Genomic DNA, 55,931 nt, shown 5'->3' with positions numbered 1-55,931 from the left:
GCCGGCGAGTGGGCCGCGCGCAGCGGCCGCACCCCGCCCACCGTGCGCGTGGGCCTGGTGACCGGCGACGGTCAGGTCGGTCTGCGCGTGTGCGACAGCGGCCCCGGCGTGCCGCCCGAGCAGCGCGCCACCGTGTTCGACGCCTTCGCCAGCCACAAGCCCGGCGGCATGGGCATGGGCCTGGCCATCTGCCGCTCCATCGCCGAAGCGCACCACGGCCACATCGACCTGAGCGACTGCCCCGACCTGCTCGGCGCACAATTCACGCTGTGGCTGCCCCTGAACCCCTGACCCCTCCGAACCCGCCGGTCCACATCGTGGACGACGACGCGGACTTCCGCGACGGCCTGGCCTGGCTGCTCGATTCGCGCGGCCTGCCCACGCGCGTGTGGACCGGCGGCGACGCCTTCGTGCAAGCGCTGCAGCGCGGCGAGCTGGGTGAACTGGCCCGTGCCTGCAGCGTGGTGCTGCTGGACATCCGCATGGAGCCGCTCTCGGGCCTGGCCACCTTCGAACAGCTCAAGGCCGCCCGCTGGCCCTGGCCGGTGCTCTTCCTCACCGGCCACGGCGACGTGGGCATGGCGGTGGCCGCGGTCAAGAACGGCGCCTGGGACTTCCTGGAAAAACCGTTCCAGAACAACCAGCTGGTGGACAAGGTAGAGGCCGCCTGCCAGGCCGCAGTGCGCCTGCAAACCGAGGCGCGGGAGAAGCTGCGCTTCCAGCAGGCCCTGGCCGCGCTGAGCGCGCGCGAGCGCGAGGTGCTCGACGAGCTGCTGGCTGGCCACTACAACAAGAACATCGCCGATCACCTGGGCATCGCCCAGCGCACGGTGGAATTCCACCGCGCCAACATCTTCGAAAAACTCGGCGTGGCCTCGGCGGTGGAACTGGCCCACCGCATGGGCCGGCTGATGGCCAACGACTGAGCGTCTTCCGTTTCCTGTTTCTGCATGACCGCACCGACCGACCACGACCTGCCACCGCTGAACGCCACCCCGCCCGGCCTGTACCGCCACTACAAGGGCGGCTGGTACGACGTGATCGACACCGTGCGCTGCAGCGAAACCTTGCAGGGCATGACGCTGTACCGTGCGCTCTACGGCGGCTTCGGGCTCTGGGTGCGGCCAGCGGCCATGTTCGCCGAACACGGTGTGTTCGAGGGCAAGGAACAGCCGCGCTTCACGCCGCACGACCCGGGCCTGCTGCCGCTGGGCAACCTGGCCACCGCCCGCGCCCTGATCGCCCACCTGCGCGGCCGCGCGCAGCGGGAACGCGGCATCGACCTGGACGCGGTGCTGCGCCCGCCGCCGCCCGAGCCCGACAGCTGCTGTGGGCGCGGCTGCAACGGTTGTGTGTGGGAAGGTTTTTACGAAGCGCTGCACCACTGGCGCGTCGACGCCATGGAACTGCTCAGGGCCTAGAACATATCCCCCTGCCCGCGCAGCGCGGCGGGCCGGAATCGGCTCAGGTCGAGCCGCTCGCGCTCCCGGTTGAAGCCCAGACGGTCGCAGGTCTTGACGAAGCGCTGGCGGATCAGGTCGGCCCAGATGCCCTGGCCCTTCATGCGCGTGGCGAAATCGGCGTCGTAGTCCTTGCCGCCCCGCAGGTCCTGCACCCGCGCCATCACACGCTCGGCCCGGTCGGGGTAGTGCAGGTCCAGCCACTGGCGGAACATGGGCGAGAGCTCCCAGGGCAGGCGCAGCACCTGGTAGAAGGCGCGCCGAGCGCCAGCCTCGTACGCCGCCTCCAGCACCCGCTCCATGTCGTCGTTGAGGAAAGGGATCTGCGGCGAGACGCTCACGCCGGTGGGCACGCCCGCCTCGGCCAGGGTGCGGATGGTGCGCAGCCGCCGGTGCGGCGCGGCGGCGCGCGGCTCCAGCACGCGGGCAAGCTTCGCATCGAGCGTCGTGACCGTCACGTACACGGCCGCCAGACCGGCCTGCCCCATGGGCGCCAGCAGGTCCAGGTCGCGCTCCACCCCGCTGCCCTTGGTCACCATGCCCACCGGGTGCTGCGCCGCACTCAGCACCTCCAGCACCGCGCGCGTGAGCCGCAGCTCGCGCTCCACCGGCTGGTAGGCGTCGGTCACCGTGCCCACCACCAGCAGATCGGGCTGGTAGCGCGGCGCCAGCAGCTCGCGCCGCAGCAGCTCGGCGATGTTGCGCTTGGCGACGATCTTCGTTTCGAAGTCGAGACCTGGCGATAGGTTGAGGTAGCTGTGTGTGGGCCGCGCGTAGCAGTAGACGCAGCCGTGTTCGCAGCCGCGGTAGGGGTTGAGGCCGAGCCGGAAGCCGATGTCGGGCGAGTCGTTGGTGGTGATCGCGCTGCGCGCCTCTTCAAACGTGACCTCGGTGGCGGGTGCGGCGGCCTCTTCGCCTTCGGCCAGTTGCTCGTCCAGCGTGTTCCAGCCGTCGTCGAAGGCGGCGCGCTGGTCGCGCTCGAAGCGGTGCGGCTGGCGGTGGGCCACGCCGCGGCCCTTGAGGGCACTCAGGGGAATGTGGACGTCGTTCATGGCGGGTGGGATCGAGTTCGATACTGTACATAAATACAGTTATTGCGCAAGAGACAGGCATCGGTTTCCCGCGCCGAGACAACGGCCCACAATGGCCAGCGACAGCCACACTCACCGGGACACGCCATGGGCATGCGACAACTCTCCGGCCTGGACGCCACCTTCCTCTACTTGGAAACGCCGGAGATGCCGATGCACGTCGGCGCCATGCACCTGCTGGAACTGCCGGCCGGCCACCGCGGGCGGTATGTGAACGACCTGCGGCGGCACATCGCGGCCCGCCTGCCCGCAGCACCGGTGCTGCGCCGGCGCCTGTGGTGGATGCCGCTGAACCTGGCCAACCCGGCCTGGGTCGACGCGGAGCCCGACCTCAGCGAGCAAATCGTCGAGATCAAGCTGCCGCGTGGCAGCGCGTCGCGCGCCGACGCGCGCACGCTGATGGAGGAGCAGGTCTCGTTGCTGCACCCGGTGCTGCTGGACCGCCACCGGCCGCTGTGGAAGATGCAAGTGATCGAGGGCCTGCCGCGCAGCGCCGCGGGGCGCAAGCAGGTGGGCCTCGTCACCCAGCTGCACCACGCCGCGGTCGACGGCCAGGCCGCGGTGGCGCTGGCCAATGTGCTGTTCGACCTGACCCCCGAGCCACGCGACATCGAGATCCGCCCTTCCCGGCGCACCAGGACCTTCCGGCTCGACATGGTCGAGATGCTGCGCGGCGCGCTGAGCCACGAGGCGCTGCAGGTGGCGCGCATCGTGCGCGAGCTGCCGGCCACGCTGGGCACCGTCGCCGGCACGGCCCGCAGCGTGCTCAGCGTGAAGAACCTGCTGGGCCAGGGCTCGGGCAATGTCACCCTGGCGCCAGCCACCCCGATGAACGCCACCGTCACCCCTGCACGCGCCTTCGCCGCGGCCAGTGTGCCGCTGGCCGAACTCAAGGCCCTGGCGCGCGCGCATGGGGCCACGCTCAACGACGGGGTGCTCATGCTCTGTTCGTCCGCGCTGCGCGCCTACCTGCAGCAGCGCGGCGCGCTGCCGCGCAAGAGCCTGGTGGCCGCGGTGCCGATCTCGCTGCGCGAGGCCGGCGACACGCGCCCCGACAACCAGGCCTCGATGAGCCTGGTCAGCCTGGGCACCCATCTGGCCGACCCCGCGAAGCGGCTGGCGCACATCCGCGCGGCCACCGGGGCGATGAAGTCGACCATGGGCCGCATGAAGAGCATCCTGCCCACCGATTTCCCCTCCATCGGCGTGCCCTGGCTGATCGAGGCCGCGGCCTCGCTCTACGGCAAGGCCAAAGCCGCCGAGCGCCTGCCGCAGGTGGCGAACGTGGTCATCTCCAACGTGCCCGGCCCGCAGGTGCCGCTGTACCTGGCCGGCGCCCGCGTGCGGTCGAACCACCCGACCAGCATCGTGGTGCATGGCCTGGCGCTCAATATCACGGTGCAGAGCTTCGACGCCGCGATGGACTTCGGGCTGATGGCCGACGCCTCGGCGCTGCCAGACGTGAAGGAACTGACGCGGGCGGTGGATGCGGCGATGCAGGAACTGCGGGCGCTGCCGGTAGGCGTGACCGTGCCAGATGCCGCACTGAAACCCCCACCTGTGTCCCGCAAGCGACCCGCCTCTAGGGCTGCCGCACCAAAGAAAAGGGTACGCGCTGGCTAACATGGCCTGCTGCCCCCCAGATTCCGCGCACGCATGAGTCCCCGCCCCCGCCGCCAGACCACCCCACCACCGGATCAAGACACCGAGGCCAGGCTGCACACCGTGCCGCCCGGCCTCTGGCTGATGATGCTGGAGGCGCGCGCGCCGTGGGAGGCCATGGCCCTGGCGGCCGTCTCGCCCTGGCTCTCCCGCATGCCTTCGGGCGACGGCCACGCCGTGCTGGTGTTCCCGGGCCTGGGCGCCAACGACATGAGCACGCTGGCGCTGCGCCGGTTCCTGAAACAGCACGGCTACACCGCCTACGGCTGGGAGCAGGGCTTCAACCTCGGTCCGCGCGACGGCGTGCTCGTAGGCTGCCGCGCGCGCATCGAGGCGCTGCACAAAAAACACCGGGGCAAGATCAGCCTGATCGGCTGGAGCCTGGGCGGCATCTACGCGCGCGAGATGGCCAAGGAGCTGCCCGAGCTCGTGCGCTGCGTGATCACCCTGGGCACGCCCTTCACCGGTCACCCGAAGGCCACCAACGCCTGGCGCTTCTACCAGCTGGTCAGCGGCCAGCACCCGCACGACGAGGAACTGCTGGCCCAGGTGCGCAGGCCGCCACCGGTGCCCACCACCTCGATCTACAGCAAGACCGACGGCGTGGTGGCCTGGCAGTGCAGCATCAACCCCGTGCGCCACGCCCACACCGAGAACATCGAGGTGCACGCCAGCCACATCGGCATGGGCATGAACCCGATGGCGATGTACGCCATTGCCGACCGCCTGCGCCAGGACCCCGACCACTGGAAGCGCTTCGATGTGCAAGGTGCACGGCGCTGGTTCTTCGGGGTGGCGCACCAGCCCGAAGCGCTGACCCGCTGGTACTGAGCATGAAGATCGAAGCCAACGGCATCCGCATCGAGGTCGACGACCAGGGGCCTGCCGATGGCCCGGTGGTGCTGCTCATCATGGGCCTGGGCATGCAGCTCATCGCCTGGCCGCAGGCCATGGTGCAGATGCTGGTGCAGCAGGGCTTTCGCGTGGTTCGCTTCGACAACCGCGACATCGGCCTGAGCCAGGGCTTCGACGCCGCCGGTGTGCCCAACATGGCGCTGGCCGCGCTGCGCCACGCGATGCACCTGCCGGTGCACAGCCCCTACTCGCTGGCCGACATGGCGCGCGACGCGCTGGGCGTGCTCGACGCCCTCGACATCGAACAGGCCCACGTGTGCGGCGCGTCGATGGGCGGCATGATCGCCCAGCACCTGGCGGCCATGGCGCCCGAGCGCGTCGCCAGCCTCACGCTGATGATGACCACCAGCGGCTCGCGCCGCCTGCCCCAGCCCTCGTGGCGTGTGCGGCGCGCGCTCATGTCGCGGCCCATGAAGCCGGGCGCCGACGCCGCCGTGGACTGGATCATCCAGGTGATGTATCTCATCGGCAGCCCCGTCTTCCCGAGCGACTACCAGGCCCTGCGGGCGCGGGCGCTGGAGTCGGTGCAGCGCGCCTGGCACCCGTCGGGCTCGGCCCGGCAGCTGCTGGCCGTGGTGGCCGACGGCGACCGCTCGGCCCTGCTGCCCCACATCCAGGCGCCGACCCTGGTGATCCATGGTGTGGACGACCCGCTGGTGCCCGTGGCCTGCGGCGAGGACCTGGCACAGCGCATCGCCAACGCCACAGCCGACTTCATCCCTGGCATGGGCCACGACCTGCCAGAGGAACTGCTGCAGCGATTCGCCCAGGGCATTGGGGACAACGCGCGCCGCTGAGCAGGCGGGCGCCACCCCGGCCACAATGGCGGGATGACCCTCAACCCCGTTTCCCCGCTGCCCGACGCCATCGTGAGCGTGCGCGGCGTGAGCAAGACCTATGCGGGCGGCTTCCAGGCGCTGAAGAACATCCACCTGGACATCCGCCGCGGCGAGATCTTCGCTCTGCTCGGCCCCAATGGCGCCGGCAAGACCACCCTCATCAGCACCATCTGCGGCATGAGCAACGCCACAGAGGGCACCATCACGGCCGACGGTTTCGACACCGTGCGCGACTACCGCCAGGCCCGCGCCACCATCGGCCTGGTGCCGCAGGAGCTGCACACCGACGCGTTTGAAACCGTCTGGGCCACGGTCAGCTTCAGCCGCGGCCTGTTCGGCAAGGCGCCCAACCCGGCGCTGATCGAACAGATCCTCAGAGACCTCTCGCTCTGGGACAAGAAGGACAACAAGATCATGACGCTCTCGGGCGGCATGAAGCGGCGCGTGCTGATCGCCAAGGCGCTGTCGCACGAACCCAAGATCCTGTTCCTGGACGAACCGAGTGCGGGCGTGGACGTGGAGCTGCGGCACGACATGTGGCGCCTGGTGCGCCAGCTGCGCGAAGCCGGCACCACCATCATCCTCACCACCCACTACATTGAGGAAGCCGAGGACATGGCCGACCGCATCGGTGTGATCCGCAAGGGCGAGCTGATCGTGGTGGAGGACAAGGACGTACTGATGCGCCAGCTCGGCCGCAAGGAACTGGCGCTGTCGCTGCCGCAGCCGCTGGCCGCCGTGCCCGGGGCGCTGGCGCACTGGCCGCTGCAGCTCTCGGCCGACGGCCTGACACTGACCTACGGCTTCGACACCCAGAAGGACGACACCGGCATCGCCGAGCTGCTGGCCGCGCTGGCCGCCCAGGGCATCGCCTACAAGGACCTGCGCACCAGCGAAAGCTCGCTCGAAGACATCTTCGTCAGCCTCGTCCACGAACAGAAAGCGGAGGCCTGAGCATGACGGGTCTGAACATCCACGCCGTGCGCGCCATCTACATGTTCGAGATGAACCGCGCCTTCCGCACCTGGGCGCAGAGCATCATCGCGCCGGTGCTCACCACCTCGCTCTACTTCATCGTCTTCGGCACGGCCATCGGATCGCGCATGGGCGACATCGGCGGTGTGGACTACGGCGCCTACATCATCCCCGGCCTGCTCATGCTCTCGCTGCTGTCCGAGAGCATCTCCAACGCCTCTTTCGGCATCTACATGCCCAAGTGGTCGGGCACCATCTACGAGTTGCTGAGCGCGCCGGTGAACTGGGTCGAGGTGCTGCTGGGCTACGTGGGCGCGGCCGCCAGCAAGAGCCTGCTGCTGGGCACGCTGATCCTGCTCACCGCGCGCTTCTTCGTGCCCTACCACATCGCCCACCCGGTGTGGATGGTCGGTTTCCTGCTGCTGACGGTGGTCTCGTTCTGCCTGTTCGGCTTCATCATCGGCCTGTGGGCCGACAGCTTCCAGAAGCTGCAGGTGATCCCGCTGCTGGTGATCACGCCACTCACGTTCCTCGGCGGTGCGTTCTACAGCATCAACATGCTGCCCGAACCCTGGCAGACCGTCTCGCTATTCAATCCGGTGGTCTACCTCATCAGCGGACTGCGCTGGGCCTTCTACGGCCAGGCCGACGTGCACATCGCCATCAGCACCGGCATGACGCTGGTCTTCATGGCCGCCTGCCTGAGCGTGGTCTGGTGGGTGTTCAAGACGGGCCGGCGCATCCGCCGCTGAAACTCCAATCCAGTACGGCTGCCAGCCCCGGCAGCCGCCCATGAAAAAAGCCCCGTGGCCGAAGCTCCGGGGCTTTTTCACTGGACCCGGCGCGAAGCCGGTTCAGCAGATCTGCAGGGCTCAGTAGCCGCCGCGGCCGTAGCCGCCGCCACCGGAGCGGTTGCCACCGCCGTAGCCGCCGCCGCCCGAACGGTCACCGCCGCCGAAGCCGCCGGTGCGGGGGGGACGGGCTTCCATCGGACGGGCTTCGTTCACGGTGACGCTGCGGCCACCCAGGGACTGGCCGTTCATGCCATTGATGGCGGCTTGCGCCTCGGCATCGCTGCCCATTTCGACAAAGCCGAAACCCTTGGAACGGCCGGTGTCGCGCTCCATCATGACCTTGGCGCTGCTGACAGAGCCGAATTCGCTGAAGGCCTGTTGCAGGTCTTCGTCGCGCACGGAATACGGCAGGTTGCCGACGTAAAGTTTGTTGCCCATGGAGGACTCCTAAGAAAGCGGATACACAAAAAGCGATGGGGTCCCGAAAGCACAACAAACCCGAAAGTGCACCGTGGCACGCGAAACTGACCGATCACTTGAATTGCACGGACCAAATGCCCGCGCGGGGGAGATTATGCGCCCGGAATGTCATGTGCGCTGCTTTCGTCCACCACCGTGGTCAGAATCAGCAGGCCGCCGGGGTCTTCATTCAGCTCGCTGCACACCATCACATCGACCGAATGGCCGTCGGCATGGCGCCACCAGGCCTGCTGCCACCCAGTGTGGCCTTTTTCAAACAGTACCCGGCGGTGCTCCTGCCACTGCTGCGCATCAGCCCAAAAGGTGTCCGCGCGCAGCCCCTCCACCTGGGCGCCCGGATATCCGAGGCAGCGCTCGAACGCAGGGTTGACCTCCACCACGGCCTGCGTGTTGGCCGCCTGCACCACCAGGGCCGTGGGGTTGAGCTGGAAGATGCGCCGGAAGCGGCGCAGGGAACGGTCGCGCTCGTGTTCCAGCCGCAAGCGGTCCTCCATCTGGCTCAGCCGCCGCCGGTAGACCTCGTCGGTCGACCGCCGTGTCTGGTGCAGCTGAAAGCCTATCAGCAGCAGGATGGCGCTGCCCGTGAGCCAGTAGCGCAGGTCGGCCTCCATGTTCGCCGGTGGCAGGTACCCGCCCGTCTCGGCCCAGGTCAGCCCGCCCAGGATGGCCACGCTGGCCACCGTGGTGGCCAGCAGCGCGCGCAGGCTCAGGTAGGTGCCGGCCATGACCACTGCAGCCTGGAATGCGAACCCGGACGCCGCCCGCACCGAGCCGAAGCTGTACACCGACCAGGCCGCCACCATCAGAATGCCAGTGACCACCAGCGGGCTCTCCCAGCGGCGCCGGTGCGATCGCAGCAGCAGGTAGGACAGCAGCGCCACACCCGCCATCGACCAGGAAATGTGCGCCAGGGATTCGCCGGGTGGCGCCAGCAGGTGGTCCGCCAGGGCCATGCCCGCCAGCAGCAGCGCCACGCACAACTGCACCCAGCGCAGGCTGCGGTTGTGGTGCCGATGCTGGCTGCGTTCGATCTCGGAAGGATCCTCGAGCGGCAGGGAGTCAAGCACCCTGGCCTCCTTCCAGTGGTGCGTACACCGTCGGCATCGCGCTGGTCGTGTGACCGGGCACGCGCAACACCGTGATGCGCAAGCCATCGTCCGCATCGTCGTCGCGCTCGCTGCAGATCTGCAGAGGGACCTGCTGACCATTGCGTCCGATGCCGGTGATGGTGTGCCACCCCGTGCGTTGGCGGGCCCGGCGATCCTGCGAGAACGCCGCATAGGCTTCGTCGTGCAGCCAGAGGAACCCGTCGCGCCGGCTCAGCACCTCTTTGCGGGTGTAGCCCAGCACGCTTTCAAACGCCAGGTTCGCATCCAGGATGGCGCCATTGCGCATGGACTGCACGAAGATGGGCGTGGGGCTGGCCCGGAACAGGCGCGAGAACCGGCTCTGCCCCAGGTCGCGGTCCAGCTGGGTCTGCAGGCGCTGCGTGGCTTCCCGAAGGTGCAGCTCCTGCGCCAGGCGCACCTGCGTGCGGTTGAGGGACATCATCGCGGCCACCCCCACCAGGCTCGCGCTCTGCGACAGCCAGTTGCGCCAGCTCACGGCAAAGCGCGGTTCTCCGGCCAGCAGGCTGGCGGCGTCGGCCCAGGTCAGCAGACCGAGCAGCGCCACCGCGGCCGCGGTGGTCCAGAGCAGCCCGCGCCGGCTCAGGAAGATGCCCGCCGCGACCTGCCCCATCAGGATCAGCACGATGTTGATCGTGCGCACCGAACCGAAGAACCAGGTCGACGCCGTCGCCATCCCGAACAGGAAGACCACCAGCAGCCAGGCCACGCTGTTGTAGCGGCGGATCTTCAACAGCAACCAGGCCAGCGCCCCCATGAACGCCAGCACCAGCGTCATCATGCTGTCGGCCGTGACCGGTGTGCCGATGAAGCGGTCCACCGCGAACAGCCCCAGGCCCAGCACCGACGTCATCCACGACAGGCGCAAGGCAATCTCCGAGCGCGCGGCCACGATGGACGGCGGTTCGGGCCAGACGGAGGTGGGATCGGGAGGGTTCAAGTGGCTCGGCAAATGGGACGAGGCGCGCATTCTGGCGCAGAGCGGACCCGGCCAGCGCTCATCGGCGTGGTTTTTCGTAACCGGACAACACCCAGGCCTCGGCACTGGCCACGTTCAGCCGGAAGGTCGGTGGCACCGGAACGCAGGCCAGTTCCTCTCCATATTCGTCGGTCGCTCGCAGCGTGGCGGTCGCGCCTCCTTCGTCGGGCACGATGGCCAGCGCCACGCGCAGGCGCCGCCCGTCCACCGTCACATTCACGCTCTTGTTCAGCTCGGCGTGGCGCTGCTGTTCGGAGCGGCGGATGAACTCGCTGGCCGTCTTCACCAGCGTGTTGAAGGCATTCACATCCAGTGGCTTGGGGTTCTTCTTGTCGCGCCCCATGGTCCAGGGGCCGACCAGCGCGGGCTCGGTCTGCCCTTCGAGGAACATGGCCACGGCCCAGCCGTCGTCGTCTTCGTTCTTGATCACGCGCGCCGTCCAGCGCTCGTCGCTCCACACGCGGTCTTCGTGGATGGGGTCCTGGGTGTCTTCGGTCATGGGGGGCGATGGTACTGGCCACGCGCACCCCGCACCAACGGCTTCAGGACGGCGAAGGCTGCTCATGGCCTGGTGCCGCGCCGTGGTGCACATACCGCCGCAGCCCCGCGACCAGTCCGTCGAACACGGCCCTGCAGCGCGGGTTGCTCTTCAAGCCCTCGTGCATCACGACCCAACTGGTCAGTGAGAACGAGAACGCGTCGGGCAGCAGCCTGACCAGGTCGGGCTGGCGCTGGGCCAGCGCCAGCTGACAGATGCCGATGCCCGCACCGCTGCGCAGCAGGGCCAGCTGGGCCAGGTCGCTGTCGCAGCGAAGCGCAAAGTGCTCGCGCGACCAGAGCGACAGGCCGGCGCGCGCCGACCGCAGGAACGGCGTCTCCTGATCGAACCCGATCAGGGCGTGCTGTTTCAGATCGGCTAGGCTGCCCGGCACCCCGTGCCGGTCGAGGTAGACGCGGTGCGCGTGCAGCCCGAGCGGCACGTCACCGACGCGTGTGGCCAGCAACACCTCCTGCTGGGGTGGCGTCATGCGCACCGCGATGTCGACCTCGCGCCGCACCACGTCCTGCAACCGGTTGCTGAGCACAAGTTCCAGCTGGAGCTTCGGGTGAAGCGCCCGCAGTTCGGCCAGGATGGGCGGCAACACCTCGGCACCGACCACCTCGCTCGCCGAAATGCGGACGGCCCCCTGCACGTCTGTGCCCAGTCCGCCCGCCGTGCGCTCCAGCGCCGCCGCGGCGGTCTGCATGGCCTCGGCGTCGGCGCGCAGGGCAGCTGCGGCCTCGGTGGGCAGGAGCCCGGCCTGGGAGCGCGTGAAAAGCGCAACACCCAGGTGCTCTTCGAGCGAGGTGATGTGGCGGCCGATGGTGGGTTGTGTGAGCCCCAGCGCACGCGCCGCGCCAGAAAGGGAGCCCTCCTGCAGCACCGCGAGAAACGAGCGATAGAGCTCCCAGCCGATGGATGTTGTCATACACAAATGTATAGCTGGTGTTCTCCTTTAGACAATTTTCTTTTTACATGGCGCATCCAACAATGCCCTTCATCGCAACCCACTGGAGAGTGAAGATGAAGGAACAACCCACCGCACTGGTGCTGGGCGCCACCGGAGGCATCGGCGGCGAGGTGGCTCGCCAACTGCTGGACACAGGCTGGCGCGTCCGTGGCCTCAGGCGAGGTCCCGCAGCGACCGCCGCGAACCCGGGCGGCATCGAATGGATCAGCGGCGACGCACTCGATGCCGCCGCTGTGTCGGCCGCCGCGCGTGGTTGTGCACTGATCGTGCACGCCGTCAACCCGCCGGGCTACCGCCGCTGGTCCGAGCTGGTGCTGCCGATGATCGACAACACGATTGCGGCAGCCCGTGCGCATCGCGCCAATGTCGTGTTGCCGGGCACGGTCTACAACTACGGGCCGGATGCCTTCCCTGTTCTGGACGAGCGCTCGCCGCAGCGCCCGGTCACCCGAAAAGGGGCGATCCGCGTGGAGCTGGAGCGGCGCCTGGCCACGGCCGCCGAGGCGGGCGACATCCGGGTGATCGTCGTGCGCGCCGGCGACTTTTTCGGGCCGCGCTGCGGCAACAGCTGGTTCACGCAAGGCATGGTCAAGCCGGGTTCGGTGGCACGGACGGTGCAACTGCCCGGCCGTGCCGGCGTGGGGCATCAGTTCGCGTTCCTGCCGGACGTGGCCCGCACGATGGTCGAACTGGCCCGGCGGCGCCACGAGCTGCCGGCGTTCGCCAGCTTCCACATGGCAGGCCACTGGGATGCCGACGGCCTCGGGTTCGGCCGGGCCATCCAGCGCGTGATGACCCGCCACGGCCTTGAAGAACCCCGGCTCAAGGCGTTTTCCTGGTGGATGGTGCGTCTGCTGTCCCCGTTCGTGGCGACGCTCAGGGAACTGCTCGAAATGAGGTACCTCTGGCAGCAGGAAGTGCGCATGGACAACAGCCGCCTGGTGGCCTTTCTGGGCCACGAACCGCACACGCCTCTGGACTCCGCTATTGAGGCCACGCTGGCGGGCATCGGATGTCTCGGTGGTGCAGCCGCCACCACGGCACAGCCAGCCCCGACCTGAAGCCTTGGGGCGCGGTGCTCAGGCCTTCTTGCGGCCGGCTTTCGCCGGCTTGCCCGCCCCGCCCTTGCCCGCCGTGGGCGACCGGAGCAAGCCATGCGCCTGCTCCAGCCAGAGCAGGGTCTCGGTATGGGTCAGGAAACGGCGCAGGTAGTGCGGTGAAAGATCGCCCATGCGGGCCAGGGTCTCCAGCATCAGGCGCTGGGGGTTGAGCGGGCCGGCGTTGGGCGGGGCGCGGTCCAGCGCACGCTGCACCTGCACCTCGGCGCCGATGCGCTCCCAGGTTTCGCGAAAGCGCTGCGCGCTGCGCAGTTCGGGCCAGGGGCCACCGCCGCCGACCACCCCGTCGCGCGCGGCGGCCGACGCGCGCTCGATGTGGGCATTGAGCTCGGCCAGGGGCGCGGGTCGCAGGGCAGACGGCTTCATCGTCAGGGTCGGACGGCCGGTGTTCCGGCGTCTCCCGCGGCGGCGCTGGCGCGCGGCACCGGCGCCATTTCCACGCGGCGGTTGAGCGCCCGGCCCTGTTCGTCGGCGTTGCTGGCCACGGGCTGTTCGGCGCCGAAGGCGGCGGCAAACACGCGCGAGCGCGGCATGCCGCTGGTGATCAGCGCCCGCGTGACGGTGAGCGCACGCTGGGCCGATAGTTCGAGGTTGTCTTCGTAGCGCTGGCTGGGCCCCTTGACCACGGTCTTGTTGTCGGTGAAGCCACTGACCATGAGCATCTCGTCGCGCTCGCCAAGATAGACCTGCAGCGGCGGCACCAGGGCCTTGAGCAGCTGTTCGCCTTCGGGGCGCAGCTGGTCGGAGTTGAAGTCGAACAGCACGCTGCCGCTGATGCCGATGCGGCCGTTGTTGAGCGTGACGCGGCCGCTGGCCAGCGGCACGGCCAGCGCCTTTTCCAGCGCCATGCGGCGGGCCTCTTCCTGCTGGCGCTTGGCGATCTCGCTCTGCAGGCTGTTGACCAGATCCACCTGGGTGAGCAGCACGCCGATGAAGACCAGCACGAAAGCGCCAACCAGACCGGCCATGAGGTCGCCGAACACGGCCCAGACCGGCGCCGTCATTTCGGCGCTGTCGTCGCCGTCGGCCAGGTGCTCCTCGGCGGTGTCGTGGAAGGCACTCATGCAAGGGCCCCTGCAGCGGCCTTGGCGACCGGCCCGCGCAGCTTGCGCAGGTCTTCCACGATGCCCTGCTGCGCGCTGATGGAGAGGTCGATGACCTCGCGCGCCTGCGCCACGTAGTAGGCGAGCTGCTCGTCGCTGCGCGCCAGCGACTGGCCGATGGCGCTCTCGACCTTCTGCAGGTTCTGCACCAGCTGCTCGTGGCTGGCGGCCAACTGCTGCGTGCCCTGCTGGAAGGCCTCGCCCAGGCTGACCAGCTGGGCCGCACTGGTGGCGGCCTGTTCGGCCATGGCCTCGGCGCGGCCGGCCTGCGCACCCACGGTGTCGGCGAACTGCTGGCCCACGCGGTCGAGCACGCCGGTGGCCGATCCGACCAGGTGTTCGATGGCGGCGCGCTGCTCGCCCGTGGTCTGCTGCACCTGCTGCAGCAGGGTGCCGATCTGGCCCACCAGCTCGGCGCGCTCGCCCAGCGTGGCGTTGTCGCGTTCGGCCAGGCGGCTCATCTGCTCGCGCAGCTGGCCGATCACCTCGGCCGCGGCCTTGGGCGCTTCGGACGCGGTCTGCATCAGGCGGGCCATGGGTGCTTCCAGCGCCGTGCCCAGGGTGGCGAGCTGGGTCGCCAGCGCGGCCTGCAGATCGGCCAGGCGCTGCACGGCGGCATCGCCGCGCGCGGCCTCCTCGTCGCGCAGGGTCTGCAACTGCCGCGAAAGGGCGCTGAAGGCCTGGCCCTGCTGTTCGGACCGGGCCTGCTGGCGCTGCAGCTCGGCCTCGTGCAGGGCAGCCAGTTCGCTGCGCCACAGCGCGGCCAGCTCGTCCATGCGCTGGGCGTGCTGCTGGGTCCACGCGGCTTCGCTGGCGGTGCGCGCTTGCACCAGGGCCTCGGTCTGCGCGATGAGGCGGGCCACACCGTCCAGGCTGCGGTCGGTCTGCTCGCTGCTGTGCTGCGTGAGGCGGGTGGCGGTGTCTTGCAGCGCCTGCAGCAAGGCGCGCTGCTGCGCGAGTGTCTGGTCGCCGGCCTGCTGCCACTGGTGGCGCAGGTCCTGCGCCATGCGCTCCAGCGCCCCGGTGAGCGCAGCCTGTTGCTGCTGTTCGGCCTGGGCGCGCAGGGTCTGGGCCTCAGTCTGTGCAGCCTGCACGCTGGCCAGCAGTTGGCCGGCGCGCTGGTCGAAGCCGCTGTTGAAGGCGGTGAGCGACTCGCCCAGGCCTTGCAGCAGCTGCTGGCTGCCCTGCTCGTGCCGGTCCAGCGCACGGGTCCAGGTGTCGGCCACCGTGGCGGTGGTGGCGCTGAAGCGGGCCGACAGGCCTTCGAGCTGGGCCTGTACCGCGGCGTTCACGCCCTCGTGCAGGCGGCTGGACTCGGCGGCGATGCCGGCCATGGCCTGCTGCACCACGGGCTGCAGGCTGTCGGTGGCGGCGCGGGCGCTGGCGGCCAGACTCTCGCGCAGCGACTGTTCCACCGACTTCGCCAGCCCGGTGTAGGCAGCAGCGGCTTCGCGCTGGAACTCGGCCTGGCGGGCCAGCAGGGCCTCGTCCAGCTGCTGGCTGCGGCGCTCGACCTGCTCGATGAGCGTCTGCAGGTGCTGCGCGGCCGCGGGCAGGGCCTCGGCCTGGCGCTGCAGGGCCTCAAAACTCTGCTGGCGCTGGTGCGCGGCCGAGAAGGGGCGCAGCGTGGTGGCGGCCAGTGCGTCCAGCGTGCGCTGGGCCTGGGCGCGCTCGCGCCGCGCCAGCGTCGCCATGAGGCCGAGCATGGCCGAGGTGGCGACACCCGCCACCGAGGTGCCGAAGGACAGGCCCAGGCCCTTGATGGGCGCGGCCAGCGCAGCGCGGATGGCGTTCAGATCGGCCGAGCCTTCGAGCGCGAACACGGCGCCCTTGAAGGTGACCACCATGCCCAGGAAGGTGCCGAGCATGCCCAGCATGACCAGCAGGCCGATCAGGTAGGGCGTGAGCGCCAGGCCCGGAAAGGCGCTGCGTTCGCCTTCGATGCGCTGGCGCACCGCGTGGCGCAGCGGCGCGGGCACGCTGGGCAGCCAGTCGGCCAGCTGGGCCAGGGGCTGCGGCACGCCGGCCATGGCCGTGTGCAGTGCGGCGGTGGTCTGGCCGAAGCGGCGCAGCTCCCAGGCGCCGCCCAGGTAGACGGCGCCGATCAGCAGCGTCATGCCCAGCGCGAAGGCGCTGCTGCCGACGAAGCCGCTGGCCACCCAGGCGACGGCGGCCAGGCCCACGATGAAGGCCAAAAACGACAGTGCGCGGTAAGGACGGGAAGTGGAGGTTTCAGTGCTCATGGGCAAGGGCTTCGATCAGGCCGGTCACGGGCTGCAGGCGCAGGTCGAGTTCGGCGAGCAGGGTCTGCTCGAACTCGGCCGCGAAGGTCTGCAGCCAGCGCAGGTCGTCGGGTGTGTCGGGCGCGTCGGATTCACGGGCCTGGGCCGCTTCGCGGCGCAGCGCCGCAAAGCGCGCTTTCAGAAAGGCCGGCAGGGTGGACAGCAGGCGCTGCTCACGCCCACCGAAGAAGCCGTCCATCACGGCGTCGGTGGCGGCCAGCTGCGCCATGGCCGGCGTGGACTGGGCCAGCTGCTGGCGCACGTGCTCGCGCAGCGCGTCGATGCTCATCTCCATGCGGCGCTGCTGGTCGCCCAGCCGCTGGTGGAACAGCGCGAACTCGGTGTCGAGGTCGTTCGGATCGGGCTTGTGGGCCGGCGCGGTGGTGATGGAGCGGGTCAGCACGGCGCGCACACGGTCGAGCTCGGCACTCAGCGTGGCGTGCAGTGCCGCCGGCCCGGTGCGGGGCGGGCGGCGGGCGGCCGCCGCACCGGCCGCCTCGATCGCCGCCTGTGCGGCGTGCAGCTGGATGGTCTCGGCCACGTTGAGCCACCCACCCAGGCGCTCGGCCACGTCCTGCCGCGGCGCGTCGGGCGACGCGCCCGCGGGCAGCGCTCGCGCAAGCTGGCGCGCCAGGGCAGAAGGAGCAGCGTGGTGGAAGGAACTGCGCAAAACGGGTCCGCAGCGCCCCGGAGGGCGCCGGTGGTGAATCGATTCTGAAGGGGGTGTTGCCGGCCCGCGAGGGGCCGGCGCTGCGCCGGCGGGGTCGCCAGCGGCAGGGCGTAATTAGAAACGATTCGCCGACCAGGTTTGTAACCGGCCCCGCCGAGCCAAAACGGTCGGCCTGTGGATCAGCTGTCGGCTTCGGGCAGCACCGACAACACCGCTCAGATCCGGAAGGTCTTGACCACCTGGTCGAGATGGCGCGCCTGTTCCCTCATCGCCCCCGCCGCGGCCGCCGCCTGCTCGACCAACGCGGCGTTCTGTTGCGTGGACTGGTCGATTTCGGCCACGGACCGGCTGACTTCCGAAATGCCGTTGCGCTGTTCCTCGGCCGACCGGCTGATGTCTTCGATCAGGCCCGTGACCTTCTTCACGGAAGAGACCAGCTCGAACATGGTCTGCCCTGCTGCGTTCACCTGCTCTCCGCCCGCGCGCACCTTGTCGGAAGAGTCGGCAATCAGCTCCTTGATCTCCCTGGCCGCCGAAGCGGAGCGTTGGGCCAGGGTGCGGACCTCCGCCGCCACCACGGCAAAACCACGGCCCTGTTCGCCCGCACGCGCCGCTTCCACAGCGGCATTGAGCGCCAGGATGTTGGTCTGGAACGAGATGCTGTCGATCACGCCGGTGATTTCTCCAATGCGCCCGGACGACTGCTGGATCTGCGTCATGGTCTCCACCACGCGCCCCACCACCTCGCCGCCGCGGTGGGCGATTTCGCTGGCATCGGTCGCCAGCCTGGATGCCTCACGCGCGTTGTCGGCGGTGTGGCGCACGGCATCGGTGAGCTGCTCCATGGTTCCGGAGGTCTGCTGCAGATGGCTGGCCTGGCGCTCGGTGCGTTCTGAAAGGTCCTGGTTGCCTTGGGCGATTTCGCTGGATGCGCCCGTAATCTGGTCGCTGCCCTGGCGCACGTTGCGAACCACCGAGCCCAGTCCCTCCGCCATCGCGTCCATGGACTGCATCAGCACGCCGAACTCGTCGCCACCACGGTAGCGGGATCGCACCGTGAGGTCGCCCGCGGCGACCGCATGGGCCTGCTCGACAGACTCCCGCAGGCGCGCCTTGATGTGCTGCGCCAGACGCACCATGAGCACACCAGCCAGGACCACAAGAACCAGCACGACCACATTGCCTGTCCAGAAGAGCGTCTGCTCGCGGGCCTGCTGCTCACGAATGGAGGCATTCAGCCGTTTGGCCTGCAGCGCCGCGAACTCGTCGACGCTCTTGTGATAGGCCTCGACCTGGGGCATGAACTCCTGCTCGAAGGTCTTGAGTGCTGCGTCCGCATCGCCAGCTTCGCGGCTCTTGGCCATTTTTCCGAGCGCCGCCATGATCAGCGGTCCGGTCGCATCGATCTTGCCAACAACCTGAAGTTGTTCCGGCTCCGTGGCCCACTTCTTGATATCGGCCAGGTGCTTGTCGATGATCTCGATGCGGGGCCCGATCTCGGGACCGAACAAAGACGCCAGACCAGGGTCGGAACCCCGGTTGATCGCCACGATCCGTACGGTCGTTCCTGTGGCCACCAGCTGCCACTCGGAGACCTGCCGCATGCGGCTGTACTCCACATCGATCACCGAATCCAGGGTGCTCTGATGGCGCAGCTGCAAGCTGTAGCCCATGACAAGCAGTCCTGCGATCAAGAGGCCAGTCAGTGCAAAAACGGCGTACAGCCTGTTGATCACCGACCATTTCCGCGCAGTTTTCATTGGGGTCGTCTCCGGGACATCTGGGTTGTAGGCACACCCGTTCGCAGGGCGTCGGGTCTCTGTACATCGGCGCCTGGCACCCGCACTTGAGCGGATGCTGCGGATGCATTCTCAAAGGCCCACGGGTGGCGGTAAGCCTGAAACAGCACCGCGGACAACGCCCATTTGTCCGGAGGCAAGGTCCTGCCAGGGAGACCCTGTGCGTGCGGCGACGAGGGTTCAGGCCGTGACTTCGATCCGCGTGCCATCGGGCATGGCCAGCACCGCTTCATAGAAGCCGTCGCCCGTGGTGCGCGGCCCCGAGACGAGACAGCCGTCTTGGCGGCAGCGCGCCGCTAGGGCATCGACCGCCTCGGCGCTGCCCAGCGAAAGGGCCACGTGGTCCCAGCCCGGGCGCTCGGCGTCGGGGAAGGCCTCGATCCAGGGACCGGTCATCAGCTCGATCTGCACGCCGCCGGGCAGCGCAGCAAAGCGGGAGACAAAGCCGGGCCGGCGCTGGCTGCGGTAGGGCTCGCCGACGTTGGCGCCGAAATAGGTCTGCCAGAACGTGGCGGCGGCGTCGAGGTCGCGCGTCCAGAGGGCGATGTGGGCCAGTTTCATGGAGAGTCCTTCAGGCAGGGCGCGCCACCACGCGGTGGGCCAACAGGGGCAGCAGGGCGAGCAGGACCGCCAACAGGGCGAAGGCGATGGGCAGGCCCACCAGATGGGACACGAAGCCGATGGCGGCCGGGCCCAGCAGCACGCCGGCGTACCCGGTGGTCGAGATGGCCGCGATCGCCAGACCCGGCGCCATCACGGTCTGGTCCCCGGCGCGCCGGAATAGCACCGGCACCAGGTTGGAGGCGCCCAGCCCGATGCAGAAGAAGCCCGCCATCGCCAGCCCCGCCGACCCCGCCAGCAGCACCAGGACAAAGCCACCCACCGCCAGCAGACCGCCGGCCGTCAGCACCACCCGGTCGCCCAGGCGGGTGCACAGCGCGTCGCCGCCGAAGCGCCCCGCGGTCATGGCCACCGAAAACACCATGAAGCCCAGGCCCCCTTGCGCCGCGGCCAGCAGACCGCCTTCGGTCAGCAGCAGCGCGCTCCAGTCGAGCACCGCGCCTTCAACGAGAAAGCACACGCCCGCCAGCAGCGCCAGCAGCAGCACCGGTCCGCGCGGCCAGACCAGCGCCGGGGCTTCGGCGGCGGGCGTGGCGCGCAGCAGGCGCGGCGCCACCAGAGCCATCGCGGCCAGCATCAGCCCCGAGCCCAGCAGCGTGCCCGCCAGGGGCGACCAGCCCGCCGACAGCAGCGCGGTCATGAAGGCCGCGCCCAGCAGACCGCCCACGCTGAACAGCGCATGAAAGCCGGACATCAGCGGCCGGCCAGCGTCGCGCTCGACCGCCAGGGCGTGCACGTTCATCGCCACGTCCAGCGAGCCGAGCGCGGCGCCGAACAGCATCAGGGCCAGGCCGAGCGTCAGCGGCGCGTCCGCCAGCGCGAGCAGCGGCAGCAGCAGGGCCACGCCCAGACCGCCTGCGATCACCACCGGCCGGCTGCCATGGCGCGCACTGAACCAGCCGGCCCAGAGCATCGCCACCACCGAACCGATGCCCAGGCACAGCAGCAAGGCGCCCAGGACGCCATCGCCCACCCCCAGGCGCTGCTTGGCAAACGGCACCAGCGGCGCCCAGCAGGCCAGCCCGAAACCGGCGACGAGAAACGCCAGGCGCGTGGCCAGGCGGGTGGCGGGCCGATCGGCACGCTCCGTCAACACAGCGGTGGTCATGAATGCATCACTCCGGCCGGTCTGCCTTGAGCACCTGCGTGCCCTGCTTCGCCAGCGCCTTCAGGAAGGCGAAGTCGGCGTCGTGTTCGACCACGAGGTGGTCGATCTCGCGGGTGGGGGTGACGCGGTGCGGCAGCAGCAGGCCGAGCTTGTCGTTGGTGGCCATCGCCACGCAGCGCTGGCTGGCGACGCGCAGCGCGCGCTTGAAGGCGGCGTCGGCCGCATCCACCGTGCAGATGCCCGTGTCCACCAGCACGCCGCAGGTGCCCAGAAAGCAGCGCTGGATGTTCATCTGCCCCACTGCCAGCACGGCGGTGGCGTCGATGCAGCCACCCACCAACGGGTCCACCGCACCGCCGACCATGATCAGGTGCACGTCCTGCCGGCGCAGCAGCGCAGCGGCGATGTCCACCGAATTGGTGGCCACGGTGAGGGCGTATTCGGACGGCAGGCACTGCGCCAGCGCGAGGTTGGTGCTGCTGCTGTCCAGGAACAGGAACTCACCGGGTTCGATGATGGCCACCGCCGCCCGCGCCAGCGCGGCCTTGCGCTCGCGCCGCTCGTCCATGCGCACCGCCATCGGGGTGGCGCCGGGCAGCGGCGGCAGCGCGCCGCCATAGACGCGGCGGCACAGGCCCTCGCTGGCCAGCGCGCGCAGGTCGCGGCGGATCGCGTCTTCCGAGACCTGGAATTCGTCCGCCAGCGTGGCGGCCACCACAGACTGGCCCTGGGCCAGTCGCGCAGCAATCTGGTCGCGGCGCGCCAGGGGGATGTCCGTGTTCATGCACGCATCATATCGTGCACAAACAAGAATAACAACATGCACAAACGTGCATGCATGGACTACGGCCGGGTCACGAGCAGCGCGCGGAAGTCGTTGACGTTGGTGTGCGTGGGGCCGGTGACCACCAGATCGCCCAGGGGTTCGAAGAAACCAACCGCGTCGTTGCGCGCCAGGTGGTCGGCCAGCTTCAGGCCCTGCGCCGCCGCGCGCGCCAGCGTGTCGGGCGCAACCAGCGCGCCGGCGTTGTCCTCCACGCCGTCGATGCCGTCGGTGTCCGCCGCCAGCGCCCACACATCCGCCTGCCCGCCCAGCGCCTGCGCCAGGCCCATGCAGAACTCGCCGGCCCGGCCGCCCCGCCCTTTGGGCTGGCATTCGGCGCGCGGGCGCACCGTCACCGTGGTCTCGCCGCCGCTAAGGATCACGCAGGGTGCTTCGAAGCTGCTGCGGCCCAGCGCGGTGGAGCGCGCCAGCGCCCCGTGCACCTTGCCGACCTCGCGCGACTCACCCTCAATCTCGTCGCTCAGCACATAAGCGCGCAGGCCCAGCGCGCGGGCGGCTTCGGCCGCGGCGTCCAGGCTCTGCTGCGGCGTGGCGATGAGGTGGGTCTCGCTACGCGCCAGCCGCGGGTCGCCGGGCTTGGGGGTTTCAAGCGCGCCGTTTTCCAGCTGTGCTTGCACCGCGGGCGGCACGTCGATGCCGTAGCGGCGCAGGATGTCCAGCGCCTCGGCGCAGGTCGTCGCGTCGGCCACGGTCGGCCCGCTGGCGATCACGCTCACGTCGTCGCCGGGCACATCGCTGATGGTCAGCGTAACGACCCGCGCCGGTGCGCAGGCCGCGGCCAGGCGCCCGCCCTTGATGCGCGAGAGGTGCTTGCGCACAGCATTCATTTCGCCGATGTGGGCGCCGCTCTCCAGCAGCTGCCGGTTGATGCGCTGCTTGTCTTGCAGCGTCAGGCCTTCGCAGGGCAGGGTCAGCAGCGACGAGCCGCCGCCGGAGATCAGGCACAGCACCAAGTCGTCTGCGGTCAGGCCCTGGGTGAGGGCCAGGATGCGCTGCGCGGCCTCAAGACCCGCCGCATCCGGCACCGGGTGCGCCGCCTCCACCACCTCGATGCGCTGCGCCAGACCCGCAGGACGCGGCGGCGTGTGGCCGTAGCGCGTGACCACCAGGCCCGACAGCGGCGCGCCGGCTGGCCACAGGGCCTCGACCGCCTGCGCCATCGCCCCACCCGCCTTGCCAGCCCCCAGCACAAGCGTGCGGCCCTTGGGCAGCGCCGGCAGGTGCGCGGCCGTGTTGTGCAAGGGCAGCGCGCGCTGCACCGCCACGTCGTACAGGTGGCGCAGCAGGGCGCGGGGATCGTTCACGTTGGGCTTGGTCATCGTCGCCGCAGTCTAGCGGTGCATCAGGCGGTCGGCGCTGGGGCGATCTCGTGGTTTGCCATGAGTTCGAGCGAACGGCACAAAGCGGAGTGGTCGAGACCAGCGAGGCCATGCGCCGCACAGCTCTGCATCAGCTGCGCCGCGCTGGCGGTGTTCGGCAGGCTCACGCCCAGCTCCTTCGCGCCCTGCAGCGCGAGGTTGAGGTCCTTCTGGTGCAGCTCGATGCGAAAGCCCGGGTTGAAGGTGCGCTTGACCATGCGCTCGCCGTGCACCTCCAGGATGCGGCTGGCCGCGAAGCCGCCCATCAGCGCCTGGCGCACCTTGGCAGGGTCGGCGCCGGCCTTGCTGGCGAACAGCAGGGCCTCGGCCACGGCTTCGATGTTCAGCGCCACGATGATCTGGTTGGCCACCTTGGTGGTCTGCCCGTCGCCGTTGCCTCCGACCAGGGTGATGTTTTTGCCCATGGCCTCGAACAGCGGCTTGACGCGCTCGAAGGCCGCTTCAGGGCCGCCGACCATGATGGTCAGGCTGCCCGCTTTGGCACCCACCTCGCCACCGCTGACCGGCGCATCGAGGTAGTCGCAGCCCAGCGCGTTGATCTGCTGCGCGAACTGCTTGGTCGCCATCGGGCTGATGGAGCTCATGTCCACCACCACCTTGCCGGCCGACAGTCCTTTGGCCACGCCGGTTTCGCCGAACAGCACGTCCTGCACATGCGGCGTGTCCGGCACCATGGTGATGACCACGTCGGCGCGCTTGGCCACCTCGGTGGCGTTGGTGCAGACCGTGGCGCCCGCCTCGGCCAGCTCGGCCGGGATCTTGCTGCGGCTGGACACGAACAGCATGTGCCCCGCCTTGATCAGGTTCAGCGCCATGGGCGTGCCCATGATGCCCAGGCCGATGAAGCCGACTTTGGTTCCGCTCTTGGTCATGTGTCTTGTCTCCTTGAAGGCTCAGTTCAGAGCGTCTGCTGGTGGGCCGCGATCCAGCCCAGGCCGCGGTCCGTGCCGCCCGGCGTGCCGTCTTTCGGCTTGTACTCACAGCCGATCCAGCCGCTGTAGCCCAGCGCGTCGATGTGGTCGAAGACGTTGCGGTGGTGGATCTCACCGGTCCCAGGCTCGTGGCGACCGGGCGTGTCGGCCAGCTGCATGTGGGCGATGCGCGGCAGCAGGTCTTTGATGGTGTTGCTCAGCTCACCTTCCATGCGCTGCGCGTGGTAGATGTCGTACTGCAGGAAGACGTTGTCCGCACCGACCTCGTCCATCAGCGCGATGGCCTGGCGCGGGCGGTTGACGAAGTAACCCGGCATGTCGAAGCTGTTGATGGGTTCGACCAGCAGCGGCAGCCCCAGCTTCTTCGCTTCGGCAGCCGCGTAGCGCACGTTGCCCACCCAGGTGGCGCGCGCCTGCGCCTCGCTCACGCCCGCGGGCATCAGGCCGGCCATGCAGTGCCAGCGCTGCACACCGATCACCGGCGCGTAGGCGGCGGCCTTGGCCACGCCGGCGCGGAACTCGTCTTCGCGGCCGGGAATGCAGGCCATGCCGCGTTCGCCCGCGGCCCAGTCGCCCGGCGGCAGGTTGTGCAACACCAGTTGCAGCCGGTTGCGCTGCAGGCGCTCGGCGATGTCCTCGGCCTGGAAGTCGTAGGGAAACAGGAACTCCACGGCCCTGAAACCGGCCTTCGCCGCGGCGTCGAATCGGTCGAGGAAGGGCAGCTCGTTCCAGAGCATGGAGAGGTTGGCAGCAAATTGCGGCATGTGGTGTTCCTTTGTTGTTGTGCTCAATCAAGAAGACCCGCGGTTTCGAGACCCTGCGCTGCGCGGCAGTCGATGTCTTCGAACTCCACGACCTTGTCGATCTCGGTGCCCATGGCGATGTTGGTGACCCGCTCCAGTATGCATTCCACAACGACCGGCACGCGGTGCTCGGCGGCCATCTGTTGCGCCTGCCGCAGGGCGCCCTGCAGTTGCTCGGGGTCGGTCACGCGCAGGGCCTTGCAGCCCAGGCCTTCGACCACGGCCACGTGGTCCACGCCGTAGCCGCGCAGCTCGCCGGCGTCCTCGGGCACGTTCTGGTTCTCGAAGGCCAGCTGCACGCAGTAGTCCATGTCGAAACCGCGCTGGCTCTGGCGGATCAGGCCCAGGTAGCTGTTGTTGACCAGCACATGAACATAGGGCAGGCGGAACTGCGCGCCCACGGCCAGCTCCTCGATCAGGAACTGGAAGTCGTAGTCGCCCGAGAGCGCCACCACCTGCTTCGTGGGGTCCGACGCCACCACGCCCAGCGCGGCCGGCAGCGTCCAGCCCAGCGGGCCGGCCTGGCCGCAGTTGATCCACTGGCGCGGGCCGTAGACGTGCAGGAACTGCGCCGCCGCGATCTGCGAGAGGCCGATGGTGCTGACGTACACCGTGTCGCGGCCGAAGACCTGGTTCATCTCTTCGTACACGCGGTGCGGCTTCATGGGGATCTGCTCGAAGTGCGTCTTGCGCAGCATCACGCGCTTGCGTTCGGCACAGCGTTCGGCCCAGTCGGTATAGCTGGGCCAGGCCTTGGCCGTCACGCGCTCGCGCGCCACCTGCACGAACAGTTCCAGTGCGGCCTTCGCATTGCTCACGATGCCGAAGTCGGGCTCGAACACGCGCCCGATCTGCGTCGGCTCGATGTCCACGTGCACGAACTTGCGGCCCCGGGTGTAGGTCTCGACGCTGCCGGTGTGGCGGTTGGCCCAGCGGTTGCCGATGCCCAGTACGAAGTCGCTCGCCAGCATGGTGGCGTTGCCGTAGCGGTGGCTGGTCTGCAGGCCTACCATGCCGGCCATCAGTGGGTGGTCGTCGGGGATGCTTCCCCAGCACATGAGCGTGGGAATCACCGGCACGCCGGTGAGTTCGGCGAACTGGACCAGCAGGTCGGCCGCGTCGGCGTTGAGGATGCCGCCGCCGGCCACGATCAGCGGCTTGCTCGAAGCGGCGAGCATGTCCAGCGCCTTCTCGATCTGTTTGCGCGTGGCCGTAGGCTTGTAGACCGGCAGCGGTTCGTAGGTCTCGATGTCGAATTCGATCTCGGCCATCTGCACGTCGAAGGGCAGGTCGATCAGCACCGGTCCGGGTCGGCCCGAGCGCATGAGGTGGAAGGCCTGCTGGAACACGCGCGGCACCAGGGCCGGCTCGCGCACCGTCACGGCCCACTTCGTCACCGGCTTGGCGATGCTCTCGATGTCCACCGCCTGGAAGTCTTCCTTGTACAGGCGGGCGCGCGGCGCCTGGCCGGTGATGCAGAGAATCGGTATCGAATCGGCGCTGGCGGAGTACAGGCCTGTGATCATGTCGGTGCCGGCCGGGCCACTGGTACCAATGCAGATACCGATATTGCCGGCCCGGGCGCGGGTATAGCCCTCGGCCATGTGCGAGGCGGCCTCCACGTGGCGGGCCAGCACGTGGGCGATGCTGCCGCGCTCGCGCAGCGCCGCGTACAGCGGGTTGATGGCCGCGCCTGGCACGCCGAAGGCCTGCGCAATGCCTTCCTTCTCCATCACCAGCACCGCCGCCATCGCGGCTTTCATCTTGGCCATGCCTGTCTCCAGTGGGTTGTGAACTGGGTTCGATGCTATGGAGGTCATACGCTCTTGTGAATGCCACCGCCGGTCAGGTGATTCGATACTTGCGGTATGCAATCGCGCCGCTAACATGAGCCCATGGACCGCTACAAGGAAATCGAAGCCTTCGTGCAGGTGATGGAGCACGGCAGCCTTGCCTCGGCCGCGCTGCACGCCGGCATCACCCCGGTGATGATGGGCCGGCGCATCGATGCGCTGGAGAGGCGCCTGGGCACGCAGCTGATGCACCGTTCCACCCGGCGACTGGTGCTGACCGACGCGGGCGCGCGCTTCCTGGACGAATGCCGCCCGCTGCTGGCGCAGTGGGCCCAGGCCGAGGCCAGCGTGGCGGCGCAGAAGCACCAGGCCAGCGGCCACCTCATCGTGTCCGCGCCCGCGGCCTTCGGGCGGCTGCACGTGGCGCCGCACGCCAGCGCTTTCCTCAAGGCCCACCCTGCGGTCAAGCTCTCGTTCAATCTGACCGACCGCGTGGTGGACCTGGTGCGCGAGGGCTACGACATGGGCATCCGCATCGGCGGCGCCATCGACCCGAACTTCGTCGCGATCAAGCTGGCCACCAACCAGCGCGTGGTGTGTGGCACGCCGGCCTACTTCCGCAAACACGGCAAGCCGCAAACGCTGGACGACCTGGCGCAGCACAACTGCCTGGCCTTCAACCTGCAGGGCGGCCAGCAGCGCGGCTGGTACTTCCAGCAGGACGGCAAGACCGTGACAGTGCGTGCCGAGGGGAACCTGGACTGCAACGACGGCGAGCTGCTGCACCGCTGGGTCAGCGAGGGCCTGGGCCTGGGCTGGCGCAGCACCTGGGAGATCCAGGCCCAGCTGCAGCGCGGCGAGCTGGTGACCGTGCTCGACGAGTTCGCCCTGCCCGCCTACGACATCCTGGCCGTGTACCCGCAGCAGCGCCACCTGCCGGCCAAGGTGCGCTTTTTCATTGAGCACCTGAAGAAGACTTTCTCCAAACCGAACTACTGGTTGAAGTGACATGAACTCCCTGCTGATCCACAACGCCGCCTGCATCGCCACCTTCGACCATGCCGCCCCTTCGAAAGGGCGTGAGCTGAAGGACGCTTCGCTGTTTGTGCGCGACAACGTCATCGAGTGGATCGGCCCCACGGCCGAACTGCCGCGCGCGCTGCGCGAATCGGCTGGCGAGACCATCGACGCGTGCGGTCACCTGGTCACGCCCGGCCTGGTGAACACCCACCACCACATGTACCAGTCGCTCACGCGCGCCATCCCCGGCGTGCAGGACGCCGAGCTGTTTTCGTGGCTGCGCGGGCTCTACCCAATCTGGGCCGGGCTCACGCCCGAGATGGTGCAGGTCTCGACCCAGGTGGCCATGGCCGAGCTGCTGATGAGCGGCTGCACCACCAGCAGCGACCACCTCTACATCTATCCCAATGGGGTGCGGCTGGAAGACAGCATCGAAGCGGCGCAGCAGATCGGCATGCGCTTCGTCGCCAGCCGCGGCAGCATGAGCGTGGGCCAGTCGCAAGGTGGCCTGCCGCCCGACCGCGTGGTGGAAAAAGAGGACGCCATCCTGAAAGACAGCCAGCGCCTGATCGAGACCTGGCACAGCGCCGATCACGGCGCGATGGTGCAGGTGGCGCTGGCGCCGTGTTCGCCGTTCTCCGTCAGCCCCGCGCTGATGACACAGAGCGCCGCGCTCGCGCGCAGCTTCAAGCGCCTGGGGGTGCGCCTGCACACCCACCTGGCCGAGAACGACCACGACATCGCCTACAGCCGCGAGAAGTTCAACAAGACCCCGGCGCAGTACGCGCAGGAGCTGGGCTGGCTGGGCGACGACGTCTGGCACGCGCACTGCGTCAAGCTCGACGACGAGGGCATCTCGCTGTTCGCGGCCACACGCACCGGCGTGGCGCACTGCCCCTGCAGCAACATGCGCCTGGCCAGCGGCATCGCCCCCATCCGCCGCATACTCAACGCGGGCGTGCCGGTGGGTCTGGGCGTGGACGGCAGCGCTAGCAACGACGGCGCGCACATGGTGAACGAGGCGCGGCAGGCGCTGCTGCTGGCGCGGGTGGGCCGCGCGCTCTCAGCCCCCGAGAGCCGCGACGGCAAGACCTTCTTCGGCTGCGACCTGGGCCCGGCCGAGATGACCGCACGCGACGCGCTGCACCTTGCCACCCGCGGCGGCGCGCAGGTGCTGGGCCGCAAAGACATCGGCCACCTGGCGCCGGGCATGTGCGCCGACCTGGCGCTGTTCGACCTGCGCACCCTGGGCTTTGCCGGCGGCGCCGTGCACGACCCGGTGGCCAGCCTGCTGCTCTGCGCCAGCCCGCAGGCGGCGTACACGGTGGTCAACGGCAATGTGGTGGTGCGGGAAGGCCGGCTGGCGACCGTCGACCTGGGGCCTCTGGTGGAGCGGCACAACCGCCTGGCCAGGGTCTTGGCCGAGGCCGCTCGACGGACCTGAGCCCCTGCGGGGACAATGGCCCGATGACCCCCTCCCACTCCATCTGGAGCCCCCTGCGACAACCCGCTTTTCGCGGGCTCTGGCTGTGTGGCGCAGTCTTCTTCATCGGCAGCGGCATGCAGACCATGGCAGCGGCCTGGCTCATGGTCGAGCTGACCGGCTCGTCCTTCCTGGCGGCACTGGTGCAGACCGCCGTCTTCCTGCCCATGTTCCTGCTGGCGCTGCCAGCCGGGGTACTGGCCGACACCACCGACCGCCGCCGCCTGATCTCGGGCGCGCTGATCGCGCAGGTGGTGGCCTGCGTGCTGCTGGCCCTGCTGGTGCTTGGCGGCTGGGGCGGGCCGGCTTCGGTGCTGTTCCTGGTGTTCGTGTGCGGCTGCTGCACGGCCGTGCTGACCCCGGCCTGGAACTCGTCGGTGATCGACCCGGTGCCGCGCGACGAATGGCCGCAGGCGATCACGGCCATCGGTATCGCCTACAACGCGGCGCGCGCCATCGGTCCCACGCTGGCCGGCCTGCTGTTTGCGATGCTCGGTGCCGGCTGGGTGTTCGTGGTGACGGTGTTCACCACAGGGGTGATGTGGGAATCGATCCGCCGCTGGCCGCCCAAGGCCCACCCACCCTCGCGCCTGCCGGCCGAGCGCCTGTGGGGCGGCACGCTGAGCGGTCTGCGTTTCGCCTGGCACTCGCGACTCATCCTGGCGCAACTGGTGCGCGTGATGGCCTACAGCGCCGCCGGCTCGGCCCTGTGGGCACTGCTGCCGGTGATCGCGCAGCGCCAGCTCGGCACAGGCGCGCAGGGTTTCGGCCTGCTGATGGGCTGCATGGGCACCGGCGCGGTGGCCTCGGGCCTGGTGATCGGTCGCCTGCGCAACCGCTTCGGGCTCGAAGCCATCATCGCCGTGGCCTGCGTGGCGTTCGCCACCGTCATGCTGCTGGCCGCCTGGGTGCGGGTACCGCTGCTGGTGTACGCCGCCATGGCCGTGGGCGGTGCGGCCTGGATGGCGGCCATGTCCACTTTCAACACCGCCACGCAAGCCAGTGCACCGGCCTGGGTTCGTTCACGCGCCGTGGCGCTGCACATCGTGGCCTCGCTCGGTGCGTTCGCCATCGGCTCGGCGTTCTGGGGTGCGCTGTCCGACATCACCGGCCTCACGACCGCCCTGGTGGCCGCAGGGGGCCTGATGGCCGCGGGCCTGCTGCTGGCGCGCCCGTTCCCGCTGCGCGTGGGCGAAGCGCACGAAGTGACACAGGGCACCCCTTGGGACGAGCTGTTTGTCGAGGCCGAACCCAACCCGGAGGCCGGCCCGGTGGCCGTGGAAGTGGGCTACCGCATCCGGGCCGGCGAGGACAAGGCCTTCCTGGACACCATCAGCCGCATGAAGGCGCCGCGCCGCCGCGACGGTGCCACCTTCTGGCGCGTCTACAAGGACCTGGGCGAACCCTCGCGCTATGTGGAGCGTTTCATCGTCGCCTCGTGGGCCGACTACCTGCACCAGCGCGCCCGCGCCACCGTGGCCGACCACACGCTCGAAGCGGAAGTGCGGGGGTTTCTGGCACCCGGGGAGAGTGCGCACATGTCGCACTACGTCGCAGAGCGGTGACACCTGAAGAACCTGGATCGGTACAGCCGCCTGACCATCAACCTGGCGAACGCGGCGCGCCGCTGCGCTCACTGCCAGGGTGCGAGCAGCACCGACAGCCAGCCGTTGAGGTCGCGCATCTCCTGCGGGCAGACCTCGTGGCCCATCGGGTAGTCGTGCCAGGCGATGTCGTAGCCCATGCGCAGCAGCTTGTCGCGCGAAGACTCGGCGCGCTGGGGCAGCACCACAGGGTCCTGCCGGCCGTGGGCCATGAAGATCGGCACGTCGCGGTTGGCGGGGCTGGCCTCGGCCTCGGTCGCAATCGACAGCGGCAGGTAGCCGGAGAGCACCACCAGACCGGCCAGCCGCTGGGGGGCCCGCAGGCCCGCCATCAGCGTCATCACCGCACCCTGCGAGAAGCCCAGCAGCACCACGTGGCCGGGTGGCACGCCGCGCGCCGCCTCGCGGTCGATCAGCGCCTGCACGATCTCGCAGGACGCGCGCAGCCCCTCTTCGTCCTGCGTCGACACGGCACCGGTCTCGGCGGCCACCGGGCGCGGGTCGTACCAGGCGCGCATGGGTTCACCGTCGCCGATGCTCACGGGGCGCAGAGGGGCGTTGGGGAACACGAAGCGCACCGGCCCGGCGGACGACAGGTCCAGCTCGGTCACCAGCGGCGCAAAGTCTTGCCCGTCGGCCCCCAGACCGTGCAGGACGATCAGAGTGGCGGACGGCACCGCCGACGGGTCGTCGCCGGTCACGGTTTCGCGCAGCTGGATCTTCCGTCGGGTGCTCATGACATCAGCATAGCGCCAGCCATGGCCTTGTTACAGGTCGCTGGCGCGCTGGCGCCGGTTGGTTGCAGTTGAATTGATCAGTAACAAATAGCCATCACGATTGCCCCACGAACTGCTGCACGGTCTGCACCAGCCGTGCCGACTGCTGCTGCAGGGAATCGGCTGCAGCCGCCGCCTGCTCCACGATGGCGGCGTTCTGCTGGGTGTTCTGGTCGATCTCGCCGATGGCGTCGGTCACCGACCGGATGCGGCCCGATTGCTCCCGGGTCACCTGGCTGACCTCGGACAGCAGCTGGTCGACCTGCTGCACGGCGTCACCCAGGTGGTTCAGCGAGGCCTCGGCCTGGCGGATCAGCGCCGCGCCGGAAGCCACGCGGTCCACCGAATCGACGGTGAGCTGGCGGATGTCCTTGGCCGCGGTGGCGCTGCGCTGTGCCAGCGTGCGCACCTCACCCGCCACCACGGCAAAACCGCGCCCCTGGTCGCCCGCCCGTGCCGCCTCGACGGCGGCGTTCAGGGCCAGAATGTTGGTCTGGAACGCGATCGAGTCGATCAGGCCGGTGATGTCGGCGATGCGGCGGCTGGACTCGTTGATCTTGTCCATGGCGTCGCGGGTCTCGCGCATCACGTTCTGGCCGTTGTGCGCCTGGGTCACCGCCTCGCGTGCCAGCTGGGCCGCGTGGTCGGACGACTCCGCGCTGTGGGCCACGGCGTCGGTGAGTTCGCGCATGGCGCTGGCGCTCTGCTGCAGGTGTGAAGCCTGCTGTTCGGTGCGAACCGAGAGGTCGGCGTTGCCGGTGGCGATTTCCCTGGAAGCGTTGGCCACGCCACCCGAGACGTCGCCGACTTCGCTGAAGGCGTTGCGCAGCTTGCGCGCAAATCCGTTGAAGCCCTGGGCAATCACCGACAGCTCGTCGGTCCCCCGCACCGGCAGCTCGACGCGCAGGTCGGTGCTGCCCGAGGCCAGCCCGTCCATGGTGCGCCCGAGTTCGCGCAGCGGCTTCATCAGCGAGCGCACCAGCAGCGTCATGAGCACCGCGGCCAGCACGCAGGCCACGGCCGCGGCGGCCACGGCGCCATAGAGCTGCTGCTGGGCGGCAGCAGCGGCCACGGCCAGCGGGTAGGAGACCACCACGCTCCAGGGCGCCGTGCCCTGCTGCACGGTGACGGGGGCGTACAGGTGCATCCAGCCCTGGCCGTCGTCCCACACATGGGACTCGCCCTTGGCGATGCGCGCCAGCGCCTCGGGCGGCAGGTCGTCGGCCCGCTTACCCAGGCGTGCCTTGTCGTGCACGGCCACGTACAGCCCCCCGTTGGAGATCAGTGACACCCGCCCACCGGGCACAGGTTCCAGCGCGCTCAACCGCGCGGACAGATCCGACAGCGGCACGTCGGAACCGACCGCAGCGACAAACTGGCCCCCCACCAGCACCGGGGTGACCATGGTGGTCATGAGCACGTCCTTGCCGGCGACCGGGTAGACGTAGGGCTCGATCAGGGCGGGCTTGCGCGTCTTGCGAGGAATCGCGTACCAGTCGTTGGACCCTTCCTTCTCGTAGTCCAGCAGCGGCTCGACGGCGATCTGCCCGCTGCCGCGGTTCCAGTAGGCGATGTAGCGCCCTGTCTCGTCGTAGCCCGGGCCCTTCTTCACGAAATCCGAGTCCCGGCCGTCCAGCGCATTCGGCTCCCAGATCGAGTAGGTGCCAATGAACTCGCTGCGCTGGGTCAGCACCTGGCGGGCCATGTCATCGAGCTGCTCGCGGCTGGGCGGGTGACCCTCGGCCTTCATGCCTTCGATGCTGGCCGCCATGCCGAGCACGGCGGAAAAGCTGCGACCGAGTTCGCCGCCGATCTGGGCCGCCACCTGGTCGGCCACCACACGGGCCTGGTCGCTGGCCGCCTGGCGGGCCCTGTCGCTGGCCTGCAAACCCACGACGGCGCTGGTGGTTCCAACGCAAAGCACACACAACAGCACAGCGGACAGGCTCAGCTTGGCGGTCAGGGACCAGCCGCCTGGCCGAAACACGGAAGACAGGGCAACAGAGGTCATGGCGGTTTTTCCGAAAGGTGACAAACGGGCTATCGCCACTATCGGACAGACCGGCGAATACTGAAGCGCCGATCAGCGGCGCCAAAAACACGCTGTTTGAGCCAGATCAGACCGCCAGCAGTTGCACCAGCCAGGCGTTGAGGTCGGCGATCTCTTCCATGCAGACCTCGTGCCCCATGGAATAGGACCGCCAGTCCACCGGGTAGCCCAGGGCCGCCAGCGCGTCGCGCGCCGCCTCGCCGCGCGCCGGCACTACGATGTCGTCGGCATCGCCATGCGCCATGAACACCGGCACGCCCCGGTTCGCGTCGCTGGCCTGCGCGGCCGTGGTCGCCGCCAGCGGCAGGTAGCCCGACAGCGCCACCAGGCCCGCCAGCCGCTGCGGTGCGCGCAGGCCGGCCAGCAGGGTCATGGCGCAGCCCTGCGAGAAGCCCATCAGCACCACGCGGTGCGCTGGCACACCGCGCTGCACCTCCCGCTCAACCAGCTGCTGCACGATGGCCTGGCTCTCGCGCAGGCCCACCTCGTCCTCCTGGCGCGACGCGGCCGGGTCTGTGCCGAAGGAAAAGATGTCGTACCAGGCGCGCATCTCGTAGCCGCCGTTGATCGTCACCGGCCGCACCGGCGCGCTGGGGAACACGAAACGCACCGGGCCGATGGCCGAAAGGTCCATGGCTTGGGCCACGGGCACGAAGTCGCGGCCGTCGGCCCCGAGGCCGTGCAGCACCACGATGCTGGCCACCGGCTGGGCGGCCGGGTCGCCGCCGGTGGTGAATTCGATGAGTTCGATGGAAGAGGTCATCCGGTCAGCATAGCGCCGGCCGGTGGCGTTCAGCCGGCCAGCCCCAGCAGCGACCGGGCTTTCGCAAACGACGCTCCGGGCTGCAGCACGTCGAAGTGCACCACCTGCATCCCCGCCTTCACGCCGCCGTCGGCGTTGCGCTTCTGGTCGTCCACGAACACGCACTCGTGCGCCGGCAGGCCCAGCGCCTCGGTCACCGCCGCGTAGGCGCGCGGATCGGGTTTTAGGATGCCGGTGTAGGTGGCGTCCACGGTCACGTCGAACAGCTGCAGCAGCGGCAGGCGGCTGCGGAAGTCGGCGCCGTAGAACAGGTCCAGCTCGTTGGAGAGGATGGCCAGCTTTTTCCCGGCCGCTTTGGCTGCAGCGATGATCGACACCGCCTCGGGCCGGATCACCGCCGCCACGTCGGCCCCCCGCGCGCGCTGCACGAAGGTTTCCATCCTGTCCCAGTCTTCACCGAGCAGGCGGCCGACCTCGCGGGTGCGGGTCATCCAGTAGTCGCGCTCGCTGAGCTGGTCCGCCTGCATGGCCTGCCAGAGCGGGTCGGTGGCCGGGTCGAACGGACCTTTCCAGGTCAGGGTGCCAGGCGGCAGGCCCAAGGCCTGTTCGGAAAGCTCATGCGTCTCGAACAGCATGCGGCTGATGACGCCGCCGAAGTCCAGGACCAGTGCCTGCGCGCTCATGCCGCCTTCCTCTCATCTGACACCTCGACCACGCCCGGCGGCACCAGCCCGGCGGCCACCCAGCCGTCGAACACGCGCAGCGCGGCCTGTACAAAGGCTTCGTCGTTGATGTGCGCGTCCACCGGCTGGAACACGGTCTGCGGCGAGACCACGTGGACCATCTCGTCTGTGAAGGCCTTCAGCCCCTCGGGGTCGTGCAGCGGCTCGCCGGGCCGGTCCCACTGCTCGACACCGCCCATGGGCAGCAGCAGGCAGGTCGGGCCGGTGGCCTGATCCAGCCGGTCGGCGATGGCGCGCGCCACGTGGCGGCGCATCTCGGGGTCGATGCAGACCGAGGCGATCAGGCGGTTGTGCTCGTGCACCGAGCGGCCGATGAAGGGCTCGGGGCAGCGCGTCCAGGCGGCGAAGTCGACCATGTCGGTCGCGCCCGGCGCCACGATCTGCGGCACGCCCGCCCGCCCCGCGCCCAGCAGGCGTTCGCTGCCGGCGCTCACGCAGCTGCCGGCCAGGTCGTTGACCAGTTCCTGCAAGCTGAAGTCCATCACCGCGGCGAAGTAGCCGCGCCGCGCCAGGTCTTCGAAGGCGCGCCCGCCCATGCCGGTGGTGTGGAACACGGCGAGTTCGTAGCCGCGCGCTTCCAGCGCCGGCTTGAGCTTCTTCATGTACGAGAGCGCGCTGCTGCCCAGCGAGGTCATGCCGATCACCGGGCGCGGATCGGCCTCGGCCGCGCGCGCCTGGCAGGCGCCGACCACCGCGCCCGCGGCCTGCCCCAGCGCCGCCTTGCACAGGCGGTTCAGCCCATACAGGCCGCCGGCCCACAGCCGCATGATCAGGTCCGGCGGGATGCGGTCGGGCGGTATCAGCGGCGAGTAGGCGATGGTGGACAGCACCACCTTCGGGCAGCCCAGCGGCAGCGCGTTGGCCACGTCCAGCGCCAGGTCGGTGCCCATGGTGCCGCCCAGGGCCAGCAGGCCGTCGAAACGGCCTTCGACGTACCACTGGGTCGCGATCAGCGAAGCGCCAGTGGCCATGAGCTTCATCGAGGTGTTCTCGTCGCCGGTGTCCATCACCTGCTGCAGCGTCACGCCGGCCGCAGCCGCCACCTCGGTGTTCAGAATGTCGGGTGTGAAGCCGCCCTTGCCCAGCACGCCCACGTCCATCACCAAAGCGGTGCCACCAAGGTGCTCGACCGACTGGCGCAGGTAGGCCATTTCGTCGCTTTTGGTGTCGACGGTGCCGATCAGCAGGATGACCGGCGCTCGGCCCGCCTGGGTCGGGCTCACAGCGTTGCCTCCACGGCGGCGAAGGACGCTTCGAGCACGTCGCACAGGTGGTTCACCTCGTCGAGCGAGATCACCAGCGGCGGCGAGAGGATCAGGTTGGGGCCGGAGATGCGCACCATCAGGCCGCGCAGGTAGGCCTCCTTGGCGACGCGGGCCGGGATGTCGCTGCTGCGCGGCATGGGCGTGCGCGTGGCCTTGTCGTCCACCATCTCGATGCCCAGCATCAGGCCGACGCCGCGCACGTTGCCGACGAAGCTGCAGGTCTTCTCCAGCTGGCGCAGGCGCTCCTGCATCACCGCGCCGACGCGGCCGGCGTTGCCCGGCACGTCCAGCGCCTGGATCTGCGCCAGCGTGGCCAGCGCGGCGGCAGCGGCCACCGGGTGGGCGCTGTAGGTGTAGCCGTGGCCCACGGCGGCCTGGCCGCTCTTGTCGTCGTTGAACACCTGTGCGACCTTGCTGGAAATCGCCGTCGCGCCCAGCGGCACATAGCCCGAGCTGATGCCCTTGGCCAGGCACCACAGGTCGGCGTTCACGCCCCACAGGCGGGTGCCGAACAGGTGGCCGGTGCGGCCGAAGCCGGTCACCACCTCGTCGGCGATCAGCAGCACGCCGTATTTGTCGCAGATCTTGCGCACCAGCGGCCAGTAGTTGGCCGGCGGCACGATCACGCCGCCCGCGCCCTGCACCGGCTCTGCGATGAAGGCGGCCACCGTGTCCGGCCCCTGGAACACGATCTCGCGCTCCAGCAGCTCGGCGCAGATCTCGCCCAGCTCCAGCGGGTCGCTGGTGTAGGGGTTGCGGTAGAGCCAGGGCGTGTCGATGTGGAAGCACCCGGGCAGCAACGGCTCGTAGGCGCGGCGGAAGTTGGTGTTGCCGTTGACGCTCATGCCGCCGAAGTGCACGCCGTGGTAGCCCTGGCGCAGGCTGATGAACTTGAAGCGGTCCTTTTCGCCGCGCAGCTTGTGGTACTGGCGCGCCAGCTTGAGCGCGGTCTCGACCGCGTCCGAGCCGCCGCTGGAGAACATCACGCTGGCCACGCCGTCGGGCTCCATCATCCTCACCAGCTGGGCCGAGAGTTCGATGGCGCGCGGGTGCGAAGTGCCGCGGAAGATGTTGTAGAAGGGCAGCTCGTCGAGCTGGGCCACGATGGCGTCGCGCACCGCCGTGGCGCTGTGGCCCAGGTTGCTGGCCCAGAGGCCGCCCACGCCGTCGAGCATCTTGTGGCCGTCGACGTCCCAGATCCAGCAGCCTTCGCCGCGCGCGACGATGTCGGGCTTACTCTTCTTCATGGCCGCCGGGTGGGCCATCGGGTGCCACTGGAATTCGGCGTTGTCCTGCTTGAGTTGTTCGATCGTGCTCATGTGCTTGCTCCCGGGTTCAGAACGGTTGGCCGATGGTCACGGTCTTGACCTCGGTGTAATGGGTGATGCCCTCGGCGCCCTGCTCCTGGCCGAGGCCGCTTTCCTTGTGGCCGCCAAACGGCAGCTCGGGCTGCGAGACGCCGAAGTGGTTGATGCCGACCATGCCGGCGGCGATGCCTTCGCCGAGGCGGTGGGCGGAGTGCAGGTCGCGCGTGAAGGCGTAGGCGCCGAGCGCATAGGGCAGCGCGTTGGCCTGTTCGATGGCGGCGTCCAGCGTGTCGTAGGGCTGGATCACCGCGATGGGGCCGAAGGGCTCCTGCTGCATCACGCGGCTGCTCAGCGGCGCCTCGGCGAACACGGTGGGTTCAAAGAAGAAGCCGGGCCGCGCCACGCGGTGGCCGCCGGTGAGCAGGCGCGCGCCCTGGCCCACAGCGTCGTCGACGAAACGCTCCATGTCCTCGATGCGGCGCGCATGTGCCAGCGGCCCCATCTGCGTGGCGGCGTCCAGGCCGGCGCCAAGCTGCAGCTTCTGCGCGGCGGCGGCGAAGCGTTCGCTGAACGTCGCCAGCTGCGCGCGCGGCACGTAGAAGCGGATCGGCGAGGCGCAGACCTGGCCGGCGTTGCGGTACTTGGCGGTGACCGACTGCTTGAGCACGAAGTCCAGACCTGCGCCGTCGGCCATGTCCTCGGCCACGATGACCGGCGCGTGGCCGCCCAGCTCGCCGGTGAAGCGCTTGACGTGGCGCGCGGCATGCTCGCCCAGCAGCTTGCCCACGGCGACCGAACCGGTGACCGAGACCTTGGCGATCTCGGTCCGCTCGATCAGGAAGGACGAGACCTGCGCCGGGTCGCCGCAGACCAGCTGGATTGCCTCGGCCGGCACGCCGGCGTCCAGGAAGCAGCGCACCAGCAGCATGGCGCTGCCCGGCGTTTCTTCGGCCGGCTTGAGCACCACGCTGCAGCCCGCCGCTAGCGCGCTGCCGAGCTTGCGGCTGGGCAGGTTGACCGGGAAGTTCCAGGGCGTGAACGCGGCCACCGGGCCGACCGGCACACGCTGCACGGTGTGCGAGAGGATGCCGTCGACGCGCGGCGCCACGGTGCGGCCGTACAGGCGTTTGCCCTCCTCGGCCTGGAAATCGATGATGTCGGCCGACAGCGTGACCTCGCGCTTGGCCTCGGCCAGCGGCTTGCCCTGTTCGAGCGTGAGCACGGTGGCGATCTCGCCGGCGCGCTCGCGCAGCAGCTCGGCCGCGCGGCGCAGAACCACGTAGCGGTCGTGCGGGCGCACTCGGCGCCATTGTTCGAAGCCGCGCTGGGCCGATTCGGCGGCGGCGGCCAGCTCGGCCGGGCCGGCCAGGGGCAGCGTGGCGAGCACACTTTCATCGGCGGGATTGACGACGGGGCGTTCACCGCCCGAGGCCGCTGACAACCACTGGCCGGCCACGTACAAAGAGAGGGTGGGATAGCAAGAACTCATGCCGAGCACTGTGCCGGCCGCCCCTCTTCATGCGTGATCGGAAATGCGCAAAACCGCCTTGCGGGTTTACCCTAGCGCCCCTTCCGAGCCCGAGCCAATGTCTCCGAAGGCAGCTCGAAAAAGTGCTTCTTGTAGTCCAGCGAAAACTGCCCCAGGTGCCAGAAGCCCCAGCGCGCCGCCACGTCCTGCACCGTCGCGCCCGCCCCTGCCTCGCGCAGCCCGCGCCGCACCCCGTTGAGCCGCAGCGCCCGCAGGTACTGCGTCGGTGAGGTGCCCAGCACGTCCTGGAAACAGTAGTTCAGCTTGCGCCGGCTCGCCCCCACCCGGCTGCACACGTCCAGGATCGACGGTGGCTCGTCCGGGTTGGCCATCATCAGCTCGCAGGCCTTGTCCACCATGCGCTTGCGCCGCGCCAGCGAATCCAGGTCCGAGGTGTCCACGCTCGGCGGCAGCGCCTCGATCCACTCGATCAGGATGTCGTCGCGCAGCTGGTTCAGCGCCGACGGCTCGGTGAAATGCTGCGCCAGGGCCAGCGCCTCCTTCAGCGCCTGCTGGTGCTTGCTGCGCAGCGCGGCGGCGCTCTCGGGCGTGGGCAGCAGCTCCATCTGCCGCTCCAGCCAGCTGGCCAGCGGCTTCTGGTACATGTGTTCCCACAGCGGGTTGAGCAGGCTGCGCTCCACGGTCAGCGCGACCAGGTGGTGCTGCGCCGGCGTGACGAAATCGATCTCGCGCCCGCTGCCACAGAGGATGGCGTCGGGGTGGACCTTGCGGCCGTCGAAGTACACATCCCCGGTCGGTGCCACCGACATCGCGAACCCATAGACCTGCTCGCCCAGCCGCCCGCGCTGGCGCAGCGCCAGGCTGGTTTTCTCTTCGGTGAGGCGCACGCCGACCAGCTCCACCAGAGACAGCTCGCCGCGAAAACGACCGCTGGAGAGCTGCTCGTAATGCAGCGACCAGTCGCCCTGCGCCGCGGCATGGGCGTCCATGTCGAAGGTCAGCAGGGACTGGGCCCAGCCGGGCGCTTCCGCGTCTTCGGGGGGCTCGTCGGTGGGGTCGCTCATGGCGCGCAGCGTAGCAGCCGCGGGACCGATTGGGAGAAACCCGGACCACATCGTGCGCAGTTTTGATAACCCGTTCGGCGGCCCGTCCCTAGCATCCCGTCCACCCTGGCACCCAAGGCCGGCGGCACGGATACACCGACACAACGACGAGGAACAGCCATGAACACCGCTTCCACTTCACTCTCATCGTCCGGGCCCGCCCCGGGCGCCGACCAGTCCCTGCGATCCGGCCGCCTGGGCGTGATCGGCATCGTCTTCTTCGTGGTCGCCGCCGCCTCGCCGCTGGTGGGCATGACCGGCGCGCTGCCCGCCGCCATCCTGCTGGGCAACGGCGCCGCCGCGCCCGGCGCCTACCTGCTGGCCGGCCTGACCCTGCTCCTGTTCAGCGTGGGCTACGCCGCCATGAGCCACCAGGTGACCAACTCCGGAGCGTTCTTCGCCTACATCGGTCGCGGCATGGGCCTGCACCTGGGCGTGGGTTCGGCCTTCGTTTCCCTGCTGGCATACCTGGCCATCCACCTGTCGATATTCGGCTTCTTCGGCGGGCTGATGGCCGAGCAGGTCGGCGCCCTGCCCTGGTGGGGGTGGTCGCTGCTGGCGTGGGCCGCCGTGACCTGGCTGTCGCTGCGCAGCGTCGACGTGGGCGCACACGTGCTGGGCCTGCTGCTGGGGCTGGAACTGCTGGTGCTGGTGATCACCACGGTGGCCATCCTCGTCCAGGGCGGCCCCGAAGGCTGGAACTTCGCGGCGTCCTTCAGCCCCTCGAGCATCCTGGCCGGCGGGCTGGCCGGGTCGGCGGGCATCGCACTGGCGTTCGCGTTCGCGTCCTTCGTCGGCTTCGAGGCCACCGCCATCTACGGCGAGGAGTCGATCAACCCCAAGCGCACGGTGCCACTGGCCACCTACGTGGCCGTGCTCTTCATCACCGTGCTGTTCGCCAGCACCACCTTCGCGGTCGTGACCGGCCTGGGTTCGGGCAAGGTGATGGACCGGGTGGTCGAGCTGTCGTCGGTGGACGGCGCGCCCCTGGTCAACCCCGCCAACGTGCTGTTCACACTGGCGAGCCAGTACGTGGGCGACTGGCTGTCGGCCATGATGAAGAGCCTGGTGCTCTCCAGCCTGTTCGCCGCCATGCTGGCATTCCAGAACTCCGCCGCCCGCTACCTGTTCGCCCTGGGCCGCGGCGGCACGCTGCCGGCCGCGCTGGCCAACGTGAACAGCCGCGGCGCGCCGTCGGCCGGTTCGGTCACCGTGTCGGTGATCACGCTGGCCGTGATCGCCCTCTTCGCCCTGGCCCATCTGGACCCCATCCTCAACATGTTCTTCTGGTTCTCCGGCCTGGCGGTGGTCTCCATCCTGCTGATCGAGATCCTGGTCTGCCTGGCGGTCATCGCCTGGTTCCGCCGGGTGCCGGGCGACGCGAACCTCTTCCAGTCGCTGATCGCGCCGGTGCTGGCCACCGTCGGGCTGTCGGTCGGGCTCTACCTGCTGCTGGCGCGCTTCGGCCTGCTGACCGGTGCCGTGGCCGAAGGCCTGGACCCGACCACGACCTCCTGGGCCATGAACGGCCTGGGCTGGTTCATGGCACTGCTGCCCTTTGGCGTGCTGGTGGTGGGCTACTTCTTCGCCATGGCCCGCCACAAGGAGAACAAGGAACTGATCCAGGACGTGATCTCCTGACAGGCCCGGGATGCTTGAACACACACCCGGCATGAACGACACCGAACTCATCGAGAAGCGGCGGGCCCTGCTGGGGCCCAACGTCTCCACCTTCTACCAGCGGCCAGTCCACATCGTGAAGGGCGAGGACGTGTGGCTCTGGGACGCGGACGGCCGCCGCTACCTCGACTGCTACAACAACGTGCCGCACGTCGGTCACTGCAACCCGCGGGTGGTGGAGGCCATCGCTTCGCAGAGCCGCCAGCTCAACGTGCACAGCCGCTACCTGCACGAGAACCTGGTGACCTATGCAGAGAAGCTGACCGCCACCTTCGGCGGCGAACTCTCCAACGCCCTGCTCACCTGCACCGGCTCCGAGGCCAACGACATCGCGCTGCGCATGGCCGAGGCCATGACCGGCAAGCGGGGCGTCATCGCCACCGACGCCACCTACCATGGCAACACCAGCCTGGTCAGCCAGCTGTCCACCAGCAACCCGCCGGCCCACGGCTTCGGGCTGGGCCAGTACGTGCGCCATGTCGAGGCACCCGACAGCCTGCGCATCGATGACCCCCAGGGGCTGAGGTTTGCTGCCAAGGTGCAGGAGCAGATCGACGCACTGGAGCGCTCGGGCATCGGCTTCGCGGCGCTGATCGTGTGCCCGCTGTTCCTCAACGAAGGCTTCCCGACCCAGGCGCCCGGCTGGCTGCGGCCGACCGAGCAGGTGGTGCGCGCGGCCGGCGGCTTCCTGATCTGCGACGAGGTGCAGTCCGGCTTCGCGCGCAGCGGTAGCCACTTCTGGGCCCACCAGAAGCAGGGCGTGACGCCCGATGTGGTGACCATGGGCAAACCCATGGGCAACGGCTACCCGGTGGCGGGTCTGGTCACGCGGCCCGAGGTGATGGCGCGCTTCCGTGGTTCCTACCGCTACTTCAACACCTTCGGCGGCAACCCCGTGGCCTGTGCCGCGGCGATGGCGGTGCTGGAAGAGATCGATCAGCGCCAGCTGCAGGCCAACGCCGCGAAGATCGGTGCCCTCGCTGCGAAGGCGCTGACCGGCCTGTCCGCGAAGTACCCGGTGATCGGCGACGTGCGCCAGAGCGGCATGGTGTTCGGCGTCGAGTTCGTGAAGGACCGGACCACCCTCGCACCCGCAGCGGAACTGGCCGACCAGGTGGTCAACGCCCTGCGCGAGCGCGGCATCCTGCTGTCCAGGCTGGGCCGACACAAGAACACCCTCAAGATCCGCCCGCCGATGACCTTTTCGGAAAAGCACCTGGGCCTGCTCATGCAGGCGCTGGACGAGGTGCTGGCCGGGCTGGCGCCATGACAGACCTTGCCCAGCAGGCGGCCGCCGCCTGGGGCCTCGGTCACGCGCGCCTGCGGTTCGTGGCGGGCCGCGAGAACCAGGTCTACCGCGTCACCGTCGCCTCAGCCGGGCACTACGCCCTGCGCATCAAGCGGCCCGGCTACCGCCGCAGCATCGAACTCGAATCCGAACTGCAGTGGATGGCGGCGCTGGCCCAGGCCGGCCTGCTGGTGCCCAAGCCCGTGCCCTCGCTGCGCGGCCACTTGCTCGAAGAAGTGGACGGCCACCAGGTGGATCTGCTGACCTGGCTGCCCGGACAGACCCTGGGCGCTGCGCTGCAGGAAGATCCCGCGCCCGACATCGACCACCTGTTCCATGCGCTGGGGCAGCAGATGGCACGACTGCACGAGGCATCGGACGCCTGGGTTCCGCCGGCGGGCTTCTCCCGCGTGCGCTGGGACGCCGAGGGCCTGCTGGGCGAGGCGCCGGTCTGGGGCCGTTTCTGGGAACACCCGGCCCTGTCCGCCGACGACCGGCAGCTGTTCGAGCACTTCCGGTCCGCGGCACGGCGCGAGCTGCAGCGCCTGCAGGACCGGCTCGATTTCGGCCTGGTCCACGCCGACCTGGTGCGCGAGAACGTGCTGCTGCACGGCGACCGCATCGGCCTGCTGGACTTCGACGACGGCGGCTGGGGCTACCGAGTCTTCGACATGGCCACCACCCTGCTCAAGTTCATCGGGTCGCCCACCTACCCGACGCTGCGGGACGCCCTGCTGCGGGGTTACCAGGCGGTGCACCCCCTGGACCTGGATACGCTCGACCTCTTCCTGGCCCTGCGGGCCACCACCTATGTCGGCTGGGTCGTGCCGCGACTGGGCGAAGACGGTGGACTGGAACGCAGCCAGCGCTACGTGACCACGGCCCGCGAGGTCTGCCAGCGTTGTCTCCCGCGCCTGCCGGCGGCTTGATCCAGGTCAGGGCTGCGTGCAAAACTGGAGCGCAAGCTCTAGAAAACACGCGGGAAAGCCCGCTGCCCGGCTTTCGGCCAGGCCCGGTAGATTCCGGGGTTCACCTGGAGATGCGCATGACCAAAATTTCACCCGACTACCTTGCCCTGCAACGCCTCTACCACTGGGAGAAGACCGCGCCATCGCGGGTGGCCCTGACGCAGCCCATGGGCGGCGGCGCGGTGCAGGACTTCACCTGGGCCCAGGTGGCCGACCACAGCCGGCGCATGGCCGCGCACCTGAAGGCCCAGGGCTGGGCACCCGGCAGCAAGGTGGCCATCCTCTCGAAGAACTGCGCCTGGTGGATGATGAGCGACCTGGCCATCTGGATGGCCGGCTACGTCTCGGTGCCGCTCTACCCGACGCTGGCACCCGAGACCATCACCCAGATCCTGACCCACAGCGAGTCCAAGGCCCTGTTCGTCGGCAAGCTCGACGGCTGGGAACAGATGAAACCCGGCGTGCCCGCCGGCCTGCCCTGCATGAGCTACCCGCTGTCGCCCGACGACGCGAAACGCGCCTACGAGGGCTGGGATGCCATCGTGGCGCGCACCGCACCCATGAAGGAGTCGCCCACCCGCGGCGAGGACGAGCTGGCCACGCTGATCTACACCTCGGGCACCACCGGCATGCCCAAGGGGGTGATGCACAGCTTCGGCAACTTCGCCTGGGCGCTGGACCGCGGCCTGGGCCGCATCCCGCTGGGCCAGGAGGACCGCATGCTGTCCTACCTGCCGCTGGCGCACGTGGTCGAGCGCATGCTGGTGGAGCATGGCTGGCTGCGCACCTCCATGCACGTGTACTTCGCCGAATCGCTGGACACCTTCGCGGCCGACCTGCAGCGTGCGCGCCCCACGGTGTTCTTCTCGGTGCCGCGGCTGTGGGTCAAGTTCCAGCAGGGCATCCACCACAAGATGCCGCCGGCCAAGCTCGACCGCCTGCTGGGCATCCCCCTCATCGGCGGCCTGGTGCGCAAGAAGATCCGCAAGGCGCTGGGCCTGGACCTGTGCCGCTTCGCCGCGGGCGGCGCCGCGCCCATGCCGCTGGCGCTGCTGGAGTGGTACGGCAAGCTGGGCCTGGCGATCAACGAGGGCTACGGCATGACCGAGAACCTCGCGCTCTCGCACATCACCGAATCCGGCAAAAACCAGCGCGGCACGGTGGGCCCGACCTACCCCGACGTGCAACAGCGCATCGACCCCGAGACCGGCGAGATCCAGATGAAGAGCCTGGCGCTGATGCAGGGCTACTACAAGGAGCCCGAGAAGACGGCCGAGGTGTTCACCCCCGACGGCTGGCTCAAGACCGGTGACAAGGGCAGCATCGACGCGCAGGGCCTGCTGCGCATCACCGGCCGGGTGAAAGACCTGTTCAAGACCGGCAAGGGCAAGTACGTGGCGCCGGCACCGATCGAGGACAAGCTGGTGATGCACCCGGCCATCGAGGCCTGCGTGGTCACCGGCGCCAACCTGGGCCAGCCGCTGGGCATCGCGATGCTCAACGCCGACGCCGTGGCCCAGTCGGCCAGCGCCGACGGCCGCGCCGCCCTGGAGACATCGCTGGCCGCTCACATCAAGGCCATCAACGCCACGCTGGACCCGCACGAGCGGCTGCAGTGCCTGGTGGTGACCACCACGGCCTGGACGGTGGACAACGACGTGATCACCCCGACCTTCAAGGTCAAGCGCAACCGCATCGAAGACCTGTACGCCAGGCACTACGAGGCCTGGGAGAACTCCGGCAAGAGCGTGCTCTGGCAGGCCTGAGCGGCGTGGCGCCGCCGCTGGCGCTCAGCCAGCGGCGGCCAGCGCCTGCGCGTGGTGGCGCAGGTGGTCGTCGATGAAGCTGCTGATGAAGTAGTAGCCGTGGTCGTAGCCGGCGTGGCGGCGCAGCGTGAGCGGCTGGCCCGCCTGGGCACAGGCAGTCTCGAAGGCTTCGGGGTGGAGCTGTTCGGACAGGAATTTGTCGGTCAGGCCCTGGTCGATGAGGATGCCGCCAGGATACGGCGCCGCCTTCTGCGCGGCCATCAGCAGGCTGGCGTCGTGCGCTTGCCAAGTCGCTTCGTCCTGCCCCAGGTAACCCAGAAACGCCTTGTAGCCCCAGGGGCACTTCGTCGGCGCGCAGATGGGCGCGAAGGCCGAGAGACTGCGGAACACGCCGGGGTGCCGCAGCGCCAGCGTGAGCGCACCGTGCCCGCCCATGGAGTGGCCGGTGATGCCCAGACGGTCGCCGTCCAGACCGAACTCGGCCACGACGCCCGGGATGAGGTCCTGCAGCAGGTAGCTCTCCATCTGCCAGTGGCCGGCCCAGGGGTGTTCGGTGGCATCGAGGTAGAAACCGGCGCCGACGCCGAAGTCCCAGTGGTGGTCCTCGCCGTCGATGCCGCTGTTGCGCGGGCTGGTGTCGGGGAACAGCAGGGCCAGGCCCAGCTGCGCGGCCAGGCGCTGCGCGCCGGCCTTCATGGTCGCGGTTTCTTCGGTGCAGGTCAGGCCGGCCAGGTAGGTCAGCAGCGGCACTTTCTGCCCAGCCTGCGCCTGCGGCGGCAGGAACAGCGCGAAGCGCATCGGCAGGCCGATCTGGTTGACCGAGAAGTGTTTGTAGAAGCGCTGCACGCCGCCGAAGCAGCCGTGTTCGCTGAGCAGTTCAAGTCGTTCGAGGGCCATGGTGTCGTGTGGGTGAAAGGGGTCAGCGGCGGACCAGTTCGAGCACCGCGTCGGCAAAGGCGCGCGGCGCTTCCTGCGGCAGGTTGTGGCCGATGCCGGGCAGCACGCGGTGCTGGCGCGGACCGCTGAAGCGGTGGGCCTGGGCGGCGGCAGGCTCCCAGGGGCGCACGCCGTCGGCCGTGCCGTCCAGGCTGATGGTGGGCACGGTGATGGCCGGCTGGGCGGCGATGCGGCACTCGACATCGGCCACCGCCGGGTCGCCCGGCACCAGGCCGAAGCGGTGGCGGTAGGAGTGGATGACCACGTCCACGAAGTCGGGGTGGTCGAAGGCGGCGGCGCTGCGCTCGAAGGTGGCGTCGTCGAAGGCCCAGGTCGGCGACCAGAGTTCCCAAAGCCGGCGGCACAGCGCGCGCCGGTCCTGCGTCAGCGCCGCGCGGCCGCGTTCGCTGTGGAACAGGTACTGGTACCAGAGGCGCTGCTCGTTCTCGGGCATGTCCGGCACCATCGCGCGGGCAATGTTCTGCAGGTTGTAGCTGTTGACCGTGACCAGGCCGGCGCAGCGTTCGGGCCACAGCGCCGCGACCACGCAAGCGGCGCGGCCGCCCCAGTCGTAGCCGGCCAGCACGGCGCGCTCAATGGAGAGCGCATCGAGCAGGGCCCGCAGGTCATCGCCCAGCACCGCCTGCTCGCCCGAGCGCGGCGTGGCCGCGTCGAGGAAGCGTGTGCCGCCGTAGCCGCGCAGGTAGGGCACGACCACGCGGCAACCGGCGGCGGCCAGCATCGGCGCCACGTCCACGTACGAATGGATGTCGTAGGGGAAGCCGTGCATCAGCAGCACGGTCGGGCCGTCGGACGGCCCGGCCATGTGGCAGGCCACCTCCAGCACGCCCGCGCGCACGCGGGTGTCGGCGTTCAGCAGCGGCAGCGCCATGGCGGGCTCAGAACTCGACGACGGAACGGATGGACTCGCCGCGCTTCATCAGCGCGAAGCCTTCGTTGATGTCTTCGAGCTTGAGCTTGTGGGTGATCAGGCTGTCGATGTCGATCTTGCCGTCCATGTACCAGTCCACGATCTTGGGCACGTCGGTGCGGCCGCGTGCGCCGCCGAAGGCCGAGCCTTCCCACTTGCGGCCGGTGACCAGCTGGAACGGGCGGGTGCTGATCTCGGCGCCGGCTTCGGCCACACCGATGATGATGCTGCGGCCCCAGCCCTTGTGCGTGCACTCCAGCGCCTGGCGCATCACCTTGGTGTTGCCGATGCACTCGAAGGAGTAATCGGCACCGCCATCGGTGAGCTGCACGATGGCGTCGACCACGTTCTCGTGGTCCTTGGGATTGATGAAGTGCGTCATGCCGAACTGGCGGGCCATGGCCTCGCGCTCGGGGTTGAGGTCGACGCCGATGATCTTGTCGGCTCCCACCATCTTGGCGCCCTGGATCACGTTCAGGCCGATGCCTCCCAGACCGAACACCACCACGTTGGCGCCCGCTTCCACCTTGGCGGTGAACAGCACGGCGCCAATGCCGGTGGTGACGCCACAGCCGATGTAGCAGACCTTGTCAAACGGCGCGTCTTCGCGGATCTTGGCCAGCGCGATCTCGGGCACCACGGTATAGTTGCTGAAGGTCGAGGTGCCCATGTAGTGCAGGATGGGCTTGCCGTCGATGGAGAAGCGGCTGGTGGCGTCGGGCATCAGGCCCTTGCCCTGCGTGCCGCGGATGAGCTGGCAGAGGTTGGTCTTGCGGCTCAGGCAGAACTTGCACTGGCGGCATTCGGGCGTGTAGAGGGGGATGACGTGGTCGCCCTTCTTGAGCGAGGTCACGCCGGGGCCGACGTCCACCACGATGCCCGCGCCTTCGTGGCCCAGGATCGCGGGGAACAGGCCCTCGGGGTCGGCGCCCGAGAGCGTGTAGTAGTCGGTGTGGCAGATGCCGGTGGCCTTGATCTCGACCAGCACCTCTCCCAGCCTCGGACCGGCCAGGTCCACCGTTTCAATGGTCAGGGGTTCGCCGGCCTTCCAGGCGACGGCTGCGCGCGTTTTCATGGGGTCTCCCGTTGGTTGGAAACCCCTGAGCGTAGCGCAGGACGGTTTCAGTTCGTGGGCGCACCCGCTTCAAACCAGCGGGCAAACAGGGCTCTCTCGTCCTCGGTGATGCCGGTGGCGTTGTTCATCGGCATGAGCTTCTGCACCACCACCTGCTGGTAGACCATCTGCGCGTTCTTCTTCAGCTCGTCCGCCGAGTCCAGGCGCACACCCTTGCTCTGCAGGGCCTCGCCGTGGCACATCACGCAGCGTTGTGCGACCACGGGCTGCAGCTGGGCATAGCCCACCGTAGCGGGCACTGCCGTGGCGGGCACAGCGGGCGCGGGCCGCAGCCAGACGATGAGACCCAGCAGCACCACCACGCCCACGGCCGCGTACTTCCAGGGGTGCGGATTGCGGCCGAGCTTGTAGCCGTGGCGCATTACGAAGAACTGGCGGATGGCGGCGCCCGCGAACATCATGCCGATGAGGATCAGCCAGTTCTGCGGGTGTGCGTAGGTGAAGCTGTAGTGGTTGCTGAGCATGGCGAACAGCACCGGCAGCGTGAAGTAGGTGTTGTGCACGCTGCGCTGCTTGCCGCGGATGCCGTGGATCGGGTCCACCGGGCGGCCGGCCTTCATGTCGGCCACCATGGTGCGCTGGCCGGGGATGATCCAGAAGAACACGTTGGCGCTCATCGAGGTCGCGAGCATGGCACCCATCAGCAGGAAAGCAGCGCGGCCGGCGAACATCTGCGTGGCCGCGTAGGCCGCCACGCACACCAGCACCAGCACCAGCGCGCCCACCTTGGCATCGCCGTTTTTCGTCTGCCCCAGCGTGCGGCAGATGGCGTCATAGGCGAACCAGAACACCACCAGGAAGGCCAGCGCCGCGGCGATGGCGCCGGCGGGCGACCATTCCATGACCCGCGGGTCGATCAGATAGACGCTGGGGCTCCAGAGGTAGGAGATCAGGAACAGCGCAAAGCCCGAGAGCCAGGTGGAATAGCTCTCCCAGTAGAACCAGTGCAGGTGCTCGGGGAGCTTGGGCGGCGCAGCCTTGAACTTGACCGGGTGGTAGAAGCCGCCGCCGTGCAGCGCCCACAACTCACCGGACACGCCGTCTTTTTTCAGCTGCTCGTCTTCGGGCGGCGTGAGGCTGCTGTCGAGGAAGACGAAGTAGAAGGAGGAGCCGATCCAGGCGATGGCGACGATGACGTGCAGCCAGCGCAGCAGCAGATTGGCCCAGTCGAGCAAATAGGTTTCCATGGCACCTCAACACAAGGACGGTGAATCCGTCAGGGTTTGCGACTCACCACCGCGGGCGCTCTGAGTCGACTGAGGGCCGCGTAATTGAGTGCCCCGGGCTGTGTGGCCCAGGCACCCGCTCCGCTGCGACCGGATGGAGAAAGTGTATACACTTTTTGGAGACAGATGATCCGGGGTTTACCCGAGGTGGTGCCGTGCCAGCAAGCACGGGCCGTGCCACCCGTGACCGGGTCACATCATCAGCGCGTTGACCAGATCCAGCTGCCGGCTGGCCCGCACCTGTCCCAGGTCAAGGCTGGCCTCCAGGCGCTGCAGGTGGTCCATCATGTTGGCCACCGCCGAGTCCGCGTGGCCGGTCTCGCAGATGCGCAGAAACTGCTCGTGTTCGTCGGTCGAGCAGTGCGCGTCGTTGCTGCTCTGGTAGAGCATGGCAATCAGGGAACTGCGCGCCACCAGCTCGGTGAGGATCTCGGTGAGGATGCGGTGCCCGGCGGCCTCGGCCAGTGCCACGTGGAAATCCCCGAGCAGCTCTTCCCGGACGGCGCCGAGCGAGGGCCCCTTGAGCGCGGAACGCTCCATGCGGATGTGCTGGCGCAGCTGCTCGAAGTCCGCTGGCCGGGCGCGTGCCACGAACAGCCGCACGATCTCCGCCTCGATGAGGCGGCGCGCCGAGAACACCTCTCGCGCCTCTTCCACACTCGGCTGGCACACGTAGGTGCCTTTGTCGGGAATGGTCTCGACCAGCTTGTCCTTGGCCAGCATGAGCAGTGCGGCGCGCACCTTGGTCCGGCTCACCCCGTAAACCCGGCCGAGGGCCTCTTCGCGCAGCCAGGTGCCCGGCGGGATGCGCTTTTCCACGATGGCGGCGGCGACATCCTGCGCGATGCTCTCTACCGTGGGGCCGCGCTCGGTCGTGTCCAGCGCGTCCTCCGGCCCCACCTGTGGTGCGCGGGCGTTCACCGGGCTGCTGCGTTTTCTGGGCATGCCCGGATTCTAGGCTCAGGCCCTCCGGCGGCTGGCGGTCATCGGGGCCGCCACGGTCGGCTCGCCGTCGAGGAAGCGGCGGCACGGCGCCCAGTGGTTCATCAGCAGGTAATACACCACGCCGGCCGGCAACAGGCTCGCGTACCAGCTGATGGACGGGAAGGACAGCGCCACGGCCGCACCGGCCAGCGTGGCCAGCATGCCGGCCCAGTTCACGCCACGGTACGGACCGTTCTCGTCATAGAGCTTGGCCAGATCGAGGCGGCGGCCGCGCAGCACGTAGTAGTCCACCACCAGCACCGCGAAGATCGGTCCCAGGAAGGCGGAATAGGTCTGCACGAACATCTGCAGGCCCGAGGCGGATTCGTCCTTCACGAGCACCCACGGGAAGGTGCAGAAGGCCAGCAGACCGACCACCACCGCCGACTTGCGGAACGAGAGGCGGAACAGGTCCATCAGCACATAGGCCGGGGGCACCACGTTGTTCAGCACGTTGGTGGTGACCTGGGCGAAGGCGATGAACAACAGCGTGGTGACCAGCAGGGGCGTGTTGTCGACCGCGCTGGAGAACACCTTGATCGGATCGGCCGTGCCGGTGGCCCCGGAGACCATCAGACCGATCAGGCCCATGAACAGGGTGGCGGGCAGGATGCTCATGGCGTAGATGGTGGTCAGCGGACCGGGCCGCACATTCTTGTGCAGTTCGCGCGAGTAGTCGCTGACGTTGAGCATCATGGTGCTGTAGATGCCCAGGAACAGCATCGTCGCGCCCCAGAACGGCATGCCCCAGGTGCCCTCGATGCTGGTGATGCGCTCGTTGATGGCGCCGCCGAACTTGGTGATCACGGCGTAGAACATGTAGACCAGCGAGGCAATGATGAACACGCTGCCCACGTTCTCCAGCCACTTGATGCCCTTGAAGCCATAGACCGAGAGCGCGATCTGCAGCAGCTGGAAGATGACGAACCAGGCCACCAGGTTGTCCCAGCCCAGCAGCGTGGCCGACACCGCGTTCAGCGCGCCGGCACCGATCCAGCTCTGGAAGCCGAACCACACCACCGCCGGCACCGCGCGCACCAGGCCGGGCAGGCGGGTGCCCGAGAAGCCGAAGGCCGTGCGCGCCTGCACCATGAAGGGGATGCCGTACTTGTGACCCGCGGCGCCGTTGATGGCCAGCGCCACACCGATGACGAAGCAGCCGATGGCAATGGCCCCCACCGCCTGCAGCATGTTCAGCTGGCCGACCAGGCTGGAGCCCATGGCAAAGGTGCCGATGGACACACAGCCACCCAGCCAGGCCAGCAGGTAGGACCAGCGGTCCATGATCCGGGTTTCCTGTGGTGCCAGCGATTCTTCGCCGGCCGCTTTCTCTTGCGCTTCGCTCATGGTGTTGTCTCCTTGTGGGTGGGAAGCAGGATGCGCCGTTCAGGCGCTGAAGTGACTGAAACGGCCCGCAAAGGCCTTGGGACGGGGGAAGTCCAGGTCGCCGTGCTTGCTGGTGTGCAGGCCCAGGTGCACCAGTGATTCGGCCAGCTTGACCGCCGCGGTCACGCCTTCGACCACGGGCAGGCCCACAGCCCGCGAGATCTCTTCGGTGAGGTCGGCCATGCCGCCGCAACCCAGGACGATGGCGCCGACCCCATCCTCTTCCTTGGCCCGCAGGCTCTCTTCGATGATCTTGCGCAGGGACGCATCGGGGTCGTGTTCCAGATCCAGCACCGGAATCTCGGCGGCGCGCACCCGGCGGCACTGGTGCTCGAAACCGTACTGGGCCAGCAGGTGTTCGGCAATCACGCAGGTGCGGCCCAGTGTGGTGACCACGGAAAAGCGGGTGGCGATCAGGGCGGCCATGTGGAAGGCCGCTTCGGCGATGCCGATCACGGGTGCCCGGGTCAGCTCGCGGGCCGACCACAGCCCCGGGTCGCCGAAACAGGCGATCACGTAGGCGTCGGTGCCCTCACGCTCGCCGGCCAGCACCTCCTCGGCAACCCCGATGGCGGCCACCGCCTCGTCGAAATGGCTCTCGATCGACACCGGACCGCTGGCCGGCTGGCTGGCCACGATCAGCGTGCCCGGCCCCGCCACGCGGCGCGCGGCCTGGCCGATGGTGTCCGTCATCGCCTGCGTGGTGTTCGGGTTGATCACGCGCAGCTTCATGGCATCTCCTGGTTGAATTCATATTTCGAACACATAGTTTGTATACAAAAATCGAACACAACAAGAGGCCGCACAACCAAAATGACTGGGGTTTACCCGCAATGGATGGGAAGAACCGGCCGCGCGGCGACCGGTGGCGCTGCTTCAGGCGCTGCGCTGGATCAGCAGCTGGGCAACCACTGAGGCCGCGATCACCGCCGGCTCCTTGCCGCCGATGCCAGGCAGTCCGATCGGGCAGGTGATGCCCCCGAGCTCAGCGTCCGTGAAGCCCCGCTCCAGAAGCCGGCGCCGGAAGGTGGCCCATTTGGTCTTGCTGCCGATCAGGCCCACAAACGGCAGGTCGCCCACGACCCGGCGCCGCTGCAGGCAGGCCGCGACGATGTCCAGGTCTTCCGTATGCGAGAAGCTCATGATGAGCACCAGCGCACCCGGCGGCAGGTCGCGCACCGCGTCCTGCACCGGCTCGGAATGTTCGGCACGCACCGTGGTTGGCAGGTGGTCGGGAAACACGCCGTCGCGGCTGTCGACCCAGAGCACCGCGAACGGCAGCGGCGCCAGCGCCCGCACGATGGCCTGACCAACGTGCCCGCCGCCAAACAGGGCGACCGGCGCGAGCTCCTGCGCCAGCCGCTGCCGCAGGGCGCCAGCCTCGGCCTGCGAGACCGGCTCGAAGCGCAGTTCCACCACGCCGCCGCAGCACTGGCCGAGACTGGGGCCGAGCGCGACCCGGAGCATCCAGGGCGCCGACGCGCCGGTCGCCAGCGCGTCCCGGGCCTGCTTCAGCGCATCCCATTCCAGGTGGCCGCCACCGATGGTGCCCACCTGCCCGTCGGGCCACACGGCCATCCAGGTGCCGGCCTCCCGCGGCACCGAGCCCTGGGTGCGCGAAACGGATACCAGCACCGCCGGTGCCCGCGCCAGGCGTTCAAACAGGGGGTTCAGATCAGGGTGCTGTGTGGCGTGCATGCCAAAAAATCCGTCCATATACGCCGATGCGGCGACCGCCTGGCAGTATCCACCGGGGTCTTGCTTGGGCAAGTGGGCAAAGACCCATAAACTGCATCCTCCCTGCCCTATGGCGCCCTGCCTGGCGGCGACTTCGCCGATCACGAAGACTCCGAGAGACATCCATGCACGCTCCAACTGCCCGTTTCATTGCCGCCGACCGACTGGCCTCCCTGGCCGTGGTCGCCCTGCTCGCCGCCTGCGCCTCGCCGGTGCCCACACCGCCGCCGGCCGAGCCCGCGCTGGAAACCATGGTCCCGACACCGGAGGCGCCGGTGGCCGTCGAACCGCCACCCACCTACGTGTCGCACGCGGCCACCCCGCGCGACTACCGCCGCGATGGCGCACAACACATCTACGGCAAAAACGCCCACCGCATCTTCAAGGGCAAGATGCCGCCGCTGCTGCAGGGTGTGGGCACCATGCAGCTGGAGCTGGACCACCGTGGCCGGATCGTCACCATGCACTGGATGCGACCGCCCAGCCATCCGGGCGCCAAGGCCGAGATCGAGCGCGCCATCCAGGAAGCCGCACCCTACCCTGCGCCAGTGCTCATGGGCCGTGTGTACTACGTCGACACCTGGCTCTGGGACAAGAGCGGGCAGTTCCAGCTCGACACCCTCACGGAAGGCCAGAGGAACCGGTGACCCCCGGCAGCGTCAGCTGCCTCTGTACGTGCTGTAGCTCCAGGGGCTGACCAGCAGCGGCACGTGGTAGTGCTGGTCGGTGTGGGCCACGCCGAAGTCCAGCGCCACGCGGTTCAGGAAGTTGGGCTCGGGCAGCGCTGCTCCTTTCGCCGCGAAATACCCCTTCACATCGAACACCAGCCGGTAGGTGCCGACCTTCAGGCTGGCGTTGTCGTACAGCGGCCCGTCCGGGTTGCGGCCGTCGTGGTTCAGCGTGAAGCGCTTGACCAGCGTGGCCTGCTCGCCGTCGGTGGTGTAGAGCTCGACAGCCATGCCCGCCGCGGGGCAGCCATTCATCGTGTCCAGAACGTGGGTGCTCAGGCCCATGGTGAAGTCCTCATGAAGTTCGGTCGACCAAAAGTGTATACACTTTTTGTTTTTCTGGATATGATGACTTCATGGAAACGTCCAGCACCAGCCAGATCGTCGAATCGCTGACCCGGGCCATCGTCGAGCACCGGCTTCATCCGGGCACCAAGCTCGCCGAGCAGAAGCTGGCCGACCACTTCGGGGTGTCGCGCACCCTGGTCCGCCAGGCCCTGTTCCAGCTGTCCCAGAACCGCCTGATCCGGCTCGAACCCGCGCGCGGTGCCTTCGTGGCCGCGCCGTCGGTGGAAGAGGCCAAGCAGGTGTTCGCGGTGCGGCGCATGCTGGAAGTCGAGATGACACGCGCGTTCGCGCGTCAGGTCAGCCCCGCCAAGCTCAAGGCGCTGCGCGAGCACGTGGCCCAGGAGAAACAGGCCGTGAACAACCAGGACGTGCCCGGTCGCACCGAGCTGCTGGGCGACTTCCACGTGCGCATGGCCGAGCTGATGGGCAACGAGGTGCTGGCCGAGCTGCTGCGCGACCTGATCTCGCGCTGCGCCCTGATCACGCTGATGTACCAGAGCACCGCCGCCGCCGAGCACTCGAACGAAGAGCACGCCGACATCGTCAAGGCGCTCGCCGCCAGGGACGAAGAACTGGCCGTGCGCCTGATGAACGAACACCTGCTGCACGTGGAGGAAGGCCTGACCTTCGACCGCAAGCTGCCCACCAACGACCTGTCCCTGGCCCTTTCCTCCTGAGCACCCGCATGATCTACGACAGCACCGCCCCCTACCCGCGCGACCTGATCGGCTACGGCCGCGACGTGCCCCACGCCCGCTGGCCGGGCGGCGCCCGCGTCGCCGTGCAGTTCGTCCTCAACTACGAAGAGGGCGGCGAGAACAGCGTGCTGCACGGCGACAAGGCCAGCGAGCAGTTCCTGTCGGAAATGTTCAACCCCGCCGCCTTCGAGGCCCGCCACATCAGCATGGAAGGCATCTACGAATACGGCTC

The 55,931-nt window shown here is 69.0% G+C and carries 53 protein-coding genes and 2 pseudogenes (1 of these 55 running past the window's edge); 20 read left to right on the top strand and 35 right to left on the bottom strand.

Annotated features, from left to right (window positions below; genetic code table 11):
* The 4 genes and pseudogenes from HFL01S_RS07265 to HFL01S_RS25630 form a co-directional block, all read left to right on the top strand.
* Positions 1–291: the 3' end of a two-component system sensor histidine kinase NtrB gene (locus HFL01S_RS07265; protein WP_066256733.1), read on the top strand. 1,683 nt of this gene lie to the left of the window's left edge; only the last 291 of its 1,974 coding nucleotides appear in the window; its start codon lies off the left edge, out of view; its stop codon occupies positions 289–291.
* On the top strand, positions 270–926 hold the full coding sequence (locus tag HFL01S_RS07260) for a response regulator transcription factor (protein WP_245644749.1): 657 nt from the start codon (positions 270–272) through the stop codon (positions 924–926). The genes HFL01S_RS07265 and HFL01S_RS07260 overlap by 22 nt, the downstream gene beginning before the upstream one ends.
* Positions 927–950: 24 nt before the next feature.
* Positions 951–1,181, top strand: a pseudogene (locus tag HFL01S_RS25635) (DUF1653 domain-containing protein); the annotation flags it as partial.
* Positions 1,182–1,292: 111 nt separating this feature from the next.
* Positions 1,293–1,421, top strand: a complete 129-nt coding sequence (locus HFL01S_RS25630) for an oxidoreductase-like domain-containing protein (protein WP_439648598.1) — start codon at positions 1,293–1,295, stop codon at positions 1,419–1,421.
* Here the strand turns inward: HFL01S_RS25630 and HFL01S_RS07250 are convergent.
* Entirely contained in the window at positions 1,418–2,512 is a 1,095-nt protein-coding gene (locus tag HFL01S_RS07250; RefSeq protein ID WP_066256730.1) for a PA0069 family radical SAM protein, read from the bottom strand. The genes HFL01S_RS25630 and HFL01S_RS07250 overlap by 4 nt on opposite strands.
* A 132-nt stretch (positions 2,513–2,644) precedes the next feature.
* On the opposite strand from HFL01S_RS07250, the gene HFL01S_RS07245 reads away from it, so the two are divergent.
* Genes HFL01S_RS07245 through HFL01S_RS07225 form a run of 5 tightly spaced genes read left to right on the top strand, consistent with a single transcriptional unit; the run spans position 2,645 to position 7,694 of the window.
* Positions 2,645–4,174, top strand: coding sequence for a wax ester/triacylglycerol synthase family O-acyltransferase (locus HFL01S_RS07245; protein ID WP_169802317.1), 1,530 nt, complete (start codon positions 2,645–2,647; stop codon positions 4,172–4,174).
* Between the two features lie 33 nt (positions 4,175–4,207).
* Complete coding sequence (locus HFL01S_RS07240; protein WP_157538796.1) at positions 4,208–5,044, top strand: alpha/beta fold hydrolase; 837 nt, start codon at positions 4,208–4,210, stop codon at positions 5,042–5,044.
* A 2-nt stretch (positions 5,045–5,046) separates the two neighbouring features.
* Positions 5,047–5,925, top strand: coding sequence for an alpha/beta fold hydrolase (locus HFL01S_RS07235; RefSeq protein WP_066256726.1), 879 nt, complete (start codon positions 5,047–5,049; stop codon positions 5,923–5,925).
* A 33-nt stretch (positions 5,926–5,958) separates the two neighbouring features.
* Positions 5,959–6,921 (top strand): ABC transporter ATP-binding protein, encoded by a 963-nt coding sequence (locus HFL01S_RS07230; RefSeq protein WP_066256723.1) that lies wholly within the window; start codon positions 5,959–5,961, stop codon positions 6,919–6,921.
* 11 nt (positions 6,922–6,932) lie between these two features.
* On the top strand, positions 6,933–7,694 hold the full coding sequence (locus HFL01S_RS07225; RefSeq protein ID WP_066257019.1) for an ABC transporter permease: 762 nt from the start codon (positions 6,933–6,935) through the stop codon (positions 7,692–7,694).
* Positions 7,695–7,814: 120 nt separating this feature from the next.
* Here HFL01S_RS07225 and rbp read toward each other — a convergent pair whose 3' ends face one another.
* From rbp to HFL01S_RS07200, 5 genes are all read right to left on the bottom strand, one after another.
* Complete coding sequence (rbp, locus tag HFL01S_RS07220) at positions 7,815–8,174, bottom strand: RNA-binding regulator (RefSeq protein WP_066256720.1); 360 nt, start codon at positions 8,172–8,174, stop codon at positions 7,815–7,817.
* 134 nt (positions 8,175–8,308) lie between these two features.
* Positions 8,309–9,283, bottom strand: a complete 975-nt coding sequence (locus HFL01S_RS07215; RefSeq protein WP_066256718.1) for a PAS domain-containing protein — start codon at positions 9,281–9,283, stop codon at positions 8,309–8,311.
* The gene (locus tag HFL01S_RS07210; RefSeq protein ID WP_066256715.1) at positions 9,276–10,283 is read right to left on the bottom strand and encodes a PAS domain-containing protein; all 1,008 of its coding nucleotides are present in this window, start codon (positions 10,281–10,283) and stop codon (positions 9,276–9,278) included. Before HFL01S_RS07210 ends, HFL01S_RS07215 begins: the two co-directional genes overlap by 8 nt.
* Positions 10,284–10,341: 58 nt before the next feature.
* Positions 10,342–10,821, bottom strand: a complete 480-nt coding sequence (locus tag HFL01S_RS07205) for a hypothetical protein (protein WP_066256713.1) — start codon at positions 10,819–10,821, stop codon at positions 10,342–10,344.
* 43 nt (positions 10,822–10,864) lie between these two features.
* The gene (locus HFL01S_RS07200; RefSeq protein WP_066256711.1) at positions 10,865–11,791 is read right to left on the bottom strand and encodes a LysR family transcriptional regulator; all 927 of its coding nucleotides are present in this window, start codon (positions 11,789–11,791) and stop codon (positions 10,865–10,867) included.
* 95 nt (positions 11,792–11,886) lie between these two features.
* Here HFL01S_RS07200 and HFL01S_RS07195 point away from each other — a divergent pair, with 95 nt between their 5' ends.
* Entirely contained in the window at positions 11,887–12,894 is a 1,008-nt protein-coding gene (locus HFL01S_RS07195; RefSeq protein WP_066256709.1) for an NAD-dependent epimerase/dehydratase family protein, read from the top strand.
* A gap of 18 nt (positions 12,895–12,912) precedes the next feature.
* Here the strand turns inward: HFL01S_RS07195 and HFL01S_RS07190 are convergent, their stop codons facing one another.
* From HFL01S_RS07190 to gcl, 12 genes are all read right to left on the bottom strand, one after another.
* Positions 12,913–13,317: a DUF2894 domain-containing protein gene (locus HFL01S_RS07190; protein WP_066256706.1), complete on the bottom strand. Its 405-nt coding sequence runs from the start codon at positions 13,315–13,317 to the stop codon at positions 12,913–12,915.
* 2 nt (positions 13,318–13,319) lie between these two features.
* Positions 13,320–14,015 carry an OmpA family protein gene (locus HFL01S_RS07185; RefSeq protein WP_066256703.1) on the bottom strand — a complete coding sequence of 232 codons (696 nt, stop codon included), beginning with the start codon at positions 14,013–14,015 and terminating at the stop codon, positions 13,320–13,322.
* A complete protein-coding gene (locus HFL01S_RS07180) occupies positions 14,012–16,297 on the bottom strand; it encodes a DUF802 domain-containing protein (RefSeq protein WP_066256700.1) in 2,286 nt (761 codons plus the stop codon). Before HFL01S_RS07180 ends, HFL01S_RS07185 begins: the two co-directional genes overlap by 4 nt.
* The gene (locus HFL01S_RS07175; protein WP_066256697.1) at positions 16,287–17,006 is read right to left on the bottom strand and encodes a DUF3348 family protein; all 720 of its coding nucleotides are present in this window, start codon (positions 17,004–17,006) and stop codon (positions 16,287–16,289) included. The genes HFL01S_RS07180 and HFL01S_RS07175 overlap by 11 nt, the downstream gene beginning before the upstream one ends.
* Positions 17,007–17,221: 215 nt before the next feature.
* Positions 17,222–18,679 (bottom strand): methyl-accepting chemotaxis protein, encoded by a 1,458-nt coding sequence (locus HFL01S_RS07170; RefSeq protein ID WP_169802316.1) that lies wholly within the window; start codon positions 18,677–18,679, stop codon positions 17,222–17,224.
* Between the two features lie 306 nt (positions 18,680–18,985).
* Entirely contained in the window at positions 18,986–19,366 is a 381-nt protein-coding gene (locus HFL01S_RS07165; protein ID WP_066256692.1) for a glyoxalase/bleomycin resistance/extradiol dioxygenase family protein, read from the bottom strand.
* A gap of 10 nt (positions 19,367–19,376) precedes the next feature.
* Positions 19,377–20,534: an MFS transporter gene (locus HFL01S_RS07160; RefSeq protein WP_066256689.1), complete on the bottom strand. Its 1,158-nt coding sequence runs from the start codon at positions 20,532–20,534 to the stop codon at positions 19,377–19,379.
* A 7-nt stretch (positions 20,535–20,541) separates the two neighbouring features.
* A complete protein-coding gene (locus tag HFL01S_RS07155) occupies positions 20,542–21,318 on the bottom strand; it encodes a DeoR/GlpR family DNA-binding transcription regulator (RefSeq protein WP_066256687.1) in 777 nt (258 codons plus the stop codon).
* A gap of 59 nt (positions 21,319–21,377) precedes the next feature.
* Positions 21,378–22,697, bottom strand: coding sequence for a glycerate kinase type-2 family protein (locus HFL01S_RS07150; protein WP_066256685.1), 1,320 nt, complete (start codon positions 22,695–22,697; stop codon positions 21,378–21,380).
* Positions 22,698–22,720: 23 nt separating this feature from the next.
* On the bottom strand, positions 22,721–23,629 hold the full coding sequence (glxR, locus tag HFL01S_RS07145) for a 2-hydroxy-3-oxopropionate reductase (RefSeq protein WP_066256682.1): 909 nt from the start codon (positions 23,627–23,629) through the stop codon (positions 22,721–22,723).
* Positions 23,630–23,655: 26 nt separating this feature from the next.
* The gene (hyi, locus tag HFL01S_RS07140; protein WP_066256679.1) at positions 23,656–24,453 is read right to left on the bottom strand and encodes a hydroxypyruvate isomerase; all 798 of its coding nucleotides are present in this window, start codon (positions 24,451–24,453) and stop codon (positions 23,656–23,658) included.
* A 23-nt stretch (positions 24,454–24,476) separates the two neighbouring features.
* Positions 24,477–26,264 (bottom strand): glyoxylate carboligase, encoded by a 1,788-nt coding sequence (gene gcl / locus HFL01S_RS07135; protein ID WP_066256677.1) that lies wholly within the window; start codon positions 26,262–26,264, stop codon positions 24,477–24,479.
* Between the two features lie 123 nt (positions 26,265–26,387).
* On the opposite strand from gcl, the gene HFL01S_RS07130 reads away from it, so the two are divergent.
* Genes HFL01S_RS07130 through HFL01S_RS07120 form a run of 3 tightly spaced genes read left to right on the top strand, consistent with a single transcriptional unit; the run spans position 26,388 to position 30,353 of the window.
* Entirely contained in the window at positions 26,388–27,293 is a 906-nt protein-coding gene (locus HFL01S_RS07130; protein WP_066256674.1) for a LysR family transcriptional regulator, read from the top strand.
* 1 nt (position 27,294) lies between these two features.
* Positions 27,295–28,749: an 8-oxoguanine deaminase gene (locus HFL01S_RS07125; protein ID WP_066256670.1), complete on the top strand. Its 1,455-nt coding sequence runs from the start codon at positions 27,295–27,297 to the stop codon at positions 28,747–28,749.
* 23 nt (positions 28,750–28,772) lie between these two features.
* Entirely contained in the window at positions 28,773–30,353 is a 1,581-nt protein-coding gene (locus tag HFL01S_RS07120; protein ID WP_066256667.1) for an MFS transporter, read from the top strand.
* 68 nt (positions 30,354–30,421) lie between these two features.
* Here the strand turns inward: HFL01S_RS07120 and HFL01S_RS07115 are convergent, their stop codons facing one another.
* The 8 genes from HFL01S_RS07115 to HFL01S_RS07080 form a co-directional block, all read right to left on the bottom strand.
* Positions 30,422–31,129: an alpha/beta hydrolase gene (locus HFL01S_RS07115; RefSeq protein WP_066256665.1), complete on the bottom strand. Its 708-nt coding sequence runs from the start codon at positions 31,127–31,129 to the stop codon at positions 30,422–30,424.
* Positions 31,130–31,223: 94 nt separating this feature from the next.
* A complete protein-coding gene (locus tag HFL01S_RS07110) occupies positions 31,224–33,179 on the bottom strand; it encodes a methyl-accepting chemotaxis protein (protein ID WP_066256662.1) in 1,956 nt (651 codons plus the stop codon).
* 106 nt (positions 33,180–33,285) lie between these two features.
* Positions 33,286–33,981 (bottom strand): alpha/beta hydrolase, encoded by a 696-nt coding sequence (locus HFL01S_RS07105; RefSeq protein ID WP_066256659.1) that lies wholly within the window; start codon positions 33,979–33,981, stop codon positions 33,286–33,288.
* Between the two features lie 29 nt (positions 33,982–34,010).
* Positions 34,011–34,664 carry an HAD-IA family hydrolase gene (locus HFL01S_RS07100; protein WP_066256656.1) on the bottom strand — a complete coding sequence of 218 codons (654 nt, stop codon included), beginning with the start codon at positions 34,662–34,664 and terminating at the stop codon, positions 34,011–34,013.
* A complete protein-coding gene (locus HFL01S_RS07095; protein WP_066256653.1) occupies positions 34,661–35,947 on the bottom strand; it encodes a Tm-1-like ATP-binding domain-containing protein in 1,287 nt (428 codons plus the stop codon). The genes HFL01S_RS07100 and HFL01S_RS07095 overlap by 4 nt, the downstream gene beginning before the upstream one ends.
* Positions 35,944–37,308, bottom strand: coding sequence for an aminotransferase class III-fold pyridoxal phosphate-dependent enzyme (locus HFL01S_RS07090; RefSeq protein WP_066256651.1), 1,365 nt, complete (start codon positions 37,306–37,308; stop codon positions 35,944–35,946). The genes HFL01S_RS07095 and HFL01S_RS07090 overlap by 4 nt, the downstream gene beginning before the upstream one ends.
* Positions 37,309–37,324: 16 nt before the next feature.
* Entirely contained in the window at positions 37,325–38,785 is a 1,461-nt protein-coding gene (locus tag HFL01S_RS07085; RefSeq protein ID WP_066256648.1) for an NAD-dependent succinate-semialdehyde dehydrogenase, read from the bottom strand.
* 71 nt (positions 38,786–38,856) lie between these two features.
* A complete protein-coding gene (locus tag HFL01S_RS07080) occupies positions 38,857–39,849 on the bottom strand; it encodes a helix-turn-helix domain-containing protein (RefSeq protein WP_066256647.1) in 993 nt (330 codons plus the stop codon).
* Positions 39,850–40,008: 159 nt separating this feature from the next.
* Here HFL01S_RS07080 and HFL01S_RS07075 point away from each other — a divergent pair, with 159 nt between their 5' ends.
* The 4 genes from HFL01S_RS07075 to HFL01S_RS07060 all read left to right on the top strand — a co-directional run bounded on the left by HFL01S_RS07075 (position 40,009) and on the right by HFL01S_RS07060 (position 45,590).
* Positions 40,009–41,529, top strand: a complete 1,521-nt coding sequence (locus HFL01S_RS07075; RefSeq protein WP_066256646.1) for an APC family permease — start codon at positions 40,009–40,011, stop codon at positions 41,527–41,529.
* 10 nt (positions 41,530–41,539) lie between these two features.
* Positions 41,540–42,838 carry an aspartate aminotransferase family protein gene (locus HFL01S_RS07070; RefSeq protein ID WP_066256643.1) on the top strand — a complete coding sequence of 433 codons (1,299 nt, stop codon included), beginning with the start codon at positions 41,540–41,542 and terminating at the stop codon, positions 42,836–42,838.
* Positions 42,835–43,785, top strand: coding sequence for a phosphotransferase enzyme family protein (locus tag HFL01S_RS07065; RefSeq protein ID WP_066256641.1), 951 nt, complete (start codon positions 42,835–42,837; stop codon positions 43,783–43,785). The genes HFL01S_RS07070 and HFL01S_RS07065 overlap by 4 nt, the downstream gene beginning before the upstream one ends.
* A gap of 116 nt (positions 43,786–43,901) precedes the next feature.
* Positions 43,902–45,590 (top strand): AMP-binding protein, encoded by a 1,689-nt coding sequence (locus tag HFL01S_RS07060; protein ID WP_157538793.1) that lies wholly within the window; start codon positions 43,902–43,904, stop codon positions 45,588–45,590.
* Between the two features lie 24 nt (positions 45,591–45,614).
* On the opposite strand, the gene fghA is transcribed toward HFL01S_RS07060, so the two are convergent.
* The 8 genes from fghA to xdhC all read right to left on the bottom strand — a co-directional run bounded on the left by fghA (position 45,615) and on the right by xdhC (position 53,886).
* A complete protein-coding gene (fghA, locus tag HFL01S_RS07055) occupies positions 45,615–46,487 on the bottom strand; it encodes an S-formylglutathione hydrolase (RefSeq protein WP_066256635.1) in 873 nt (290 codons plus the stop codon).
* Positions 46,488–46,509: 22 nt separating this feature from the next.
* Positions 46,510–47,418, bottom strand: a complete 909-nt coding sequence (locus tag HFL01S_RS07050; protein WP_066256631.1) for an alpha/beta fold hydrolase — start codon at positions 47,416–47,418, stop codon at positions 46,510–46,512.
* A 7-nt stretch (positions 47,419–47,425) separates the two neighbouring features.
* Positions 47,426–48,532, bottom strand: a complete 1,107-nt coding sequence (locus tag HFL01S_RS07045) for an S-(hydroxymethyl)glutathione dehydrogenase/class III alcohol dehydrogenase (protein ID WP_066256627.1) — start codon at positions 48,530–48,532, stop codon at positions 47,426–47,428.
* A 47-nt stretch (positions 48,533–48,579) separates the two neighbouring features.
* Positions 48,580–49,779, bottom strand: a complete 1,200-nt coding sequence (locus tag HFL01S_RS07040; protein ID WP_066256625.1) for a urate hydroxylase PuuD — start codon at positions 49,777–49,779, stop codon at positions 48,580–48,582.
* A 231-nt stretch (positions 49,780–50,010) separates the two neighbouring features.
* Complete coding sequence (locus HFL01S_RS07035; protein ID WP_084383137.1) at positions 50,011–50,763, bottom strand: GntR family transcriptional regulator; 753 nt, start codon at positions 50,761–50,763, stop codon at positions 50,011–50,013.
* A 15-nt stretch (positions 50,764–50,778) separates the two neighbouring features.
* Entirely contained in the window at positions 50,779–52,149 is a 1,371-nt protein-coding gene (locus HFL01S_RS07030) for an NCS1 family transporter (protein ID WP_157538792.1), read from the bottom strand.
* Positions 52,150–52,188: 39 nt separating this feature from the next.
* Entirely contained in the window at positions 52,189–52,920 is a 732-nt protein-coding gene (locus HFL01S_RS07025; protein ID WP_066256624.1) for an aspartate/glutamate racemase family protein, read from the bottom strand.
* A gap of 144 nt (positions 52,921–53,064) precedes the next feature.
* Positions 53,065–53,886: a xanthine dehydrogenase accessory protein XdhC gene (gene xdhC, locus HFL01S_RS07020; protein ID WP_066257013.1), complete on the bottom strand. Its 822-nt coding sequence runs from the start codon at positions 53,884–53,886 to the stop codon at positions 53,065–53,067.
* Between the two features lie 164 nt (positions 53,887–54,050).
* Between xdhC and HFL01S_RS07015 the strand changes: the two genes are divergently transcribed.
* A complete protein-coding gene (locus HFL01S_RS07015) occupies positions 54,051–54,572 on the top strand; it encodes a hypothetical protein (protein ID WP_066256617.1) in 522 nt (173 codons plus the stop codon).
* Positions 54,573–54,584: 12 nt separating this feature from the next.
* Here the strand turns inward: HFL01S_RS07015 and uraH are convergent, their stop codons facing one another.
* Positions 54,585–54,938, bottom strand: coding sequence for a hydroxyisourate hydrolase (gene uraH, locus HFL01S_RS07010; protein ID WP_066256615.1), 354 nt, complete (start codon positions 54,936–54,938; stop codon positions 54,585–54,587).
* A gap of 71 nt (positions 54,939–55,009) precedes the next feature.
* Here uraH and HFL01S_RS07005 point away from each other — a divergent pair, with 71 nt between their 5' ends.
* The gene (locus HFL01S_RS07005) at positions 55,010–55,678 is read left to right on the top strand and encodes a GntR family transcriptional regulator (protein ID WP_066256612.1); all 669 of its coding nucleotides are present in this window, start codon (positions 55,010–55,012) and stop codon (positions 55,676–55,678) included.
* An 8-nt stretch (positions 55,679–55,686) separates the two neighbouring features.
* Positions 55,687–55,931: pseudogene (locus HFL01S_RS07000) on the top strand (allantoinase); the annotation flags it as partial.

It is taken from the genome of Hydrogenophaga flava NBRC 102514 (genome assembly GCF_001571145.1).
GTDB classification, from domain to species: Bacteria; Pseudomonadota; Gammaproteobacteria; order Burkholderiales; family Burkholderiaceae_C; genus Hydrogenophaga; species Hydrogenophaga flava.
Note: the sequence above shows the minus strand (reverse complement) of the source record. Positions and strands in the feature narration are given on the sequence as shown.

Coding starts and splice junctions, on each gene's coding strand:
- HFL01S_RS07250 (WP_066256730.1), bottom strand. CDS start 2,512: ATGAACGACGTCCACATTCCCCTGAGTGCCCTCAAGGGCCGCGGCGTG.
- HFL01S_RS07245 (WP_169802317.1), top strand. CDS start 2,645: ATGCGACAACTCTCCGGCCTGGACGCCACCTTCCTCTACTTGGAAACG.
- HFL01S_RS07240 (WP_157538796.1), top strand. CDS start 4,208: ATGAGTCCCCGCCCCCGCCGCCAGACCACCCCACCACCGGATCAAGAC.
- HFL01S_RS07235 (WP_066256726.1), top strand. CDS start 5,047: ATGAAGATCGAAGCCAACGGCATCCGCATCGAGGTCGACGACCAGGGG.
- HFL01S_RS07230 (WP_066256723.1), top strand. CDS start 5,959: ATGACCCTCAACCCCGTTTCCCCGCTGCCCGACGCCATCGTGAGCGTG.
- rbp (WP_066256720.1), bottom strand. CDS start 8,174: ATGGGCAACAAACTTTACGTCGGCAACCTGCCGTATTCCGTGCGCGAC.
- HFL01S_RS07205 (WP_066256713.1), bottom strand. CDS start 10,821: ATGACCGAAGACACCCAGGACCCCATCCACGAAGACCGCGTGTGGAGC.
- HFL01S_RS07200 (WP_066256711.1), bottom strand. CDS start 11,791: ATGACAACATCCATCGGCTGGGAGCTCTATCGCTCGTTTCTCGCGGTG.
- HFL01S_RS07195 (WP_066256709.1), top strand. CDS start 11,887: ATGAAGGAACAACCCACCGCACTGGTGCTGGGCGCCACCGGAGGCATC.
- HFL01S_RS07190 (WP_066256706.1), bottom strand. CDS start 13,317: ATGAAGCCGTCTGCCCTGCGACCCGCGCCCCTGGCCGAGCTCAATGCC.
- HFL01S_RS07185 (WP_066256703.1), bottom strand. CDS start 14,015: ATGAGTGCCTTCCACGACACCGCCGAGGAGCACCTGGCCGACGGCGAC.
- HFL01S_RS07180 (WP_066256700.1), bottom strand. CDS start 16,297: ATGAGCACTGAAACCTCCACTTCCCGTCCTTACCGCGCACTGTCGTTT.
- HFL01S_RS07170 (WP_169802316.1), bottom strand. CDS start 18,679: ATGGGCTACAGCTTGCAGCTGCGCCATCAGAGCACCCTGGATTCGGTG.
- HFL01S_RS07165 (WP_066256692.1), bottom strand. CDS start 19,366: ATGAAACTGGCCCACATCGCCCTCTGGACGCGCGACCTCGACGCCGCC.
- HFL01S_RS07160 (WP_066256689.1), bottom strand. CDS start 20,534: ATGACCACCGCTGTGTTGACGGAGCGTGCCGATCGGCCCGCCACCCGC.
- HFL01S_RS07155 (WP_066256687.1), bottom strand. CDS start 21,318: ATGAACACGGACATCCCCCTGGCGCGCCGCGACCAGATTGCTGCGCGA.
- HFL01S_RS07150 (WP_066256685.1), bottom strand. CDS start 22,697: ATGACCAAGCCCAACGTGAACGATCCCCGCGCCCTGCTGCGCCACCTG.
- glxR (WP_066256682.1), bottom strand. CDS start 23,629: ATGACCAAGAGCGGAACCAAAGTCGGCTTCATCGGCCTGGGCATCATG.
- hyi (WP_066256679.1), bottom strand. CDS start 24,453: ATGCCGCAATTTGCTGCCAACCTCTCCATGCTCTGGAACGAGCTGCCC.
- gcl (WP_066256677.1), bottom strand. CDS start 26,264: ATGGCCAAGATGAAAGCCGCGATGGCGGCGGTGCTGGTGATGGAGAAG.
- HFL01S_RS07130 (WP_066256674.1), top strand. CDS start 26,388: ATGGACCGCTACAAGGAAATCGAAGCCTTCGTGCAGGTGATGGAGCAC.
- HFL01S_RS07125 (WP_066256670.1), top strand. CDS start 27,295: ATGAACTCCCTGCTGATCCACAACGCCGCCTGCATCGCCACCTTCGAC.
- HFL01S_RS07120 (WP_066256667.1), top strand. CDS start 28,773: ATGACCCCCTCCCACTCCATCTGGAGCCCCCTGCGACAACCCGCTTTT.
- HFL01S_RS07115 (WP_066256665.1), bottom strand. CDS start 31,129: ATGAGCACCCGACGGAAGATCCAGCTGCGCGAAACCGTGACCGGCGAC.
- HFL01S_RS07110 (WP_066256662.1), bottom strand. CDS start 33,179: ATGACCTCTGTTGCCCTGTCTTCCGTGTTTCGGCCAGGCGGCTGGTCC.
- HFL01S_RS07105 (WP_066256659.1), bottom strand. CDS start 33,981: ATGACCTCTTCCATCGAACTCATCGAATTCACCACCGGCGGCGACCCG.
- HFL01S_RS07100 (WP_066256656.1), bottom strand. CDS start 34,664: ATGAGCGCGCAGGCACTGGTCCTGGACTTCGGCGGCGTCATCAGCCGC.
- HFL01S_RS07090 (WP_066256651.1), bottom strand. CDS start 37,308: ATGAGCACGATCGAACAACTCAAGCAGGACAACGCCGAATTCCAGTGG.
- HFL01S_RS07085 (WP_066256648.1), bottom strand. CDS start 38,785: ATGAGTTCTTGCTATCCCACCCTCTCTTTGTACGTGGCCGGCCAGTGG.
- HFL01S_RS07080 (WP_066256647.1), bottom strand. CDS start 39,849: ATGAGCGACCCCACCGACGAGCCCCCCGAAGACGCGGAAGCGCCCGGC.
- HFL01S_RS07075 (WP_066256646.1), top strand. CDS start 40,009: ATGAACACCGCTTCCACTTCACTCTCATCGTCCGGGCCCGCCCCGGGC.
- HFL01S_RS07070 (WP_066256643.1), top strand. CDS start 41,540: ATGCTTGAACACACACCCGGCATGAACGACACCGAACTCATCGAGAAG.
- HFL01S_RS07065 (WP_066256641.1), top strand. CDS start 42,835: ATGACAGACCTTGCCCAGCAGGCGGCCGCCGCCTGGGGCCTCGGTCAC.
- HFL01S_RS07060 (WP_157538793.1), top strand. CDS start 43,902: ATGACCAAAATTTCACCCGACTACCTTGCCCTGCAACGCCTCTACCAC.
- fghA (WP_066256635.1), bottom strand. CDS start 46,487: ATGGCCCTCGAACGACTTGAACTGCTCAGCGAACACGGCTGCTTCGGC.
- HFL01S_RS07050 (WP_066256631.1), bottom strand. CDS start 47,418: ATGGCGCTGCCGCTGCTGAACGCCGACACCCGCGTGCGCGCGGGCGTG.
- HFL01S_RS07045 (WP_066256627.1), bottom strand. CDS start 48,532: ATGAAAACGCGCGCAGCCGTCGCCTGGAAGGCCGGCGAACCCCTGACC.
- HFL01S_RS07040 (WP_066256625.1), bottom strand. CDS start 49,779: ATGGAAACCTATTTGCTCGACTGGGCCAATCTGCTGCTGCGCTGGCTG.
- HFL01S_RS07035 (WP_084383137.1), bottom strand. CDS start 50,763: ATGCCCAGAAAACGCAGCAGCCCGGTGAACGCCCGCGCACCACAGGTG.
- HFL01S_RS07030 (WP_157538792.1), bottom strand. CDS start 52,149: ATGAGCGAAGCGCAAGAGAAAGCGGCCGGCGAAGAATCGCTGGCACCA.
- HFL01S_RS07025 (WP_066256624.1), bottom strand. CDS start 52,920: ATGAAGCTGCGCGTGATCAACCCGAACACCACGCAGGCGATGACGGAC.
- xdhC (WP_066257013.1), bottom strand. CDS start 53,886: ATGCACGCCACACAGCACCCTGATCTGAACCCCCTGTTTGAACGCCTG.
- HFL01S_RS07015 (WP_066256617.1), top strand. CDS start 54,051: ATGCACGCTCCAACTGCCCGTTTCATTGCCGCCGACCGACTGGCCTCC.
- uraH (WP_066256615.1), bottom strand. CDS start 54,938: ATGGGCCTGAGCACCCACGTTCTGGACACGATGAATGGCTGCCCCGCG.
- HFL01S_RS07005 (WP_066256612.1), top strand. CDS start 55,010: ATGGAAACGTCCAGCACCAGCCAGATCGTCGAATCGCTGACCCGGGCC.